We start from the raw sequence: 42715 nt of genomic DNA on the forward strand, positions 1-42715 counted from the left end.
GGAAAACATATCCAGGCGGCCGCCCCGCTACCACCCCAGCTTGACCGGGGCGGCCGGCTTTTCTCATGTTCCTGATGTGGTCGCAGCTCGCGGTCTTCGCGCTCCTCACCTGGCAGGTCGCGGCCGGTGGCCCGCTGCGCGGGCTGGACGGGCGGATCGACCGGACCGTCGTCGGCCGGGGCCCCGCCCGGCTCACCGAATTCCTAGCCGATCTCGGCAACATGCAGGTCGCGCTCCCGGTGCTGGGCTGCGCGATCGTCTGGGCACTGGCGCGCGGCGCGCGCCGGGAGCCGTTGTACGCGGCGCTCACCATGGCGGCGGTACCGCTGCTGGTCGTCCCGCTCAAGGTATGGATGGCCCGCCCGGGACCTCTGACCGAGGCGACCGGCTACTACCCGTCGGGCCACGCGGCGACGGCCGCGGTGGCGTACGGGGCGGCGGCGCTGCTGGTCACGCCGCGCGCAGGGACGGCAGGGCGGCCGAAGTGGTCATGGATGATGCCCGTCGCCGCTGTCCTGCTGACAGTGGCGACGGGCATCGGTCTGGTGCTGCGCGGCTATCACTGGCCGCTGGATGTGCTCGGCAGCTGGTGCCTGAGCGGATCGATCCTTCTGGCACTCAGCGGCACGGGCCGGCGTTCGAGGCGCCGTCAGCCACCGAAGTAGGCGTCGAAATTCCTGGCGAACTCACCGTTGTTGAAGCGGTCCCAGTTGATCGACCACGTCATCAGCCCGCGCAGCCCGGCCCAGGTCCCGTGTGTCGCGTAGGAACCGCAGTCGGTCTTCTTCGTCAGGCAGTTCAGCGTCTTGGTGACTTCGGCGGGTGAGGTGTAGCCGTTGCCCGCCTGGGTGGAGGCCGGGAGGCCGATGGCGATCTGATCGGGGCGGAGGCCGGGGAAGAACTTGGTGGTGTCGCCTGCCACCGGGAAGCCGGTGAGCATCATGTCGGTCATGGCGATGTGGAAGTCGGCGCCGCCCATCGAGTGGTACTGGTTGTCCAGCCCCATGATGGAACCCGAGTTGTAGTCCTGGACGTGCAGAAGGGTGAGGTCGTCACGCAGGGCGTTGATGACCGGGAGGTAGGAGCCGGCGCGCGGGTCCTGGCCGCCCCAGGGACCCGAACCGTAGTACTGGTAGCCGAGCTGCACGAAGAAGGTCTCGGGAGCCATGGTCAGGACGAACTTGTCGCCGTACTTGGCCTTGAGGGTCTTCACCGCGGAGATCAGGTTGACGATGACCGGAGTGGTCGGATTGCGGAAGTCGGTGTCGCCGGTGTTCAGCGAGAGTGAGTGGCCCTCGAAGTCGATGTCCAGGCCGTCCAGGCCGTAATCGTCGATGATCTTGCTGACGGAGGAGACGAAGGTGTCACGGGCGGCGGTGGTGGCGAGCTGCACCTGACCGTTCTGGCCGCCGATGGAGATCAGTACCTTCTTGCCCGCGGCCTGCTTGGCCTTGATGGCCGCCTTGAACTCGGCCACGGACTCGACGTTCGGGCACTCGGTGGCCGGGCAGAGCGAGAACCGGATGTCGCCGGAGGTGACCGAGGTGGGCTCGCCGAAGGCCAGGTCGATGACGTCCCAGGAGTCGGGGACGTCCGCCATCCGCGTGTAGCCGGAACCGTTGGCGAAGCTGGAGTGCAGATAGCCGACGAGGGCGTGGGCAGGGAGGCCCGTGTTGCCGCCTCCGCCGCCCGCCGTGGTGGTGGCGCTGACGGCGGAGGATCTGGCGGACTCACCGGCGGAGTTGGTCGCGGCGACCTGGAAGCTGTACGCGGTCGAGGCGGCCAGTCCCGACACGGTGGCGGAGGTTCCGGTGACGGAGAGGACCTTCGCGCCTCCCTGGTAGACGTTGTAGCCGGTGGCCCCGGCGGAGCCGGTCCACGAGAGGGCGACGGACGACGAGGTGGTCGTGCCGGTCTTCAGCCCGGTGGGGGCGGCCGGGAGCGTGACCGGGTCACCACCGGGGCCGACGAGGGAGAGGTCGTCGGCGTAGTAGGCGGGGGTGCCGTACCAGCCGTGGGTGTAGACCGTCACCGAGGTCGTGGCGGCGCCGGTCGTGAACGTGGTGGTGAGCTGCGTCCAGCCGGGAGAGGACGCCGTCCAGGTCGACACATCGGTGGTACCGGTTCCGGCTGCGCCGAGGTAGACGTAGCTGCCCTGCACCCAGGCGCTCAGCGTGTACGTGGAGTTCGGTTTGACCGTGACGGCCTGGGAGCACTGAGCGTTGTCGCTGCCGGCCGGCGTCGCCCTGAGCGCCGAAGCACCTCCGTGGGTGGGTGTGCTGACGACGGCTCCGCTGCCGCCCGTACAGCTCCAGCCGTCCAGACCGGCCTCGAAGCCGCCGTTGTGCGCCAGATCGGCGTCGGCCGCGACGGCGGCCGGCGCCGAGGCGGCCAGGCCGCCGGCGACCAGGAGGGCCGCCGAGAAGGCGGCCAGAAGTCCGGAAAGTCTGGCGGGGGGTCCCGTGCGTTCCACAACGGCCTCCGTGCAGGGGGGAATTGAACGTGGCGCACAACATGGTCCAGACCAATCAGGTTGTCAAGACCTCTGGCTTCTCCCGCCCTGCGGCCTCGCTTCACCCACGCACCCCATGGACCCGCCACGCCTCCTGCCGCGACCCGTCACCACCCCCGGCCGCGCGCCCCTCATCAGCCCCGGCCTCACCCCCGCTCCGGCCCGTCCCCCGCCCGTGCCGCCCCCGCCGCGGCCTCGTGCATCGCCAGCTCCAGCAGCGTCGCGTCGGTGAGCGTCCCCGAGCCGTCCGGCGGGATCAGCCAGCGCACCCGGCCCGCCGCCCGCCCCGGGTAGGGCACCACGATCCACGTGCCGTGTCCGGCTCCGCGCACCCCCGTACCGATCCAGCGGGCAACGGTGCCCGGCGGCACGAAGAACCCCATGCGGTCGTCCCCGAAGTCGGAAAGGACCGGACCCGGCCGGTCGATGAGGCGGGTGAGTACGTCGAGGGTCGGGTAGCCGAGCTCCCCGGGAAGAATCAGCACGTCCCAGCGCCTTCCGGCGGGAAGGAGCGTGATCCCCCGAGGATCGCGCTCCCACTCCCACCGGCAGGCCTCCGGGTCCGGTGCCACTGATGCCAGCCAACCGACTGCCGCTCTTGCCCCCGTGCCAGTCACGCCCGGCCTCCCTTCCGTGTACGCGGACGGTGCGTCCACACGGTGAGAGAGGGGGCGGCCGGGATCATTACGCGGGTTGGAGCTGCCAATCGCCTGTGAAGGCGATCACAGAGCGATCGCCCCTGCCGGCGGGAACGGCATCGGCCCGGTGACCGCCGCTCCCCCGACGGGCCCGCAGCGTCGGTCCACAGAACAGGCGGCCCGCCCACAGCCAGAGGCTGTCCCGTGATGCATGGCGGGACAGCGCTCAGGCGCGGGACAGCGGCAAGGCGATCGGATCGCTCAGAGGCAGTAACGGGATGCCACCGGCCCGGTCGACCGCCTGCCACAGCCGCTGCGATGCCGGATCGGTTCCCACAGCCCCCTCGCAGCCGAGAAAGTACTCGGTGAGGAAGGCGCGCACCGGACCGGAGTCGACCGAACCATCCGTCCCGTTCCCCGGCAGGGGGGCCAGAGCGATGAGCAGCATCCCGTGGACTCGCTCAGCACCTGGGCGCAGCGACGGCTGGAAGTACGGCAGATCCAGGGCTCGGGCGCCGTGCCGCTCATAGAAGCGCAGCCGCGCGAGGACGTCGCCACGATCCGCGTCGGTGCGGTGAGCCGACGGGTGCTCGATCTCGGCGAGTGTCATCTCCGGGTGGTAGCGCTGCTGCCAGGCACCGCCGATCTCGCCCATGAGAAGTCCGCCGAGGCCCTCCGACCGCCGCTCCCGGCGTACAGCTATGTACGCGAGCAACAGGACCCGGCTGCCCGGATCCCATTCGCCGACCGCCGCCGCCAACGGCCTTCCCCGGTCGTCCATCACGGCGGTGAGCACGCCGAGGCCCGCCAGCAGCCCGCCCCTCAACTCGTCACACGAGACCAATTCATCGGAAATAAACGCATCGCGAAGTATTTCGTTGTAGATCACTTCCACCAGCGGGCTACTGCCGCCGATATCCGTGACGCGCATCACTGCCCCCGACGAACGGTGCGTGGCCAAATATCCGAGTCCCTTTTTCGAACGGGCGGCAGAATCCATGCGTCACCGATTCCTTCTGGATCTGGGCCAGAGCAGGAGGCCCAGGAGCAGTGCCACGAACAGAATGCCGGCCACGCCCACGACTGCCCATGTCGCGGCCCCATCGCTTTCGAAGAATCCCGCCTGCAGCACCTGGATGATGCCCGATACTCCCGCGGCGGCAATCACCGCGAGAAATACTTCCAGTTTGGCCCGTTGCCTGTTTTCCCGCCGCTCCTCCTCCTTGGCTTCCTGCTCCTCGCGCTGCCTGGCCAATTTCTCTATGGTGACGCCGAGTTGTTCGTCCGCCACCTCTTCGATCATGGCGTTGAGCTCCGCGACACGCTGCTGGAAACCGCAGTGCTCCAACACCAGCCGGAGGCTGTCAGCCACTACGGGCGACGCCATCAGGGACGGCGAGCGGATGAGCGCGATAGTGGATCTGGCCCCGGTGGCGAAGTCGTTGAGGCGGATCTTCTCGGCATCCAGCTCCCGTGAAAGAGCGCTCAGGGCCTGCGCGCTCATGTCCTGGTGGCGTTCCGCCGCGTCCACCCGGGTCTGGAAGCCGTCGACCCGCTCGTAGTGATCGGCCAGTTCGAGGGACCAGCCGGCGAAGAGCCCGTCGAGCGAGGCGGCGAACTCCGCCACGCTCCCGCGGGTGCCCTGGGTGAACGCGGCCGCCCCGAGCGCCGCGATGACCGTCGTGTTGGAGGTGCGTACGGTCTGTTCCCCGATCAGGCCGGTCGTCGTCGAGGAAATCTCGTTGTCGGTCGCGTAACGGATCCACTCGGCCAACGACCCGATCAGGTAGGTGACGGGGTTGGTGAGCACCTGTGCACCCACCGCCTTGAAGAGGTCGCTCACGGTCCGCACCTCGCGCCGCGGCAGGGAACTCGCGGGGCCGGGTGTCGTGGAGGCCGCGTCGACGGTGACGACGAGCTGGAACATGCCCTGGCGCGCGACGACATCGGCCTGAGACGTCGCCTCGGTCTCACGGAGGCGTCTGCAGGCGTCCTCCGCCAATTGCACCGCGAGATCCGCCAGCCGCGGCCACACCGTGTACGGGTTGCCCTCGAAGGTGACCCGCACGGCTCCGTGCTCGGGTGCGGCACGCAGCGTCATCGCGTAGAGCTCGGCCGGCATGACGTTCGTGATGTCCGACGTGAAACGCACGTGGTGGTTACCCAGTTTCGAGAACCGGATCTCAGCCTGGAACCGCCCGAGTTCCTCGCCGTCGGTGCCGCACATGACCACACCGGGAAGCGACACGAGGGCGCCGTCGTAGTGCCGCTTGAACGCGTCCGAACCGTCCCAGACGTCGTCGAGCTTCAGCGAGCTGTTCACCGCCAGGGGCTCCACGCCTCCCAGTCGCCAGCCGTCGGCTCCTTCGCCGATGCTGTTCAGCACCGCTTGCGGCGGTACACCGCGGGTGGCGAACGGGTAGAGGTAGACGATCTTTCCCTGGTCGATCCTCAGCCAGGGTTCGTGCCTCACGCCGTTCAACGCCATCAAGGAGAAGCGGTTGGCCCGCAGTTCGCTCAAGTACACGGAGTCGGTGATCTCCTCACCGCTCTCGGCCGCTTCGAGGTTCTCGATCGCGTGGTCGAGCGACGCCCCGGTCGCGAGGAACTCGCGCACTCCGCGCACGGCAGCAGCGACAGCCGCGTTGTAAGCCTCGCATTCCGCCGCGTAATCGACCAGGAAGGCACTGAGATCCGGATACTCGACGGCTGCTCGCCCGGCGAGTCCGGCCGCCTCGCGAGCCTTCGCCGCGGCGGTCTCCAGGGCAGCCTCGTGAGCGGCCAACTGCCCCGTGGTCATGGCGTTCTCCGCGCTGATCTGCGCGGCGAGGCTCTCCATCATCGCGAGTACGGCCCGCGCCAGTACCGCGTCCTCCCCCGTCACCATCGCCCCGTGGTCGCGCAGGCAGTTGCGCGCGCCGCTCAGGGTGTCCCACATCGGCTGGTAGTGGTAGGAGATCTCCCACTCCGACTCGACCGACAGGAGCACGAACAACAGCAGCAGCGGCACACCGCCCGGCGCGGCGGCAGCCTTCGGCAGCTGGGCGAGGATCTCCGCCGTCGCCGAATCCGTCCGGTCGGCCAGCCGACGGCTCGACGGGAGCAGCTCGGGGAAGCGCGCGGAGTCCCACTGCGGTAGCTCGTGCAGCGTCCCGGTCTCCACTTGATTGCCGGTCAGCCACTCGCGCAGCGGCTGCAACTCGCCCTCGCTCAGGGCCTCCACCAGGTCACGATGCATCAGGTGATGATATAAGCCCGCGCGCCGGACTGTCAGTTGCACCGTCACCACCCCGGGTGACCGGACATGTCCTTCACCGGTTGTGTCAGTGGCGGATGCCACACTCACACGTCATGGAACAGATGGACGATCTCGTGGCCCGGACCCACCGCGGCGAGAGGGTGAAGTACCTGCGGTTCTGGGGGCACCGCCCCCTTCCGGACGGCCGGATCGGCGCGAGCTGCCTCAGTCAGTGGTGGCCGTCACCCTTCACCGCCGACGGGGTGACATACGCGTCGGCCGAGCACTGGATGATGGCCGGCAAGGCCCGGCTCTTCGGCGACGAGGAGGCGGAGGTCCTCGCGCTGAAGGCGAGCAGCCCGGCGGCGGCCAAGAAGACGGGCCGGCTGGTCCGCGGGTTCGACGAGGCCGTCTGGGAGCGCGAGCGCTTCGCGCTCGTCGTGGCGGGGAGCGTCCACAAGTTCGGTCAGCATCCCGGGCTGCGGGAGTTCCTGCTGGGCACCGGGGACCGGGTGCTGGTCGAAGCGAGCCCGGTCGACCGGATCTGGGGCATCGGGCTGGCGGCTGACGACCCACGGGCCGAGGACCCGGCGCTCTGGCGCGGGCTGAACCTGCTGGGATTCGCGCTGATGGAGGCGCGGGCGCGACTGCGCGCGGCATCGGTGACCGACGCGATATGAAACGGTCCGCGGGGCGGTGGGACACTCCCCACCGCCCCGCGGACCCTGCTCTCGGTGCAGCAGCCGTCCGGCGACTACCGCGAGACCTCCACGACCAGCGACGATCCGTACGTGTCGTCGTAGGAGCTGTCGTCGAACGAATCCGCGTGGGTCGCGAACAGCCAGACGAGGAAGCCGATGATGGCCAGGCCGAAGACGATACCGATGGACCCCATGATGATCCCGGCCAGCGCCTGACCGCTGTTGGTCGCCTCGCCGCGCTGTGCCCGCTTACGGCCCAGGATGCCGAAGACCAGGGCGAGTCCGCCCAGGATCAGGCTGGGTATCCCGTAGATGCAGAACAGGCAGATGGCCAGGATGCCGAGCACCATGGCTGCCGTGCCCATGCCGTTGGAGGGCTCCGGCCCGCCCCAGGGAGCCTGGCCGTAGCCGGGGTGTGCCGGGTACCCGCCGTACGGCGGAGCGGGCGCGGCAGGGTAGCCGTACTGGCCCGCGGGCGAGCCCTGCTGCCCCGGACCGTTGGGCCCGATCGGCGGCGGCGGTACGTCCCCCGGACCCTGTCCGGGTCCGCTCACGGGACCCGTCCCGACCGGGGGGCCGAAACCCTCCGCGGGACCCGGCGCAGTGGCCGGCATCGAGACGACCGTCTGCTGGTCGTGCACAGCGGGCGGCTGCGGGTCGCCGGTCTGCTTCTCCAGCGGCACCCCGCCGGTGGGCGGTGCCCACGGATCGTGTGATCCAGCCTTGTCCTCGGGCCGATCTGTACTGTCTGACATGGGCCTCCCCCTTCGTGGTCCCGTCATGCTACGGCCCGTCCCCGGGGCCCCCGCCCCGGCCTACGATGATGCCCGTACCGAACCGGGCCGCGCCGCGCCGCCCGGGCCGCCCACGCTCATGCCCCGGAGAAACCGATGACCGATCTGCACCCCTTCATCGCGGGGCTGCCCAAGGCCGAACTCCATGTCCACCATGTCGGATCGGCCTCGCCCCGTATCGTCGCCGAACTGGCGGCCCACCATCCGGACTCCAAGGTCCCCACCGACCCCGAGGCGCTGGCCGACTACTTCTCCTTCACCGACTTCGGCCACTTCATCGACGTCTACCTCTCCGTCGTGGACCTCATCCGCACCCCGGAGGACGTGCGGCTGCTGACGTTCGAGATCGCCCGTGACATGGCCCGCCAGAACATCCGGTACGCGGAACTGACCGTGACCCCGTTCAGCTCGACCCGCCGCGGCATCCCGGAGCAGGGCTTCATGGAAGCCATCGAGGACGCCCGCAAGGCTGCCGAGTCAGAGTTCGGAACCGTCCTGCGCTGGACCTTCGACATTCCCGGCGAGGCCGGCCTGGAGGCCGCGGAGGAGACCACCCGGCTCGCGGTCGATCTGCGGCCGGAGGGGCTCGTCGCGTTCGGCCTCGGCGGCCCGGAGATCGGCGTACCCCGCCCGCAGTTCAAGCCCTACTTCGACCGGGCGATCGCCGAGGGTCTGCACTCCGTCCCGCACGCCGGGGAGACCACGGGGCCGCAGACCATCTGGGACGCCCTGGGCGAGCTGCGCGCCGAACGCATCGGCCACGGCACCAGCGCCACCCAGGACCGCAGGCTCCTGGACCACCTCGCCGAGCACCGCATCCCGCTGGAGGTCTGCCCGACCTCGAACATCGCGACCCGCGCCGTGACCGATCTCGATCAGCACCCGGTCAAGGAGATGGTGGAGGCCGGAGTCCTGGTCACCATCAACAGCGACGACCCGCCGATGTTCGGCACGGACCTCAACAACGAGTACGGGGTGGCGGCCCGCCTCCTCGGCCTGGACGAGCGGGGTCTCGCCGAGCTCGCGAAGAACGCGGTGGAGGCCTCGTACCTGGACCCGGCCGGCAAGCGGACGCTGAACGCCGAGATCGACACGTACACGACGGACTGGCTGCGGCGCACCGGACGGTGACCGGCGGGTGGTGACAATGGCTCCATGGCCACTCCTGTCACCGCCGTGGCGCACCGCGGCGATCCCTACCGTGCCCGTGAGAACACCCTCCCCTCGATCCGCTCCGCCGTCGAACGGGGAGCGGATGCCATCGAGATCGACGTCCGGGTCACCCGCGACGGGGTGCCGGTCCTGCTGCACGACTCCACGCTGGAAAGGCTGTGGGGCCACGACCGCAGGCTGGACCGGCTCACCCACCAGGAAGTCGGCGAGCTGACCGGGGGCGGTGTGCCCACGCTGCGCGAGGCGCTGCTCGCCGCCGGGGCGCACCGCCTCATGGTCGATCTGCCCGGCTCCACCGACGAGTCGGTGCGCAGGACCGTCGCCGTGGTCCGCGAGTGCGGGGCCGGCGAGCGCGCGTACTACTGCGCGGGCCCCGCGGCCATGCTGCGGGTGCGCGCCGCGGATCCGTCCGCCGAGATCGCCCTGACCTGGACGACACTCGCCCCGCCGCGCCCCGTCCTGCTGGATGCGGTACGGCCTCGCTGGCTCAACTACCGGTTCGGTCTGGTGAGCCGGGAGCTGACGGACCGCGTCCACCGGGACGGGCTGCTGGTGTCGGCCTGGACGGCCGACACCAAGCGCACGATGCGCCGCCTGATCAGGCGGGGCGTCGACTCGATCACCACCAACCGTGTCGACGCCCTGCGCGACGTGTTGGCCAACTCCCGTACCGATGCGTCAACTTGATCTCCATCCGGCATCATGGGCGGTGCCTCGCCGCCGGCGGGGTACCGCCCGGGCGCCCGAGGAGCAGATGTGACCGATCAGCACAGCAGTCCCCTTCCCGGCCGCGTCCGGTCCGACATCGCACACAACGCCCGGGTCTGGAACCACTGGCTGGGCGGCAAGGACAACTACCCCGTCGACCGCGCGGTGGGCGACCGGGTCACCGCCATGTATCCGAGCATCGGTGAAGTGGCACGCGCCGACCGGGCGTTCCTGGGGCGGGTGGTCCGGCATCTGGCGGGCGACGTGGGGATCGAGCAGTTCCTGGACATAGGCACCGGCCTGCCGACCGCCGACAACACCCATGAGGTCGCACAGCACACCGCTCCCGACGCCCGCATCGTGTACGTCGACAACGACCCGATCGTGCTGTCGCACGCCCGCACACTGCTCACCAGCTCGCCGGAGGGCGCGACCGAGTACATCGAGGCGGACGCCCGCGATCCGGAGCGGATCCTGCGGGCCCTCGAACCGACCCTCGACCTGAAGAAGCCGGTCGCGGTCATGATGCTCGGCATCCTGAACTTCGTACTCGACACGGAGGAGGCGCGGGGCATCGTGCGGACGCTGATGGACGCGATGCCGCCCGGCAGCCGGCTGGTGCTGACCCACCCCACGCTCGAGCTGGGCGGTGAGGGCAACGAGGCGGCGATGCGGTTCTGGAACGAGAACGCCACCCCGCCGATCACCGCCCGCAGCCGTGCCGAGTTCGCCACCTTCCTGGAGGGGCTGGAGATCGCCGAGCCGGGCATCGTGTCGTGCGCCCGCTGGCGTGCCGAACCGGGCTCCGGGACGGCCGAGGTCGCCCAGTTCGGCGCAGTGGCCCGGAAGCGCTGACGGCGCCGGTTCCATGCACATACGAGACATGGGCGCGAGGGCGCTCGGCGCCGGTCCCCGGGCCGTGGACCTCACCGTCACGCTGCTGGTGCAGGCCGCGGTGACCATGCCGTTCGTCGTCCCGCGCGCCCCGGAACTGCCGGACGCGACGTGGACGGCATACGGGCTGACCACGCTGTCCGTGCTGCCGCTGGCCGCCCGGCGGCGGGCCCCGGTCGCGGTCCTGTTCGCCGTGCTCGCCGCCGGCGGCCTGTACAAGTTCACCGTCGACGGCCCGGGCCAGCCGCTTCCGTACACCGGCCTCGTGGCCTTCTACACGGTGGCCGAGCTCTCCTCGTCGCCGAAGCGGCTCGGGATCGCGGTGCTCACGGCCCTGACGGTGCTGTGCTCGGTCGGACTGGACAGCAACGACATGAGGGAGCTGTTCTTCTCCCTCTTCGTGTTCGCCGCGGCCTATGCCTTCGGCCGGCTCACCGTGACGCGCAAGGCCTATCTGAGGGCGGTGGAGGACCGGGCCCGGCAGCTGGAGCTGACGCGCCGGATCGAGGCCGAACAGGCGGCGGCCCGCGAACGGGCCAGAATCGCGCGGGAGATGCACGACATCCTGTCCCACGCCGTGAGCCTGATGATCGTGCAGGCGGAGGCCGGACCGGTGGCGGTGCGCACGGCGCCGGAACGCGCCGAGGCGGCGTTCGACGCCATCTCGGAGACCGGCCGGGACGCCATGGCGCAGCTGCGCCGCATGCTCGGCGTGCTGCGCGAGAACGAGGACGAGCCGGGCGCGCCGCGCGAGCCCCAGCCCGTACTGGACGAACTGCCCGCACTGGTCGAGCGGGTGCGCGGCAGTGGTCTGGAGATCTCGTACGAGGTGACGGGGGCGGCCCGCCCGCTCGGCCTGGCTGTCGAGGCCACCGTCCACCGGATCGTGCAGGAGGCGCTGACCAACGTGGTCAAACACGCCGCCGCCGGTACGGTCCGCGTACAACTGGACCACGGTCCCCGGGCGTTGACCGTCACGGTCACCGATGACGGGTCCGGCTCCGCGGGCGGCTCCGGCATGGGCCTGATCGGCATCGGGGAGCGTGCGGCCGCGCACGGCGGTACCGCCCGCACCGGACCGGGTCCTGACGGCCGCGGGTTCCAGGTCCGGGTGACGATTCCGCGGACGGAGACAGGGAGACGAACAGGAACAGGGGTGGGAAGTTGACGATCCGCGTGGTGGTGGCCGACGACCAGGAGCTCGTGCGCAGCGGATTCGCGATGATCCTGGACGCGCAGCCGGACATCGAGGTGGTGGCGGAGGCGGGCGACGGCGGCTCGGCCGTCGACGCGGTGCGCCGGCTGGCTCCCGACGTGGCGCTGCTCGACATCCGGATGCCCGGCACGGACGGCATCGAGGCCTGCCGCACCATCAGCGCCGAGAGCGGCTGCCGGACGGTCATGCTCACCACCTTCGACTCCGACGAGTACGTCTACGAGGCACTGCACGCGGGTGCGAGCGGCTTTCTGCTCAAGGACGTCCGGCGCGACGATCTGGTGCATGCCGTACGCGTGGTGGCGGCGGGGGACTCGTTGCTGGCGCCTTCGGTGGCACGCCGGCTGATCGCCGACTACACCTCGCGCCCGGCCGCACCGGCCGTTCCGCCGTCGGCGCGCCTGGACGTCCTCACCGCCCGCGAACGCGAGACGCTGCTGCATCTGGCCCGCGGCCTGTCGAACGCGGAGATAGCGGCCGCGCTGGTCGTCAGCGAGCACACGGTGAAGACGCACGTGGGCCATGTGCTGTCCAAGCTGGGTCTGCGCGACCGGATCCAGGCGGTCATCTGCGCGTACGAGTGCGGTGTCGTCACTCCCTCGCCGGAGTGACAGGCGCCGCCGTCTCCCCCGCGCGGGTGAGCAGAGTCCGCGACGATGACCGCCCGGCCGGGTGATCCGCCGCGGCCCGCGGATCAACAGGATGGATTCCGGAAGCAGTTACGGATTCCACGCCCCCAGGAGGGCCCTGACATGAACGCCCGCACTTCCCGTACCGTCGCCGCCGCAGCCCTGGTCCTCGGCATGGTCGCCGCCCCGGCCGTCCCGGCGACCGCGGCGGCCCGCACGCCGGCCACCGCCACCGCGACCGCCCACGAGGCGCCGGACGCCCTGGCTCTGCGCGCCGCGATCTCCGGCCTCCCGAAGGAGGACGCCACGGCCGCTCTGGTGCGGGTCGCGGGCACCGGCGGGTCCTGGCGCGGCAGCTCCGGCGTCCACGACCTGAAGTCCGGCCGCCCGGCCGACCCGGGCGGCCGCTTCCGGGCCGGTTCGGTCACCAAGGTCTTCACGGCGGCCGTCGTACTGCAGCTGGCCGGCGAGGGGAAGGTCGATCTGAACCGCCCGGTCCGGCGTTACCTGCCGGAGCTGATCCCCGCGACGTACGGGAAGGTGACGGTACGTCAGTTGTTGAACCACACCAGCGGCATCCCCTCCGTCGGTTCCGGCGGGGACACCCTCGACGAGTGGTACGCGCACCGCTTCGATCTGCATGACGCTGCGCAGGCGGTACGCGCGGCCACCGCCCTGGAGCCGGACTTCGCGCCCGGCACCCAGCAGCACTACGACAACATCGGCTACACCGTGGCGGGCCTGCTGATCGAGAAGGTCACAGGTGACACGTACGCGTCGGAGGTCTCCCGCCGCATCCTGCGACCCCTGCGGCTGAAGGACACCTTCTTCCCCGGCAACGACCCGGCGATCCGCGGCCCGCACAACCACGGCTACCAGATCTTCGACGGGGCGGACGGGGCCGGCGAACTGCGCGACGTGTCGGTATGGGGCGCGACGGACGCCTGGGCGGCGGGTGATCTGATCTCCACCACGGCCGACCTGGAGCACTTCACCCGGGCGCTGTTCCGCGGGCAGGTGGTGCGCGGGCCGCTGCTGGAGGAGATGTTCACGCTGCCCGGCGCATCGGTGCGCGAGTACGGCACGGGCGGCCCCGCGGCGTACAGCGCGGGGCTGTCGGTGATGGAGCTCGGCGGACGTGAGGTCTGGGGCAAGACGGGGGGCCGCTGGGGCTACAACACGGCCGTCGCGGCCACCCGTGATCTCTCCCGCACCCTCGTCTACAGCGTCAACGCGACGGACGCGAAGGGGGAGGGCATGAACGCCACGGCGATGAACATCGTGGTGGCGACCTTCGGCGCTCCGTCGGCCGAGTGACTCAGACCGCCGGCCCGGCGAGCGGGGCCGGCCTGCGCACGGGCGTCTCCAGCACTTCCAGCTGCTTGATCATCCGGCGGACCACGAGCAGCGGAATCACCCCGATGACGCCGAACGACATGTCGATGACCGACCACCAGAAGGGGATCCCCCGGACCGGTCCGCAGATGAGCGCGAGCGGGATGATTCCGCCGCAGGCGATCATGCCGAACTCGATGACCCAGATGTTACGGACCGGGTCGCGGTACGGGCCGTAGAAGGCGACCGCGATGACGAGATGCGCGAAGGCCAGCCAGTCGGTGCCGTACAGCACGAAGGGATACTTCGCGTCGGCCTCGTCGAGCCCGGTCCTGACCCGCGTGATCCACTCCATCAGGGCCGGGAAGTGCTCGGGCACGGGTGAGGCCGAGGACTTCAGGAGGTCCTCGGTCCAGTGGAGTTCATGGACCAGCGGGAACGCGGTCAGCCCGCTCAGCACCAGACAGACGATAAAGACGGCCAACCACACGCGTATGCGCCTGCGCAGGGCTCTTCGCTCGCTCATGTCCGCAGCGTACGCCCGTGTTTACTCGCTCTTTGCACTGCCCCACGACCGGCTCCGCGAGCCGGCCCGCCCCGGTGAGGGGCCGGGTGCGGTCACGGTCCCGGACCTGAGCCCGGGGGCCGCGACCGCACCCTCGCGGGTATCAGCCGTCGAGCGAGGTCATGACGTGCTTGATGCGGGTGTAGTCCTCGAAGCCGTATGCGGAGAGGTCCTTGCCGTAACCGGACTTCTTGAACCCACCGTGCGGCATCTCGGCGACGAGCGGGATGTGGGTGTTGATCCACACGCAGCCGAAGTCGAGGTTCTTGGACATCCGCATCGCGCGGGCGTGGTCCTTGGTCCACACGGACGAGGCGAGGGCGTACTCGACGCCGTTGGCGTACGCCACCGCCTGGTCCTCGTCCGTGAAGGACTGGACGGTGATGACGGGGCCGAAGACCTCGTTCTGGATGATCTCGTCGTCCTGCTGCAGACCGGAGACGACGGTCGGGGCGTAGAAGTAGCCCTTCTCGCCGACCCGGTGACCGCCCGCCTCGACCTTCGCGTGGGAGGGGAGCCGCTCGATGAAGCCGGTGACCTGCTTCAGCTGGTTGGCGTTGTTCAGCGGGCCGTAGAGCACGTCCTCGTCGTCCGGCTGCCCGGTCTTCGTGTCCGCGGCGGCCTTGGCGAGCGCCGACACGAACTCGTCGTGCACGGAGTCGTGGACCAGGACGCGGGTCGCGGCCGTGCAGTCCTGGCCGGCGTTGAAGAAGCCGGCGACCGAGATGCCCTCGACGGCCTTGGCGATGTCGGCGTCACCGAAGACGACCACGGGCGCCTTGCCGCCGAGCTCCAGGTGGACGCGCTTGACGTCCTTGGCGGCGGACTCGGCGACCTGCATGCCGGCCCGTACCGAACCGGTGATGGAGGCCATCGCCGGAGTCGGGTGCTCGACCATCAGCCGGCCGGTCTCCCGGTCACCGCAGATGACGTTGAAGACGCCCTTCGGCAGGATGTCGCCGATGATCTCGCCGATCAGCACGGTCGACGCCGGGGTGGTGTCGGACGGCTTGATGACGACGGTGTTGCCCGCGGCGAGCGCGGGGGCGAACTTCCACACGGCCATCATCATCGGGTAGTTCCACGGCGCGACCTGGGCGCAGACACCGACCGGCTCGCGGCGGATGATCGAGGTCATCCCCTCCATGTACTCGCCGGCCGAGCGGCCTTCGAGCATCCGCGCCGCACCCGCGAAGAAGCGGATCTGGTCCACCATCGGCGGGATCTCTTCGGTACGGGTGAGACCGATCGGCTTGCCGGTGTTCTCGGACTCGGCGGCGATCAGCTCCTCCGCCCGCTCCTCGAAGGCGTCCGCGATCTTCAGCAGGGCCTTCTGGCGCTCGGCGGGCGTGGTGTCGCGCCAGGCGGGGAATGCGGCGGCAGCGGCGTCCATGGCGGCGTCGACATCGGCCCGGCCGGAGAGCGGGGAGCTCGCGTAGACCTCCTCCGTCGCCGGGTTGACCACGTCGATGGTCCGCCCGTCCGCAGCGTCCTGGAACTCCCCGTTGATGTAGTTGCGCAGACGGCGCACCTCGGTGGTCACAACCACCCCTCCTGTCGACACGTCCATTGGGTGAGACGCCCAGCCTAGTCGCAGGGGCCCCGCTTTCGACATACCCAACCGCCGTCAACTTCGGATTCAGTTAGATCTGAGCCCGTAGACAACGAATTTCATCGATTGAGGGTTGCAGGACAGACGAGTCCCGGTGCAGAGTGGGTCCGTGGCCAGTCGCAGCGCAGACTCCAGGACAGGGACCGGATCGTCACCAGCGGTCGATGCCGTCTCCCTCGCAATCATCGAGCAGCTCCAGGAGGACGGGCGTCGTCCGTACGCCGCGATCGGAAAAGCCGTCGGCCTTTCCGAAGCGGCCGTGCGACAGCGTGTCCAGAAGCTGCTCGATCAGGGCGTGATGCAGATCGTCGCCGTCACGGACCCGCTCACCGTGGGATTCCGCCGGCAGGCGATGGTCGGCATCAATGTCGACGGGGACCTCGATCCCGTCGCCGAGGCCCTGTCGGCCATGGCCGAGTGCGAGTACGTCGTGATGACCGCGGGCTCCTTCGACCTGATGGTGGAGATCGTCTGCGAGGACGACGACCACCTGCTGGAAACGATCAACAAACGCATCCGGGCCATTCCCGGGGTGCGCTCCACCGAGAGCTTCGTCTACCTGAAGCTCAAGAAGCAGACCTACATGTGGGGAACCCGATAGCCGTGAGCAAGGACCTCAGCCGAACCGCGTACGACCACCTGTGGATGCACTTCACCCGCATGTCGGACTACGAGAACGCGCCTGTTCCCACCATCGTGCGTGGCGAGGGCACCTACATCTTCGACGACCAGGGCAAGCGCTACCTCGACGGCCTGTCCGGCCTCTTCGTGGTCAATGCCGGTCACGGGCGTCACGAGCTCGCCGAGGCGGCGTACAAGCAGGGCCAGGAACTGGCCTTCTTCCCGGTGTGGTCCTACGCCCACCCGAAGGCCGTCGAGCTGGCCGAGCGGCTCGCCGACTACGCTCCGGGCGACCTCAACAAGGTCTTCTTCACCACGGGTGGCGGCGAGGCCGTCGAGACCGCCTGGAAGCTGGCCAAGCAGTACTTCAAGCTGAAGGGCAAGCCCACCAAGTACAAGGTCATCTCGCGTGCGGTCGCCTACCACGGCACCCCGCAGGGCGCCCTTTCGATCACCGGCCTGCCGGCGCTGAAGGCACCGTTCGAGCCGCTGGTCCCCGGCGCTCACAAGGTGCCGAACACCAACATCTACCGCGCCCCGATCCACGGCGACGACCCGGAGGCCTTCGGCCGCTGGGCCGCCGACCAGATCGAGCAGGAGATCCTGTTCGAGGGCCCGGACACCGTCGCCGCCGTCTTCCTGGAGCCGGTGCAGAACGCCGGCGGCTGCTTCCCGCCGCCGCCCGGGTACTTCCAGCGGGTTCGCGAGATCTGCGACAAGTACGACGTGCTGCTCGTCTCCGACGAGGTCATCTGCGCCTTCGGCCGCCTCGGCACGATGTTCGCCTGCGACAAGTTCGGCTACGTGCCGGACATGATCACCTGTGCCAAGGGCATGACGTCGGGCTACTCCCCGATCGGCGCCTGCATCGTCTCGGACCGCATCGCCGAGCCGTTCTACGAGGGCGGCAACACCTTCCTGCACGGCTACACCTTCGGTGGCCACCCGGTCTCCGCCGCGGTCGGTCTCGCCAACCTCGACATCTTCGAGCGCGAGGGTCTCAACCAGCACGTCCTGGACAACGAGAACGCGTTCTTCACGACGCTGCAGAAGCTGCACGACCTGCCGATCGTCGGCGACGTCCGCGGCAACGGCTTCTTCTACGGCATCGAACTGGTGAAGGACAAGGTCACCAAGGAGACCTTCACCGACGAGGAGACCGAGCGCGTCCTGTACGGCTTCCTCTCCAAGGCGCTGTACGAGAACGGCCTGTACTGCCGGGCCGACGACCGCGGTGACCCGGTCGTCCAGCTCGCCCCGCCGCTGATCTCCGACCGGTCGACGTTCGACGAGATCGAGTCCATCCTGCGGTCCGTGCTGACGGAGGCCTGGACGAAGCTCTGAGCGGGACGGTGATCCGGCCTGTGGTCCGATCGGCCGATCGGACCACGGACCGACTGCCCGATTGACCCCGGAACGATCACTACCGGACCGCCTTCCAGCGGTCATTTCATACGGTCCACGCGGCCCGGGTGCGCCCATTCGAGTGGGAAGGGGCGCACCCGGGCCGCGTGCTGTGCGCACACCGCGGTCCGAATCCTTACGGTGCCGAGTGACCGATCGGCACCCTCTTCGTTCCCCCGTACGGGGGACGGGAAATCTGATCTGAACCGAGGTGTACGCCATGGTGGCCCCGCCGGACAACGACGTGATCTGGGCACGTTCCCTGCACCATTCCCACAACGGCTCACCCGCGCTCGGCGGGGTCTCCCTGGGGGTCCGCGACGGCGAGATCCTCGCCGTGACCGGACCGCGCGGCAGCGGGAAGACGACGCTGCTGCACTGCCTCTCCGGCCAACTGGTTCCCCAGCAGGGCGAGGTGTGGTTCAACAGCGTCCCGGTCCACACCATGGGTCCGCGGCTGCGGGAGCGGCTGCGCCGTGACCGGTTCGGCTGGATCGCGCCGGAGCCCCAGCTGGTACCGGAGCTGAACACGTGGGAGAACACGGCGCTTCCGCTGCTGCTGCGCGGTACCTCGCACCGGGTCGCCAGGAAGGTCGCCATGGAGTGGCTGGAGCGACTCGACATCGGCACCTGTGCGAAGAAGCGGCCGCACACTCTTCTCCAGGGCCAGCGTCAGCGGCTCGCGGTCGCCCGCGCGCTGGCCGGCTCGCCGACGGTGATCTTCGCCGACGAGCCCACCGCGACACTGCACCGGACCGATCGCACCCATGTGCTGCGGACCCTGACCAGCGCGGCCCGCTCGCACGGCATCACGGTCGTGCTCGCCACGCATGACGCGGAGGTCGCCGCACTCGCCGACCGTACGGTCCCGCTGCTGGACGGCCGCCGCGTCGCCACCGTCGCCCTGCCCGCCGTATCCGATACGGAGGGCCGCGCGGCGTGCTCGCTCTCCGTCTAGCCCGCGGTACCCATCCGCTGGTCCTGGTGCGGCGGCTGCTGGTCGCGGCCGCCTCCGCCGGGGTCGGCTTCCTGCTGCTGTGCACCCTTGCGTACGCGTCGACGCATCCGGCGTACTCGACCGCCGCGGTGCTGCGACTGCTGTGGTGCTTCGTGCCACTGGCCGCCACCGTGCAGTTCGCGGTGGCGGTCGCCCGGACGGACCCCGGCACGCGCCCGCGTTCGGGGCTGTCCGCCGTCGGCCTCGGGCCGGTGCGGCTCAGCCTGTTGGCCGCCGTCTCCACCGCGGTGTCCTGCGCCCTCGGTTCGATGGTGGCGCTGCTCCTCTTCCTGCACCTGCGGGGCGATCTGACCGGGCTTCCGTTCGACGGCGCGGGGGCCGGGCTCCTCAACGCCGACGCGCCGCTGCCGATGGCCGCGGCCCTCTTGCTGCTGGCGCTGGCGCCGGTGGCCGCCGCGGCGGCCACGGCTGCGGCGCTGCGCACCCGGCCGGTCCAGGCCGAGATGCCGGAGGACGGAACGCAGGACCCCATGCCGGACGATCAGTTGCCGGCGCCGGCCGCTCCGCCGTCCGGACTGCCGTGGGGTGTGGCGCTGACGGCCGCGGGCCTGGCGGTCGAGGCGTACGCGAGCCGTGGCGGGGCGGGCAGCCCGTTCCCCCTGCCGGGACGGTTCGACGCCACTCCGGCGTGGGTGCTCGCGGGATGGTCGCTGACCGCGATCGGTCTGGCCATGGCGGGCCCCGGGCTGACGTACCTGTGTGGCCGGCTGGTGCAGGCGGCGCGCCCCGGTGCGGTACGCCTGCTGGCCGGCCGGGTGCTGATGGACGAGGCGCGCCGGATCGGCAGGCCGCTGGGTGCGGTCTGCGCGGTGCTCTCCGCGGGGATCGCGGCGTTCACGCTGTACGGGACGGGGCCACGCCCCTTCGGCCCGCTCACCGCGCTCGGCGCCGTACTCGTGCTGGGCTGCACGACGGCGACGCTGCTGACCTCGGCCCTGGAGGCGAGGCAGGCCCGTGCCCACACGGCGCGTGCGCTGCTGCGGCTCGGCGCCCCGGCCTCGGCGCTGCGGGCCACGGCGGCCCTGCGCGCCGGTGTGCTGCTGGTCGTGTTCGCCCCGATCACCTGGGCGGTCGCCAAACTCGCCGCGCTGCCGCTGACCGGCTGACCCGACCGCCGGCCGGCCGTGCAGCCGGCCGATCCGTACCCTCGGGGGCACCCGCCCGTACGGTTCGGCCGGTACGTAGCATGACGGCGTGGAGAACCCGGACGACAACATTCCCTCACCCGGCGCCGAGATCGAGTCGCTCGCCGAATTCGACGCGGCGGTGGCCGCCGGGTCGCTGGCCGGATATCGCGTCCAGTCCGTCGATCTGACGGACCGCAGCGCAGCGCTGCTCGCCGCGGACACGGCGGGCGCGGTGTTCCTCGGCTGCCGGATGGAGCCCGGCGCCGAGGCGAAGGTGCGGGCCGACGGGGCGTTCGTCTTCCCGCCCGTGCCGGGACTGCCCTTCGACCCGTATCGCGGCCTGCTCTACTCGCCCGACGCGCTCTACCAGGGGCTGGCGGGCGGGGGTTACGAGGCGACGCCCGATGCCCGCGCCTATCGCTGGTTCCAGCAGACCCGCGCGAACGGCGACGTCTTCGCCTCGATGCTCCGCGCGCTCCATGACGACGCCGTCTCCGACGCACTGGACGAAGTCCTCGTCGGAGCCCGGGTGGTCGGGGTGATGGGTGGTCACGCGACCGTCCGCGGCAGCGCCGCGTACGCCGCGGCGGCCCGACTGGGCCGGACCCTGGCGCGCGGCGGGCTGACCGTGGCCACCGGCGGCGGGCCGGGCGCGATGGAGGCGGCCAACCTCGGCGCGTACGCGGCGCCGCATCCCGATCCCATGCTGGACCAGGCGTGCGAACTCCTCGCCGCCGCGCCGTCGTTCGTCCCGTCGGTGACCGACTGGGCGCTGGCCGCTATCGCCGTGCGGGAACGCTGGCCCGATGGCGGCCATTCGGTCGCGATCCCGACCTGGTTCTACGGTCATGAGCCGCCGAACCCGTTCGCGGACCGGATAGCCAAGTACTTCGCCAACGCCCTGCGCGAGGACGGCCTGCTCGCCCGCTCCACCGCGGGCGTGATATTCCTGCCGGGCGCCGCCGGTACCGTGCAGGAGATCTTCGACAACACGACGCCGAACTACTACGGCTCACGCGGCGCACCGACGCCGATGGTGCTGGTCGGCCGCGCCCACTGGACGGAGGAACTGCCCGCCTGGCCACTCCTGAGGGCGCTGTCGGCGGGCCGGCCGATGGAGCACCGTATCGCCCTGGTCGACACGGTGGACGAGGCCCCCGAGGCACTCGCCCGGCTGTCCGGCTGAGCCGCGGCCCGGTTCAGACCGACGCGAGCCGGCGGACCAACGCGTCGAAGAAGGCGTCCCAGCCGTCCTCCGCGGCCGCGTACTGCTCGGCCGTGAGGTTGCCGCCGCGCTGCCGGAAGACCATCTCGGTGGTTCTGTCGCCGCGGTCGGTGAAGGTGGCGGTGACGGTCTCGCCCTCGACGTCCGCCGGCGCGGTCGCGTCCTTGAGCGTGAAGACCAGACGCTCCGGCGCGACCACTTCGCGGTAGACGCCGTGGAACGGCATCTCGGTGCCGGGAACCACGATGACCAGGCTCCACGTACCGCCCGGCCTGACGTCCATCGACACCCGGTCGAGCGGCACCTCGGCATCCCCGCCGTACCAGGCCGCGAAGTGCTCGGGGGTCGTCCAGGCCTCGAAGACCTTTTCCCGCGGGGCGTCGAAGACGCGGGTGAGGTCGATGCCCTCGCGTGCCGTTCCAGTCATGTCCCTGCCCTTTCGGAGTCGATCCGGAGCTTTCCCGGCCGCATGAGGTGTTCCCCGAATCCGCCGAAACCGCTCTTCGGGAACGCCCGGTAGTGGTCCTGCCACGGCCCGGCGCCGCGGGTGCAGCGGCCCTGCGTGCCGGTCTGGTGCTGTGACCGGAAAGGTTCACCGGCTCGCGCCGCCCGGCACGGCACCTCGCCGCGTTGTCGCATCACCCGAGTACATCCAGTACGCGGGCGATGCTCCGCCTTGCGATGCACCGCACCGGACGCCGCGAGCTTCCCGGCAAACCTTTCCGGTCACAGCACTAGGCGGCCGCGGGCAGCACCACGGTCTCGGACGCGTCGAAGGTCACGCCCACGGTCGCGCCCTCCTGGGGGACCTCCCGCAGCGGGCACTCCGCCTCCAGCCGGGGTCCGCTCCCGGGGTGCAGGGTCACGGCCACATGGCCGCCCCGGAAGGTGCGCGCGCCGACCTTGCAGCGCAGCCCGTCGCCGGGCGCTCCCATCCGTACGCCCGCCGGACGCACCAGCAGGTCGCACGGGCCCTGCGGCGAACCGTCCGGCACCGGCACCCTGCCCCACGCCGTGCCGGCGACCGCGCCGGTCACCGTCGCGTCCACCACGTTGTCGAAGCCGAGGAACCGGGCGACGAACGCGGAGGCGGGCCGCTGCCAGACCTCCAGCGGGGTTCCCGTCTGGGCGATCCGTCCGTCACGCATCACGACGACCCGGTCGGCGAGGGCGAACGCCTCCCCCTGGTCATGGGTGACGGCGAGCACCGTCGTGCCGAGCCGGGCGAACAGCGCGCGCAGTTCGACGACGAGGCGCTCGCGCAGGCTGCGGTCGAGCTGACCGAGGGGTTCGTCCAGCATGAGCAGCTTCGGACGCGGGGCGAGCGCCCGGGCGAGGGCCACGCGCTGCTGTTCGCCGCCGGAGAGCGCGGCGACGGCGCGCCGTTCGGCGCCCGGCAGACCCACCAGTTCGAGGAGCTCGGCGACTCTGCGGTCCTGGTCGCCGCGGGACGCACCACGCATGCGCAGCCCGAAGGCCACGTTGGCGCCGACGTCGCGGTGCGGGAACAGCTGATGGTCCTGGAACATCAGGCCGAGCCCGCGCCGGTGCACCGGTACGCCGGTCTGGTCGGCGCCGTCGAGGAGCACCCGGCCGCCGTCCGGCGGGTGCAGTCCGGCCACCACACGCAACAGTGTCGACTTGCCGCTGCCGCTCGGCCCCAGCACGCAGACGGTCTCGTGGTCCGCGACCTCCAGGTCCACCGCGTCGAGCGCCGTGCGCTCCCCGAAACGGACCGTGGCGGATTCCAGTGTCAGCATCTCCAGAACACCCCGAGCATCGTCAGAACTCCCCGGACCTGTCCGGGCGGATACGTTCGAGCGCCAGCAGCGACACTGCGCAGACCAGCATCAGAATCGTGCTGAGGGCCATCGCCTGGCCGTAGTTGAGCTCCCCGGACCGGCCCAGCAGCCGGGCGACGGCGACCGGGAGCGTCGGGTTGTCGGGCCGTGCGATGAAGACCGTCGCCCCGAACTCGCCGAGCGACACGGCGAAGGCGAAGCCCGCCGCCACCAGCAGCGCCCGCCGTACCAGCGGCAGATCGACCTCGCGCCAGGCCCGCAGCGGTGACGCCCCGAGCACCGACGCCGCCTCCCGGAGCCGCACGTCCACAGCCCGCAGTATTGGCAGCATGGTCCGTACGACGAAGGGGACGCCGACCAGCGCCTGGGCGAGCGGCACCAGGATCCACGAGGTCCGCAGATCCAGTGGCGGCCTGTCCAGCGTGATCAGGAATCCGAAGCCGACCGTGACCGCGGACACCCCGAGCGGCAGCATCAGCAGCGCGTCGAACCCGCGGACGAGCCGCCCGGCGCGCCTGGTCAGTGCCGCCGCCGCGAGTCCGCCGACGATCAGCGCGATCGCGGTCGCGGCCAGCGCGTACTGCAGCGAGTTCCAAACCGCTGCGAGCGGTGCGACGAGGAAGGTGCCACCGCTCGCCTCGGCGGACCGCAGTGCACGGTAGTAACCGAGCCCGTGACCACCGGGCACGTCCAGGGAGCGCTCGACGAGGACACCGAGCGGCAGCAGGATGAGCACCAGCACCGTGAGCAGCACCCCGCCGAGCAGCGCCCACTGCCCGGCGCCGCGCGGCCTGCGGGCGGTCTGCGCCGGGTCGACCAGCTTCAGCGTCGCCTCCCGGCGCCGCACCGTCCACGCGTGGACGGCCAGAATCGCGCCGACCGCGGCGAACTGCACCATCGTCAGCACAGCGGCCGTCGGCAGGTCGAGCAGCTGGGCGGTCTGCCGGTAGATCTCCACCTCCAGCGTGGAGTACGCGGGACCGCCGAGGATCTGTACGACGCCGAAGGAGGTGAACGTGAAGAGGAAGACCATCAGCGCGGCGGCGGCCACGGCGGGCGCGAGGGCCGGCAGGGTGACCCGCCGCCATGCCGCGAACCGCCCGGCGCCCAGCACCCGGGCCGCCTCCTCCTGCCGCGGGTCCAGCTGCGACCACAGCCCGCCGACGGTCCGTACGACCACCGCGTAGTTGAAGAAGACGTGGGCGAGCAGGATGGCCCAGACCGTGGCGTCGAGCCGGACGCCGGCCAGTTCGTCGAGGAAGCCGCCGCGCCCCAGCAACGCCAGGAAGGCCGTCCCGACGACGACGGTCGGCAGGACGAAGGGCACGGTGACGACCGCCCGCAGCAACTGTTTGCCGGGGAAGTCGAATCGGGCGAAGACATGGGCTCCCGGCAGCGCGATCAGCAGGGTCAGCGCCGTCGACGCGAGCGCCTGCCAAGTGGTGAACCAGAGCACGTCGAGGATGTCCGGCCGGGCCAGCACCTCGCCGATCCGGCCAAACTGCCAGACACTGTCGGCCTTCAGGCCACGGCCGACGATCGCGACGACCGGGTAGGCGAAGAACAGCGCGAAGAACGCGACGGGCACGGCCATCAGACCGAGCCGCACCGCGTTCCCGCGCCACGCCCCCACGGCGGCCGCACGTCCGGAACGGGCGCGGGGGCGGCTCCCGCCCGGACCCGGTCCGGGGACGGGAGCCTTCGCTACTTCACTACGAGCGAGGACCACGACTGGACCCACTGCTCACGGTTCTTGGCGATCGTCTCCGGGGCCACGGTCGCCGGGCTGCCGACGGTCGCGCCGAACTCCGTGAAGAGTTCGGGCAGTTTCGCGTCCTTGGCGACGGGGTTCACGAACATGTTGAGCGGCATGTCCTCCTGGAACTTCTTGCTGATCAGGAAGTCCAGCAGCGCCTTGCCACCCGCCTCGTTCCTCGCGCCGTTCAGCAGGCCCGCGAACTCGATCTGCCGGAAGCAGGTCCCGGTCGCGACCGCGGTCGGCGCCTTCGCGGGCTGCGGCTTCGCGTACAGCACCTCGGCCGGCGGACTGGAGGCGTACGACACGACGAGCGGTCGGTCGGCCTTGGCCTTCCTGCCGCCCGCGGAACCGGAGAACTCCTCGTCGTACGCCTGCTCCCAGCCGTCGACGACCTTGACCCCGTTGGCCTTCAGCTTCTTCCAGTAGTCCTGGTAGCCGTCCTCGCCGTAGGCGGCGACGGTGCCGAGGAGGAAGCCGAGACCGGGTGACGAGGTCGCGGCGTTCTCCGTGACGAGGAGGTTCCTGTACGCGGGCTTCGCCAGGTCGTCGAAGCTCTTCGGCGGAGCGAGCTTCCGGTCGGCGAAGTACTTCTTGTCGTAGTTGACGCAGATGTCGCCGGTGTCGACCGGGGTCACCCGGTGCCTGTCCGCGTCCAGTTGGGCATCGGCCGCGACCCGGCCGATGCCCTTCGCCTCGTACGGGGTGAACAGATCGTTGTCGAGGGCGCGGGAGAGCAGCGTGTTGTCGACGCCGAAGAACACGTCGCCGCGCGGGGAACCCTTGGTCAGGATCTCCTGGTTGAGGGCGGCGCCCGCGTCTCCGCTCTTCAGCACCTTGACCGTGTAGCCGGTCTCCTTCGTGAACTCCTTCAGCACGCCCTTGGAGGCGCTGAAGGAGTCGTGACTGACCAGAGTCACGGTCTTGGAGCCGGAGCCCTTACTGCCGCCGGCCCCGGAATCCGCGTCGCCGGAACCGCCGCAGCCGGCGAGCGCGGTGACGCCGAGGGCGGCGGCGACGGCCGTCGCCGCGAGCCGACTGGTCCTACGGGTGGTACTCATTGTGAATTCCTCCTGGGTTTGACCAGGAAGAGACGCGGCCCCGCCCGCAGCGCGGGCAGGGCGCAACAGCATGAGTTGATGACCGAACTTCCTACCCGGAATGACCCGGGCGAGGTTCAGAGGGTCTGCGGCCACCCTGTTCGGTGCCGCACTCTCAGCGCTGTGGCGCTCCCCTGTCGGAAAATATGAAGTTGAATGCGCGCCCAGATTACACGGGCCCTTCCGGGCTCAGCGCTCGGACGCCGCCAGCTGACCGCAGGCCCCGTCGATCTCCTGACCGCGGGTGTCCCGAACGGTCACGGGCACCCCGTGAGCGGCGATCGCCTCGACGAACGCCTTCTCGTCCTCGGGCCGGGACGCGGTCCACTTCGAACCCGGCGTCGGGTTCAGCGGGATCAGATTGACATGGACCCGCCTGCCCTTGAGGAGCCGGCCGAGCAGGTCACCGCGCCACGCCTGGTCGTTGATGTCGCGGATCAGCGCGTACTCGATGGAGATCCGGCGGCCGGACTTCTCCGCGTACTCCCACGCGGCGTCCAGTACCTCACGCACCTTCCAGCGCGTGTTCACCGGCACGAGCGTGTCCCGCAGCTCGTCGTCCGGCGCGTGCAGCGACACGGCGAGACGGCACTTGAAGCCCTCGTCGGCGAAGCGCAGCATGGCCGGCACCAGACCCACGGTGGAGACGGTGATCCCGCGCTGCGAGAGACCGAGACCGTCCGGCTCCGGGTCGGTCAGCCGACGGATCGCGCCGACCACCCGCTTGTAGTTGGCGAGCGGCTCACCCATGCCCATGAAGACGATGTTGGAGAGCCGCGCGGGCCCGCCCGGCACCTCTCCGTCCCGCAGCGCCCGCATGCCGTCCACGATCTGGTGGACGATCTCCGCGGTCGACAGGTTGCGGTCCAGCCCGGCCTGCCCCGTCGCACAGAACGGGCAGTTCATCCCGCAACCGGCCTGCGACGAGATGCACATCGTCACCCGCTCCGGGTAGCGCATCAGGACGGACTCGACGAGCGTCCCGTCATGCAGCTTCCACAGCGTCTTGCGGGTGGTGTCGTCGTCGCAGCTGATGTGGCGGACGACGGACATCAGATCGGGGAACATCGCCTCGGCGAGCTTGTCCCGCGAACCGGCCGGAATGTTGGTCCACTCGGCCGGGTCGTGCGCGTACCGCGCGAAGTAGTGCTGCGACAGCTGCTGCGCGCGGAACGGCTTCTCGCCGATCGCGGCGACAGCCTCCTTGCGCTCGGCGGGCGTGAGGTCGGCGAGGTGCCTCGGCGGCTTCTTGGCTCCGCGGGGCGCGATGAAAGTGAGTTCTCCGGGCTTAGGCATGGCTGTACCAGTGTCGCAGATCGAATCCTGTGGCCTGCCATCCAAGACATGAGGCAGTCGTCACTGGCCGCCCCGGGCCGCCTGTGGGCCGTCCTCCGACGGCCCGGCCGCACCGGGTTTCGACCATTGCTGGATCACGACAACGGCCGGCTCGCCGGGGCCGCGGCGAGCTCGCCGCGAAGGCTTTCGCCCACCCGCCCGGGTGGATCTGTCTGGTGGCGTCGGACTCGTCGTACCGGCTACCTGGAGCAGGTGATCGGCGACCCGATGGGTGTCGCACGACACCAGGTGCCGTCCGCGCACCGGCTCTTCCGGTGGGATTGGGCTCACCCGGACCCTGTCGGCCGCGGACGGGGCCGAGGACGGCACCGCCGCGGAGCCCCGCCGTCGTTCCTCCGGGCCGCGGTCGTACGGGTGAGGGCCCGCCGCCCTGTGGGCAACGGACCCTTCACTCGTACGACCGGACGGGCAGGTGCCCCGGCTCGCTCAGCCGGAACCCACGAACAGCACCAGCAGCAGCCAGACCACCGGAGCGGTCGGCAGCAGCGAGTCCAGCCGGTCCATGATCCCGCCGTGCCCGGGCAGCAGCGTGCCCATGTCCTTGATCCCGAGATCGCGCTTGATCATGGACTCGCCGAGGTCACCGAGGGTGGCGCTGGCGGCGACGGCCAGGCCGAGCAGCAGCCCCTGCCACCAGGCGCCGCCGTCGATCAGGAACTGCATGCACAGCGCACCGGCGACCATCGCGAAGGCCACCGCCCCGAACAGTCCCTCCCGGGTCTTCCCGGGGCTGATGCGCGGCGCGAGCTTGTGCTTGCCGAAACGCCAGCCGACGGCGTACGCGCCCGTGTCACTGACCACGGTCAGCAGCAGGAAGGTGAGGACCCGCTGCGGCCCGTCGTCCGCGCGCAGGAGCATCGCGACGAAGGTCGCCAGGAACGGCACGTAGAACGCGGCGAAGACACCGGCCGTGACGTCCTTGAGATACCCCTCCGGCGGTTCGGTCATCCGCCAGACGAGCACCGCCAGGGCGGTCAGGGCCATCGCGACCCACGCGCCCTCGGCTCCGCGCACATAGCCGGCCACGACCATCGCCGCGCCACCGACCGCCAGCGGTACGAGCGGTGCCTTGATGCCCTTGCGCTCCTGCAGCCGGGAGGTGAGTTCCCACAGGCCGACGACGACGGCGACGGTTATCACGCCGATGAAGACGGCCTTGACGACGAAGAGCGAGGCGACGATGACGGCACCGAGCCCCACACCGACCCCTATGGCGGCTCGCAGGTCACGGCCCGCACGTTTCTTCTGCGGGGGCGTCGGCGCGGTGGACATGGGCTCCTGCGGCATCTCGTCACGGAACGGGGACCCGCCGCCCTGGCCGGCGCCTCCCCCGTTCCGGTCGTCACGGTCGTCAGCGTCTCTACCTGCGTCGGGAACGTCCGGCACTATGGGCATGGGCCGAGTCTGCTGGGCGTCATGCACATCGTATGCAGGACCCGCCGGGGCGGCCGTCATCTCGGGCGTACCCCAGTGACCGGCTGCCTGCGGGGCGCCCCAGGAAGAGTCGTTCATCAGACTTCGAGCAGCTCGGCTTCCTTGTGCTTGAGCAGCTCGTCGACCTGCGCGACGTACTTCGCAGTGGTGTCGTCGAGCTCCTTCTCGGCGCGACGCACCTCGTCCTCGCCGGACTCCTTGTCCTTGACCAGCTTGTCCAGGGTCTCCTTGGCCTTGCGGCGGACGGCCCGGATCGAGATCTTGGAGTCCTCGGCCTTCGTCTTCGCGACCTTGATGTAGTCGCGACGACGCTCCTCGGTGAGGTCGGGGAAGGTCACCCGGATGATATTGCCGTCGTTGCTCGGGTTGACGCCGAGGTCGGAGTCGCGGATGGCCTGCTCGATGTTGCGCAGCGCGGTCTTGTCGAACGGCGTCACCACGGCCATGCGCGGCTCGGGAACGGAGAAAGAGGCCAGCTGGTTGATCGGGGTCAGCGCGCCGTAGTAGTCAGCGACGATCTTGTTGAACATCGCCGGGTGCGCACGGCCGGTACGGATCGCGGCGAAGTCTTCCTTCGCGACCACAACGGCCTTCTCCATCTTCTCCTCGGCCTCAAGGAGGGTTTCTTCGATCACCACGTGCTCCTGCGTGTCTTGAGTGGGCCCGGCGTGCTCTGGCCCGGCGGGTCCTGCGTCGCGTCCTCACCTGCACGGTGTCCGACCGGCAGGCCGTTGTCCATCGTTCGGGGCCGGCCCCGGGTGTCCCCGGGCAGCCCCCCGGTCCTCAGGCCCGGGTGCCCTCGTCGCTCACGAGCGTGCCGATCTTCTCACCCTTGACGGCGCGGGCGATATTGCCGGTCGCGGTCAGCTCGAAGACGAGGATCGGCAGCTGGTTGTCACGGCAGAGCGTGATGGCGGTGGCGTCGGCAATCTTGAGATCGCGGGCGAGCACCTCGCTGTACTCCAGCGCGTCGAACTTCACCGCGTCGGGGTTGGTCTTCGGGTCGGAGTCGTAGACCCCGTCCACCCCGTTCTTGCCCATCAGCAGGCCCTCGGCGTCGATCTCCAGGGCGCGCTGGGCGGCAGTGGTGTCGGTGGAGAAGTACGGCATGCCCATGCCGGCGCCGAAGATGACGACGCGGCCCTTCTCCAGGTGGCGCACGGCGCGCAGCGGGATGTACGGCTCCGCGACCTGCCCCATGGTGATGGCGGTCTGGACGCGGGAGTCGATGCCCTCCTTCTCCAGGAAGTCCTGGAGTGCCAGGCAGTTCATGACTGTGCCGAGCATGCCCATGTAGTCGGACCGGGCCCGGTCCATGCCACGCTGCTGGAGCTCGGCACCGCGGAAGAAGTTTCCGCCGCCGATGACGACCGCGATTTCCGCGCCGTCCCGGACGACTGCCGCGATCTCCCGCGCGATGGCGTGCACGACGTCGGGGTCGACACCGAGCCCTCCGCCGCCGGCAAACGCTTCTCCGGACAGCTTCAGCATGAAGCGTCCGGGCACCTTGCCGTCGTCCCGCTTGTGGTCACCTGTGGTGGCGTCCGCGCCCTTGTTCATGGAGATTCTCCTCGTGCACATACGAAGAAGGCCATTGCCGGTGGGTCTGGTGTCCCTCAGCGGCAATGGCCTCCTCGTCAGATCTGCGGTCGTACGGCGGGTGTGCGGCCGACGACTGCACTAGACCCTATCGGGGTCCACCGTTTTTCGCGGACGGACTCAGATGCCGACCTTGATGCGCGAGAAGCGCTGCAGGGTGACACCGGCCTCGTCCAGAACCTTCTGGACGGACTTCTTGTTGTCCTTGGCGAACGCCTGCTCCAGGACGACGACGTCCTTGAAGAAGCCGTTGACGCGACCCTCGACGATCTTCGGAAGGGCGGCCTCGGGCTTGCCCTCCTCGCGAGAGGTGGCCTCGGCGACACGACGCTCGTTCTCGACCGTCTCGGCCGGGACCTCGTCGCGGTTGAGGTACTTCGGGGCGAAGGCGGCGATGTGCTGCGCAACGTCCTTGGCGACCTCGGCGTTCTCCTTGTCCAGCTCGACCAGGACACCGACCTGCGGCGGGAGGTCGGGCATGGTGCGGTGCATGTACGCAGCCACGTAACCGCCGGTGAACTGCGCGAAGCGGTCCAGGACGATCTTCTCGCCGAGGTTGGCGTTGGCCTCGTCGACGTACGCCTGGACGGTCTTGCCGGCCTCGATCTCGGAGGCGAGCAGCGTGGCCAGGTCGGCCGGCGAGGTGGCGGCGACGTGCGCGGCGAGCGAGTTGGCGACGGCCAGGAACTTCTCGCCCTTGGCGACGAAGTCCGTCTCGCACTTCAGCTCGAGCAGGACGCCGGAGGTCTTGTCCTCGGAGATGAGGGAGACGACGGCACCGTTCTCGGCAGAACGGCCCTCGCGCTTGGCGACGCCCTTCTGGCCCTTGATACGGAGCGCCTCGACGGCCTTGTCGACGTTGCCGTCGCTCTCGTCGAGGGCCTTCTTGCAGTCCATCATGCCGGCGCCGGTGAGCTCGCGGAGCTTCTTGACGTCAGCGGCGGTGTAGTTCGCCATGAGTCTGTGTTTCTCTCTCGAAGTCTGAAAGATCTACGGGTGAACGGCGGGGGCGGTGCTCAGGCACCGGCCCCCGCCGTCATTCAGCCGTGACGGAGTCGTCAGGCCTGCTCGGCGTCCGCGGCCGGAGCCTCGGCGGCCTCGGCCGGCGTCTCGGCGGCGTCGGCCTCGGCCTCGGCCGGCGTCTCGGCGGCGTCGGCGACCTTCTCGGTCTCGGCGGAGGTCTGCACCTCGGCGTCGTCCTTCTTGTCGCCCTCGAGCAGGTCCCGCTCCCACTCGGCGAGCGGCTCGCCGGCGGCCTTGTCGCCCGGCTTCGAGTCACCGGTCGCAGCGCCGGAACGGGCGATGAGGCCCTCGGCGACGGCGTCGGCGATCACGCGGGTGAGCAGGGTGACGGAGCGGATCGCGTCGTCGTTGCCCGGGATCTTGTAGTCGACCTCGTCGGGGTCGCAGTTGGTGTCGAGGATCGCGACGACCGGGATGTGGAGCTTGCGCGCCTCACCGACGGCGATGTGCTCCTTCTTGGTGTCGACGATCCAGACGGCGCTGGGCACCTTCTGCATCTCGCGGATACCACCGAGGGTCTTCTCCAGCTTGGCCTTCTCGCGGGAGAGGACCAGGAGCTCCTTCTTGGTGAGGCCGGAGGCGGCCACGTCCTCGAAGTCGATCTGCTCAAGCTCCTTCAGACGCTGAAGGCGCTTGTAGACGGTGGAGAAGTTGGTGAGCATGCCACCGAGCCAACGCTGGTTGACGTACGGCATGCCGACGCGCGTCGCCTGCTCGGCGATGGCCTCCTGGGCCTGCTTCTTCGTACCCACGAACATGATGGAGCCGCCGTGCGCGACGGTCTCCTTGACGAACTCGTAGGCGCGGTCGATGTACGACAGCGACTGGAGCAGGTCGATGATGTAGATGCCGTTGCGCTCGGTGAAGATGAAGCGCTTCATCTTCGGGTTCCAGCGACGGGTCTGGTGACCGAAGTGGACGCCGCTCTCCAGCAGCTCCCGCATCGTGACGACGGCCATGGCCGTACTCCTTGAGGTACTCGGTTATCGCGACCGCAGGATTGCTGTCGCGCCTGACGCCCCGACGCGCCGTGCCACGAGGGACCGAGGAGCGCGGCCACCGTCCGCAGAGAGGGAGGTGGCGGGGCGTGCGAAGTCGACCCGGTGACCCGGATCGCCAAAAGAAGTGTACGGGACCCGCCGGGTGCCGGGTGACGGCACTGTCCACAACCGGCGAGTAGTCCACAGATCCGGTCCATGATCCCCGGGGATCCGGTGTTTGCGGAACGGTTCGGATCATGCGACACACTCCCGAACCGGCTGTTGCCCGGGTCCGGGTCCGGCTCCTCCGGACCCGGACCGCGCTCGCCGCGACCCTCCTGGCCCTGCTCACGGTGGGATACGGCGCGTCGGCCGCCACCGCCGGCGGCCCGCCGCCTGCCGACGCGCACACCTGGCCGCTCGCGGGGCGGCCCGCGGTCGTACGGGGATGGGAGCCGCCGGCCGGCGCCTACGGGCGGGGGCACCGCGGCGTCGATCTCGCCGCCGGGCCGGGCACACCGGTGCGCGCCGCCGCCTCCGGGCGGGTCTCGTTCGCGGGCCGCGTCGCGGGACGCGGGGTGGTCTCCATCGAGGTGGCGGGGAGCGGTGTTCCGCCGCTGCGCACCACGTACGAGCCGGTCAGGGCGGTGGTCGCGGCAGGTGACGAGGTCGTCGCGGGCCAGGAGGTCGCGGTCATGGAGGCCGGGCCGTTCCACTGCGCGTCCGGGTGCCTGCACTGGGGACTGCGCCGCGGTGGGACGTATCTGGACCCGTTGTCGTTGCTGCCCCCGTCGCTGCTGCGGCGGGGCCCGTCCCGGCTGCTGCCGGTGTTCGGGGTGCCGGAGCCGCGAGCGGACGTACCGGGCACCGTCGGGTACGCCTCACCCGCCGCGCTGTCGGGCGCGGCAAGGGCCCGCCGTCGGCGGTGTCAGCCCCGTACGCCCCGTACGCCCCGCAGGATCATGGCCACGACGGTGTCCGCGATCACGTCCGGCTCCTCAGCCACCCCGAGTTCGATACGGCGCACGGCCGCGTCCACCGAACCCTGCAGCAGCATCGCCGCCAGCCGCGGCTGCTCGTGCCCGAGATCACCGAGCGCCTCGACGATCATGGCGATCAGCCCGCCGTGCGCGGCCCGGATCTTCTCGCGGGCGCCCGCGTCCAGTTCGCTCGCCGAGATGGCGACGACCGCCCGGTGCCGCCGGTCCCCGACCAGGCCGAGCTGGCGTCGCACGTACGCCTCGATCTTCCCCTCGGGCGTCGTGGCCCGCTCCATCGCGTTCTCGACCTCGGCCGCCCAGACGGGGAAGTCGACGGCGCACAGCTCCTCGACGACGGCCGCGCGGGAGCGGAAGTACTCGTAGACGGAGGACCGGGCAAGGCCCGTACGTTCGGCGAGAGCGGGGAAGGTCAACGCCTCCGTACCGCCCTCGGACAGCAGCGAGCGCGCGGCGTCCAGGAGGGCGCCGCGCTGCATGGTCCGGTGCTCGGCCACCGAGGCCGCTCGAATCCTGGGCACGGTTCCACTCTACGGCGGCAGGTGTTCGAGAGGGGGCGGGCGGGCGTCATCGTCCCGCCGGGCGCCGTCTCAGCGTCCGGCGTCGGCCAGTTTCGCGCGGAGCTGGAGCACCGATTTGGTGTGGATCTGGCTGACGCGGCTCTCGGTCACCCCGAGCACGTTGCCGATCTCGGCGAGGGTGAGACCCTCGTAGTAGTAGAGGGTGACGACCGTCTTCTCGCGCTCCGGAAGCGTGTTGATCGCCCGGGCCAGCAGCCGCCGGAGCTCGCGGTCCTCGGCGACCTCCACCGGATTGTCGGCGGCCGTGTCCTCAAGGGTGTCCATCAGGCTGAGCCGGTCGCCGCCCTCGCCGCCGACGTGCAGCAGCTCCTCCAGCGCGACCACGTTCGCCAGCGACAACTGGCTGAAAACCGCGTGCAGTTCTTCGAGCGTGATACCCATCTCCGCCGCGACCTCCGGCTCCGACGGGGTGCGCCGCAGTTGCGCCTCCAGCGTGGCGTAGGCGCGCTCGACGGCCCGCGCCTTCTGCCGCACGGAGCGCGGAATCCAGTCCAGGGCCCGGAGTTCGTCGATCATCGCGCCGCGGATGCGGGTGATGGCGTACGTCTCGAATTTGATGGCCCGTTCGATGTCGAACTTCTCGATCGCGTCGATCAGTCCGAACACACCCGAGGAGACGAAGTCCGCCTGCTCGACGTTGGACGGCAACCCCACACTCACCCGGCCCGCGACGTACTTCACCAGCGGCGAGTAGTGCAGGATCAGCTGCTCCCGGAGCCGGCCGTCGCCCGTGGCCTTGTACGAACGCCACAACTCGTCTAGCGAGGAAGGGGCAGCGGGGCGCACAGTGCCACGCGCAGCGGGTGGTACTGCCGCGCGGTCAGACCCGGAGGTGTGCTGGGGCATGTGGTGCCTTGAGCCGTTCTGCTGTGGAGTGCTGAGGGACTTGCGTCTGGGCCGGAATCCTTGTGAGCGTAGCGTGACTGAAGCGTTGCGGTGCGCGCAGGATAGAGGATCGAGGCCGGGCACTTCCGGGCGAATGGACATGACCGCACTCCGGGCCGGTCGCCGCGTTCACCGGTCCCGGAGGCGTCATCGAGGGTTCCACCGAGGTCATCTGCATCACCTTTTCACCCGAATGCTCCAGGTCAAGTACCGCCTCGCCGCAGCTCGCCGTCGCTTGTCGGACGCGGCGTCAACCGCCATCCGTCGCCATCGCGTTCGACGAACCCCAGCGAGTGGAGTTCGTACAGCCTGCCGAGCGTTTCGTCGGCGCCGGTCCCCGCGGTGCGGGCGATGTCCCTCGCACGGGCGGGACCGCGGGCGGGCAGCGCGTCGAGAACGCGGGCGCAGACGGCGTCCAGCAGATCTCTGGGAAGTACGGGCCCCCGCCGGACGGGGGCGAGTTCGCCGATGTCCCCGACCAGCTCGGCGACCTCCGAGGCATCGGTGACCAGGACTCCTTCGCCTCGGAGGAGTTCATGGACGCCGGCCGACAGTCCGCTCGTGGCGGGGCCGGGAACGCCCATGGTGAAGCGGCCGAGCCGCTGCGCACTGCGCGCCGTGGCCAGTGAGCCGCTGCGGTATTCGGCCTCGACCACGACCGTCCCTCTCGTCAACGCGGCGATCACCCTGTTCCGAAGGATGAATCTGCTGCGCGTCGGGTGATCGGACGGGGGCAGCTCGCCGATGACCAGCCCCTGCTCCGCGACGCGTCCGATCAGTTCGGCATGGCCCGGGGGATAGGCGACATCGACCCCGCAGGCCAGGACCGCCATCGTCGCCCCGCCTGCCGCGAGGGCGCCGCGATGGGCCGCCCCGTCCACACCGAACGCGGCGCCCGACACCACCACCCACCCCAGCTCCGCCAGCCCCGCACCGAGGCTCGCCGCCATGTGTGCCCCGTACGGGGTGCAGGCGCGGGCACCCACCACCGCGACGGAACGCAGCGCCCAGAGCCGCAGATCGGGCCGGCCCCGTACCCAGAGGCCGATCGGCCGGGCGTCACCCAGGTCGTCGAGCTGGCTGGGCCATTCCCGGTCGCCGGGGCAGACGAGTCGGCCGCCCACCGCGGCGACGGCCGCCAGATCCCGCTCGGGCTGCACGGCCCCGGCCCGTAACCGGTATCCGTCGAGCCGTCGGGCCGTCATACCGCTCAGCTCCTCCGCGCTGCCGTCCCGGGCCGTGAGGCGCCTCATCAGTTCGACCGGGCCGAGCCGGCTCAGCCAGCGCCCGCCGCGCTCGTCCCCCGGCTCCAGGACGCGGGTCAGGGCAGCCCGGGCCAGCCGCTCCCGGTCGCCGACCGTCCCCGGGCCGGGTCCCGAAGGCTCCTCGTCACCGGCCGCCGCCCGGCCGCGGCCCGGTCCCGCGCATCCCGTCACCTGCGGCGTCACGCCGAACCACCCCGCATCACGGCTCCCCGGGCGATCCCGGTCCGCAGTTCCAGGGCCGTCACGACATCGGGAGCCTCCGGGCGGTCGGCGCCGCGCAGATCGGCGACGGTCCATGCCACCCGCAGCACCCGGTCGAGCCCCCGTGCGGTGAGCAGCCCCCGCTCCATGTCCCGTTCGGCCTCCAGGAGCGCTCCCGGAGCCGCGGGCAGCCGGGTCCGCAACTCGTGGCCGGGCACCTCGCTGTTGGTGGTCCAGCCGGTGCCCGCGAGCCGCTCGGCGGCCCGGGTCCTGGCCTCCCGTACCCGCGCCGCGACCACGGCCGTGGACTCGCCACGGCCGCCCTCGCCCATCAGGTCCTCGCGCGTGACCGGGGCGACCACCACGCGCAGATCCACCCGGTCGAGCAGCGGCCCCGAGAGTCTCGCCTGGTAGCGGCGGACCGCCGAGGGCGGGCAGTCGCAGCCGGCGCCGACGAGGGTGTGGCGCCCGCACGGACAGGGATTGGCTGCCAGCACCATCAAAAATCTGGCGGGCAGCCGCACCACCCCGGCGCTGCGCGCCACCACCACACGGCCCGACTCCAGCGGCTGACGCAGGGCGTCCAGCGCCCGGACGGAGAACTCCGGTGCCTCGTCCAGGAACAAGACGCCTCTGTGGGCCAGCGAGACCGCGCCGGGCCGCGGCATCCCGTTCCCTCCGCCGACCAGCGACTGCATCGTCGCCGAGTGGTGCGGGGCGCAGTACGGCGCCCTGGTGACCAGCGGTTCGCCCGGCGGCAGCATGCCCGCCACCGAGTGCACCGCTGTGACTTCGAGCGATTCCTGCCTGGTCAGCGCCGGAAGGATCGCGGAGAGCCGCTCGGCCAGCATGGTCTTGCCCGCGCCCGGCGGCCCCGAGAACAGCAGATGGTGGCCGCCGGCGGCAGCGACCTCCAGGGCCGTGCGCGGCACCGCCTGGCCCGCGACGTCCGCCAGGTCCGGGAGACTCGCCCCGTCGTGCGCGGAAGCCGGCGCCAGTCCGGTGCCGAGGCCGACGCCCGGCACCATCAGCCCGGCGAGCATCGCGGAGGGGCGCCCCTCCTCGTGGAACTCCCGCTCGTCGGGCACCGGTTCGTCGCTGAGCACGGCGATCAGCTGCCGCAGGCTCCGTACTCCCAGGACCGACACCCCGGGCACCAGCGCCGCCTCGCCGGCGGTCTGTTCGGGCACGACGACCTTCGCGTACCCCGCCTCGGCAGCGGCGAGCACAGCGGGCAGCACCCCGCGCACCGGGCGCACCCGGCCGTCGAGCCCGAGTTCACCGATCATCACCACATCGGCGAGGGCGGCGGGATCGATCCGCTCGGCCGCGCCGAGCACCGCACACGCCACGGCGAGGTCGAAGCCGCTGCCGCTCTTGGGTACGGAGGCCGGGGAGAGGCCGACGGTGAGTTTCTTCTGCGGCCACTCGGCCCCGGAGTTGACCACGGCGGCCCTGACCCGGTCCCGGCTCTCCACCAGACTCTTGTCGGGCAGCCCGACCAGGGTGAACGCCGCCACCCCCGGCTCCAGATCCGCCTGGACCTCCACCACCACGCCCTCGACGCCGACCAGCGCCACCGAACACGCCCTGGCGAACCCCATCAGGCCACCCCCCGCGCGTGTTCGACGAGCGGCGCACCGCGGCCGGGCAGCACCACGCCGATGAGATCGATCCGCACCCCGCCCGGCGGCGGACCGCCGTGCCGGTCCAGCCAGATCTCCGCGAGCCGTCGCAGCCGGTCCGCCTTGACCGGCGAAACGGCCGCCATCGGATGCTCGAACGTCCCCGCCCTGCGGGTCTTGACCTCGCAGACGACCAGCGCGTCGCCGTCCATGGCGACAATGTCGATCTCACCGGCGCGACAGCGCCAGTTCCGTGCCAGCACGGTCATGCCCGCGTCGCTCAGCAGCCGCGCCGCCAGATCCTCGCCGTACCGCCCGAGTGCCCCCCGTGCGTTCATTTCGGCACCACCTCCGGCACCGACTCTGACGCGTCGGGACACCGCCGGTGGATCTTGGTGGACAAGCCGGCCGTTGTGGACAACCCGGTCACCCGAACGGGTGACCGGTCATCGGAAAGGCTCAGCCGCCGGGGAGTTCGAGATCGCTCTTGTTGAGCTCCTCGATGTTCACGTCCTTGAATGTCAGGACGCGTACCTGCTTGACGAACCGGGCGGGCCGGTACATGTCCCAGACCCAGGCATCCGCCATGGACACCTCGAAGAACACCTCACCCTGGACCGAGTGCACCTGCATCTCGTAGTCGTTGGTGAGGTAGAAGCGCCGTTCGGTCTCGATCACGTATTTGAACAGACCGACGACATCTCGGTACTCCCGGTAGAGCTTCAGCTCCATCTCGGTCTCGTACTTTTCGAGGTCCTCGGCGCTCATTGGCATGTTCCCCTTCAGCCGTGCGTCCACCTATTGTGCGCCAGGCCCCGGCACCCTAGGACGATTAGACGATTTCGGGGGCCAGAACCAGTGGCGTACGTGGCGGACCGTCGTCGAGCAGCGTGCGCAGCAGCTCGGCGAGCCTGGTCGGGTACACCGTCTCACGCGCCGCCGACAGTTCGGCGGAGGTCCACCACCTCAGACCCGAGACACTGCGCTGTTCCAGACCGGTGAGCCCGCTCAGGTCCGTGCCGGTCTGCTGCGTACGTCCCAGGAAGTACCACTCGTCCTGGTCCCAGCGCCGCCCGTCGAACGGGAAGGAGCAGATCCGCTGCCAGAGCACCGGTCCCAGTTCGACGTCCGTGATCCCGGTCTCCTCGGCGAGCTCGCGCAGCGCGGCCTCCTGCCGGGTCTCGTCGCCCTCCAGGCCGCCACCGGGCGTGAACCACCAGGTGTCGTCGGGGTCGTCCGGTTCATGGCCGTGGATCAGCAGAATGCGGTCGTCGGGGTCGAGCAGGACGACCCGGGCGACCTTCCGGTTCTCAGCGGGCACCGACAGGCACCCTTCCGCCCTGTCCGCGCCGGTTCCGGCCGGACCGCGCCGCGATCGGTCCGTACGCCACACCGCCGAGGATGAGGACCACGCCTGCCACCACGGCCGAGATCTGCAGTTTCAGTGGCCCCGGGACCGACACCCCGCCGGGCAGCGCCGCGAACGCCTTCGGCCGCTCGACCATGCCGTTCATCGGCCATGCGATGGCGTCCACCCGGGCCTGCACGGCGCTGCGCGGCACCGAGCCCTGTCCCGGGTCGTCGAGATGGAACCGGGAGTCCAGCGAGTTGCTGCGCTCGTCCCCGAGGAGGAAGAGCTGCCCCTTGGGCACGTCTGCCGTGAAGTTCTCCACCGAGGCGAGGCCCTTTGTCTGCAGATACGGTTCTTCAATGGGTTTGCCGTTGACGGTGAGCCGGCTGCCCTTCTCGCAGCAGGCGATCCTGTCGCCGCCGATACCGACGACCCGCTTGACCATCGGCATGTCGCCCCACGCCGGGTCCTTGAAGACCACCACGTCACCGCGGTGCACCTCACCGCCGTCCACCCGCTGCGCGAGCACCCGGTCCCCCGCGTTCACCGTCGGCGTCATCGACTCGGTCGGTACGGTGTACGGCTTGTACACCACCGCCCCCCAGGCGAACCCGCCCAGGAAGAGCACACAGCCGACGGCCACGGCCAGCCCCGACAGCGTGCTGCCGAGCCGGCCGTGGCCGTCATCAGTACGTCCTGATCCACTCATCCCAGCGTCCCCCACCTCGGAGATCGACAATCGCTGATCTGAGTCGGCACCCTACCCGGCAGTACGCCCGCCGGTCAGCCTCCTGCGACGCCACAACACGAGGGGCAGCGCCCCGGCTACACCGAGTGCTCCCGGTGCCAGCCCCATCGCGGCGTTCAGTCCCGGCTGGTCGAAGGTGCTCGGGACCGGCAGGGTCGCCCAGCGATTGATCGGCCACGCCACCACGATGGCCCGGCCGACCACCTCGTCCGTGGAGACCGTGCCCTGGCCGGGCAGCTCCTGGTGGTAGCGGGAGTCGAGGGAGTTCTGGCGGTGGTCGCCCATCACCCAGATTCGGCCCTCGGGCACCTTGATCGGGCCGAACGGCTCGTCATTGCACGGGGTGTTCCCCGGGTAGATGAACGACTTCTCGTCCAGCGCCTTGCCGTTGACCGTGACCGGCCCGTTCCGCTTGCACTCCACCGTGTCGCCGCCGACCGCGATGACCCGCTTGATCAGGTCCTTCTCCTCGGCGGACGGCATCAGTCCGATGAAGCTGAGGAACTTCTGCGCGATGTTGGGCTCGGGCGTCGACTCACCGTCCATCAGCCAGCCGCCCGGGTCGTGGAAGACCACGACCTCGCCGCGCTCCGGCTCCGAGCCGAACCACGGGGTCAGCTTGTCGACCAGCACCCGGTCGCCCCGCTGGAGGGTGTCCTGCATCGAGTCCGAGGGAATCGAGAACGCCTGCACCAGAAACGTCTTGATCAGCAGCGCCAGAATCAGCGCGATGCCGATGAGCAGGGGCAGCTCCTTCCAGAAGGAGCGTGCGTTCCTCGGAGCCGTACCAGCTCCGTCCGGGGAGTCGCCGTCACCGTTCGTCTCGTCCGACCTCACCCCGGAAGGCCCGTCCTGCTCCGGCCGGTCCTCGGGTTCGTCGTGTCCGGATCGTGCGCCGACCGCCAAATCCCCCACATCCACTCCTCACTCCGTGCCACCGCCTGCCCCCTAGTCGGTGCAGGCCCACCACTCCCATAACGAGCGGGAGTTCCGCAGGGGTCGGGAGCCGGATCATTCCGTTGAGATCCTGGGAGGACACACTATTCGACGGTCCGCGCGTCGCGGACGTCCCGGCGCGCGCGTCCGGGACCGAGGAGTACGTCCCGGGCTCCTCCAGTTTCCGCCAGTGTGCGAAGGGCCAGGCGATGACGACAGCCCGTCCCACTACCTCGTCCTCGGAGACCGTGCCGTGATCCGGCTCGTCCAGATGGAAACGCGAATCGGCAGAATTGGAGCGATGGTCGCCCATCACGAAGATCCGGCCGGCCGGAACCTTTACCTCGAATTTGAGTGTGGAGGGCGGATTGTCCGGATGGAGATAGGGCTCGACGAGCGGTACACCGTTGACGGTGACCCTTCCGTCCTTGTCGCAGCACTTCACGGTGTCGCCGCCGACGGCGACAACCCGCTTGATCAGATCCTGTTCGTCGTCCGACGGCAGCAGCCCGATGAAGGTCAGCACCTCCTTCACCTGCTTGACGCCGGCGGGCGGATCCTTCTTCGCGGCGTTCTCCTGCCGGAGCCAGTGCCCCGGGTCGTTGAAGACGACCACGTCGCCGCGGTGCGGTCTGGAGCCGAACCAGGGCGTGAACTTGTCCACCAGCACCCGGTCGCCGATCCGGATGGTCTGCTCCATCGATCCGGACGGGATCACGAAGGCCTGGACGAGAAAGGTCTTGAGGACGAGGGCGATCAGCAGCGCCACGACGACGAGAAGGGGAATCTCCTTCACCGCGGACCGGCGCCGGCGCCGCTTGACCCGCCGGGCCAGCTTGCGGCGCTCCGCCCGGGTCGGCAACGAGCGCGCGACGGTCGGCCTGGTTCCGGTGGGCAGCGGAACGCCCGCGTCCGAGGCGCCGCTCGTCCGGCCCCGGTTACCCATCCGTCCCACCCGGCGCCCGCACCGAGTCGAACGCGGTGGTGTCCGGGACCGCGCCCAGCCGGCCCAGCGGCCAGCCGAGCCAGTCCACCCGCCCGATCACCATGCCGACCGGCACCATGCCGCCGCCGGGCTCTCCCAGATGGTCCCTGGAGTCGCGGGAGTTGCTGCGGTGGTCGCCCATCACCCACAGCCTGCCGTCGGGGACGACGATGTCGAAGGACGCGCCGGAAGGGGCGTCGCCGGGGTAGAGGTACTCCTCGTCCACCGACCGCCCGTTCACCTGGATCCTGCCCCGCCTGTCGCAGCAGACCACCCGGTCGCCCCCCACGCCCACCACCCGCTTCACGAAGTCGGTCTCGGCAGGTTCCGCGAGCCCCAGGGACGCTGCCGCACCGTGCAGCAGCGCGGTGACGGGGTTCTCGGCGGGCGCCTCCCGCACGAAGGAGCCGGTCCCGTCGAAGACCACCACGTCACCGCGGTGCGGTACGGAGCCGAAACGGTACGCCAATTTGTTGACGAGCACCCGGTCCCCCACCCGCAGAGTGGTTTCCATCGAACCGCTGGGGATCAGGAAGGGCTGCAGCACGTAGTTGCTGAGGAGCAGCAGGAATACCGAGCAGACGGCGCCGAGCACCGCTGCCCGCCGCCACGACATCGAGGCCGCGATCCGGTCCGGGATACGCGAAGAGCGCGACCGCTCCCCCGACCCTGCTTCGGGT

41 protein-coding genes, 1 pseudogene and 1 riboswitch are annotated in these 42715 nt (G+C 70.3%); of the genes and pseudogenes, 14 read left to right on the forward strand and 28 right to left on the reverse strand.

The features are described 5' to 3' along the window. Positions 1-74 precede the first annotated feature (74 nt). Positions 75-665, forward strand: coding sequence for a phosphatase PAP2 family protein (locus ACFVXE_RS30720; protein WP_389676133.1), 591 nt, complete (start codon positions 75-77; stop codon positions 663-665). On the opposite strand, the gene ACFVXE_RS30725 is transcribed toward ACFVXE_RS30720, so the two are convergent. From ACFVXE_RS30725 to ACFVXE_RS30740, 4 genes are all read right to left on the reverse strand, one after another. Continuing rightward, complete coding sequence (locus ACFVXE_RS30725) at positions 650-2473, reverse strand: chitinase (protein WP_389676087.1); 1824 nt, start codon at positions 2471-2473, stop codon at positions 650-652. The two genes, ACFVXE_RS30720 and ACFVXE_RS30725, sit on opposite strands and share 16 nt — an antisense overlap. A 185-nt stretch (positions 2474-2658) precedes the next feature. Beyond that, entirely contained in the window at positions 2659-3129 is a 471-nt protein-coding gene (locus ACFVXE_RS30730) for a hypothetical protein (protein ID WP_389676089.1), read from the reverse strand. Between the two features lie 247 nt (positions 3130-3376). Beyond that, positions 3377-4081, reverse strand: a complete 705-nt coding sequence (locus ACFVXE_RS30735) for a GNAT family N-acetyltransferase (protein WP_389676091.1) — start codon at positions 4079-4081, stop codon at positions 3377-3379. 72 nt (positions 4082-4153) lie between these two features. Continuing rightward, on the reverse strand, positions 4154-6388 hold the full coding sequence (locus ACFVXE_RS30740) for a hypothetical protein (RefSeq protein WP_389676093.1): 2235 nt from the start codon (positions 6386-6388) through the stop codon (positions 4154-4156). Between the two features lie 122 nt (positions 6389-6510). Here ACFVXE_RS30740 and ACFVXE_RS30745 point away from each other — a divergent pair, with 122 nt between their 5' ends. Next, positions 6511-7068: an NADAR family protein gene (locus tag ACFVXE_RS30745; protein WP_389676134.1), complete on the forward strand. Its 558-nt coding sequence runs from the start codon at positions 6511-6513 to the stop codon at positions 7066-7068. Positions 7069-7142: 74 nt separating this feature from the next. On the opposite strand, the gene ACFVXE_RS30750 is transcribed toward ACFVXE_RS30745, so the two are convergent. Beyond that, on the reverse strand, positions 7143-7844 hold the full coding sequence (locus ACFVXE_RS30750) for a DUF4190 domain-containing protein (protein ID WP_389676094.1): 702 nt from the start codon (positions 7842-7844) through the stop codon (positions 7143-7145). 135 nt (positions 7845-7979) lie between these two features. Here ACFVXE_RS30750 and ACFVXE_RS30755 point away from each other — a divergent pair, with 135 nt between their 5' ends. The 6 genes from ACFVXE_RS30755 to ACFVXE_RS30780 all read left to right on the forward strand — a co-directional run bounded on the left by ACFVXE_RS30755 (position 7980) and on the right by ACFVXE_RS30780 (position 13820). After that, the gene (locus tag ACFVXE_RS30755; RefSeq protein WP_389676095.1) at positions 7980-9014 is read left to right on the forward strand and encodes an adenosine deaminase; all 1035 of its coding nucleotides are present in this window, start codon (positions 7980-7982) and stop codon (positions 9012-9014) included. A gap of 24 nt (positions 9015-9038) precedes the next feature. Beyond that, positions 9039-9743 (forward strand): glycerophosphodiester phosphodiesterase, encoded by a 705-nt coding sequence (locus ACFVXE_RS30760; RefSeq protein ID WP_389676096.1) that lies wholly within the window; start codon positions 9039-9041, stop codon positions 9741-9743. A gap of 12 nt (positions 9744-9755) precedes the next feature. Further along, positions 9756-10619, forward strand: coding sequence for an SAM-dependent methyltransferase (locus tag ACFVXE_RS30765; protein ID WP_389676136.1), 864 nt, complete (start codon positions 9756-9758; stop codon positions 10617-10619). A 13-nt stretch (positions 10620-10632) separates the two neighbouring features. Further along, positions 10633-11826, forward strand: coding sequence for a sensor histidine kinase (locus ACFVXE_RS30770; RefSeq protein WP_389676097.1), 1194 nt, complete (start codon positions 10633-10635; stop codon positions 11824-11826). Beyond that, positions 11823-12485: a response regulator gene (locus ACFVXE_RS30775; protein WP_389676099.1), complete on the forward strand. Its 663-nt coding sequence runs from the start codon at positions 11823-11825 to the stop codon at positions 12483-12485. Before ACFVXE_RS30770 ends, ACFVXE_RS30775 begins: the two co-directional genes overlap by 4 nt. 141 nt (positions 12486-12626) lie before the next feature. Continuing rightward, entirely contained in the window at positions 12627-13820 is a 1194-nt protein-coding gene (locus ACFVXE_RS30780; protein ID WP_389676100.1) for a serine hydrolase domain-containing protein, read from the forward strand. A 1-nt stretch (position 13821) separates the two neighbouring features. On the opposite strand, the gene ACFVXE_RS30785 is transcribed toward ACFVXE_RS30780, so the two are convergent. Together ACFVXE_RS30785 and ACFVXE_RS30790 are read right to left on the reverse strand one after the other, a co-directional pair. Beyond that, positions 13822-14364: a hypothetical protein gene (locus ACFVXE_RS30785; protein ID WP_389676102.1), complete on the reverse strand. Its 543-nt coding sequence runs from the start codon at positions 14362-14364 to the stop codon at positions 13822-13824. A 142-nt stretch (positions 14365-14506) separates the two neighbouring features. Then, positions 14507-15946, reverse strand: coding sequence for a gamma-aminobutyraldehyde dehydrogenase (locus tag ACFVXE_RS30790; protein ID WP_389676103.1), 1440 nt, complete (start codon positions 15944-15946; stop codon positions 14507-14509). Positions 15947-16109: 163 nt separating this feature from the next. Here ACFVXE_RS30790 and ACFVXE_RS30795 point away from each other — a divergent pair, with 163 nt between their 5' ends. From ACFVXE_RS30795 to ACFVXE_RS30815, 5 genes are all read left to right on the forward strand, one after another. Continuing rightward, positions 16110-16616, forward strand: coding sequence for an Lrp/AsnC family transcriptional regulator (locus ACFVXE_RS30795; RefSeq protein ID WP_389676104.1), 507 nt, complete (start codon positions 16110-16112; stop codon positions 16614-16616). Further along, positions 16601-17980, forward strand: coding sequence for an aspartate aminotransferase family protein (locus tag ACFVXE_RS30800; RefSeq protein WP_389676106.1), 1380 nt, complete (start codon positions 16601-16603; stop codon positions 17978-17980). Before ACFVXE_RS30795 ends, ACFVXE_RS30800 begins: the two co-directional genes overlap by 16 nt. Before the next feature lie 280 nt (positions 17981-18260). After that, positions 18261-18998: an ABC transporter ATP-binding protein gene (locus ACFVXE_RS30805; protein WP_389676108.1), complete on the forward strand. Its 738-nt coding sequence runs from the start codon at positions 18261-18263 to the stop codon at positions 18996-18998. Beyond that, positions 18980-20164 (forward strand): hypothetical protein, encoded by a 1185-nt coding sequence (locus ACFVXE_RS30810; RefSeq protein WP_389676109.1) that lies wholly within the window; start codon positions 18980-18982, stop codon positions 20162-20164. Before ACFVXE_RS30805 ends, ACFVXE_RS30810 begins: the two co-directional genes overlap by 19 nt. 88 nt (positions 20165-20252) lie before the next feature. After that, positions 20253-21371: an LOG family protein gene (locus ACFVXE_RS30815; protein WP_389676110.1), complete on the forward strand. Its 1119-nt coding sequence runs from the start codon at positions 20253-20255 to the stop codon at positions 21369-21371. A gap of 13 nt (positions 21372-21384) precedes the next feature. Here ACFVXE_RS30815 and ACFVXE_RS30820 read toward each other — a convergent pair whose 3' ends face one another. The 10 genes from ACFVXE_RS30820 to rpsB all read right to left on the reverse strand — a co-directional run bounded on the left by ACFVXE_RS30820 (position 21385) and on the right by rpsB (position 32439). Next, a complete protein-coding gene (locus ACFVXE_RS30820; RefSeq protein ID WP_389676111.1) occupies positions 21385-21837 on the reverse strand; it encodes an SRPBCC domain-containing protein in 453 nt (150 codons plus the stop codon). A gap of 307 nt (positions 21838-22144) precedes the next feature. Then, on the reverse strand, positions 22145-23170 hold the full coding sequence (locus tag ACFVXE_RS30825; protein ID WP_389676113.1) for an ABC transporter ATP-binding protein: 1026 nt from the start codon (positions 23168-23170) through the stop codon (positions 22145-22147). A gap of 22 nt (positions 23171-23192) precedes the next feature. Further along, positions 23193-24806 carry an ABC transporter permease gene (locus ACFVXE_RS30830; RefSeq protein WP_389676138.1) on the reverse strand — a complete coding sequence of 538 codons (1614 nt, stop codon included), beginning with the start codon at positions 24804-24806 and terminating at the stop codon, positions 23193-23195. A gap of 110 nt (positions 24807-24916) precedes the next feature. Then, entirely contained in the window at positions 24917-26029 is a 1113-nt protein-coding gene (locus ACFVXE_RS30835) for a thiamine ABC transporter substrate binding subunit (RefSeq protein ID WP_389676115.1), read from the reverse strand. Positions 26030-26099: 70 nt separating this feature from the next. Further along, positions 26100-26214, reverse strand: a riboswitch (TPP riboswitch). A 43-nt stretch (positions 26215-26257) separates the two neighbouring features. After that, on the reverse strand, positions 26258-27364 hold the full coding sequence (gene rlmN, locus ACFVXE_RS30840; RefSeq protein ID WP_389676117.1) for a 23S rRNA (adenine(2503)-C(2))-methyltransferase RlmN: 1107 nt from the start codon (positions 27362-27364) through the stop codon (positions 26258-26260). 486 nt (positions 27365-27850) lie between these two features. Further along, a complete protein-coding gene (locus ACFVXE_RS30845) occupies positions 27851-28936 on the reverse strand; it encodes a phosphatidate cytidylyltransferase (protein ID WP_389676119.1) in 1086 nt (361 codons plus the stop codon). Then, positions 28936-29493 (reverse strand): ribosome recycling factor, encoded by a 558-nt coding sequence (gene frr / locus ACFVXE_RS30850; protein ID WP_037690170.1) that lies wholly within the window; start codon positions 29491-29493, stop codon positions 28936-28938. The genes ACFVXE_RS30845 and frr overlap by 1 nt, the downstream gene beginning before the upstream one ends. 148 nt (positions 29494-29641) lie before the next feature. Next, entirely contained in the window at positions 29642-30418 is a 777-nt protein-coding gene (pyrH, locus tag ACFVXE_RS30855) for a UMP kinase (RefSeq protein ID WP_389676120.1), read from the reverse strand. A 159-nt stretch (positions 30419-30577) separates the two neighbouring features. Beyond that, on the reverse strand, positions 30578-31414 hold the full coding sequence (gene tsf, locus ACFVXE_RS30860; protein WP_389676122.1) for a translation elongation factor Ts: 837 nt from the start codon (positions 31412-31414) through the stop codon (positions 30578-30580). 101 nt (positions 31415-31515) lie between these two features. Continuing rightward, positions 31516-32439 (reverse strand): 30S ribosomal protein S2, encoded by a 924-nt coding sequence (gene rpsB / locus ACFVXE_RS30865; RefSeq protein WP_389676124.1) that lies wholly within the window; start codon positions 32437-32439, stop codon positions 31516-31518. A 278-nt stretch (positions 32440-32717) separates the two neighbouring features. Between rpsB and ACFVXE_RS30870 the strand changes: the two are divergent. Continuing rightward, positions 32718-33173 (forward strand): annotated as a pseudogene (locus tag ACFVXE_RS30870) (peptidoglycan DD-metalloendopeptidase family protein); the annotation flags it as partial. A 215-nt stretch (positions 33174-33388) separates the two neighbouring features. Here ACFVXE_RS30870 and ACFVXE_RS30875 read toward each other — a convergent pair. From ACFVXE_RS30875 to lepB (ACFVXE_RS30925), 11 genes are all read right to left on the reverse strand, one after another. After that, the gene (locus ACFVXE_RS30875) at positions 33389-33955 is read right to left on the reverse strand and encodes a TetR/AcrR family transcriptional regulator (protein ID WP_389676140.1); all 567 of its coding nucleotides are present in this window, start codon (positions 33953-33955) and stop codon (positions 33389-33391) included. A gap of 93 nt (positions 33956-34048) precedes the next feature. Continuing rightward, the gene (gene whiG, locus ACFVXE_RS30880) at positions 34049-34885 is read right to left on the reverse strand and encodes an RNA polymerase sigma factor WhiG (protein WP_389676125.1); all 837 of its coding nucleotides are present in this window, start codon (positions 34883-34885) and stop codon (positions 34049-34051) included. A gap of 242 nt (positions 34886-35127) precedes the next feature. After that, on the reverse strand, positions 35128-36360 hold the full coding sequence (gene dprA / locus ACFVXE_RS30885) for a DNA-processing protein DprA (RefSeq protein ID WP_389676141.1): 1233 nt from the start codon (positions 36358-36360) through the stop codon (positions 35128-35130). A gap of 8 nt (positions 36361-36368) precedes the next feature. Further along, the gene (locus ACFVXE_RS30890) at positions 36369-37994 is read right to left on the reverse strand and encodes a YifB family Mg chelatase-like AAA ATPase (protein ID WP_389676126.1); all 1626 of its coding nucleotides are present in this window, start codon (positions 37992-37994) and stop codon (positions 36369-36371) included. Beyond that, positions 37994-38353, reverse strand: coding sequence for a YraN family protein (locus tag ACFVXE_RS30895; RefSeq protein ID WP_389676128.1), 360 nt, complete (start codon positions 38351-38353; stop codon positions 37994-37996). The genes ACFVXE_RS30890 and ACFVXE_RS30895 overlap by 1 nt, the downstream gene beginning before the upstream one ends. Positions 38354-38474: 121 nt before the next feature. Continuing rightward, complete coding sequence (locus ACFVXE_RS30900; RefSeq protein WP_003965949.1) at positions 38475-38783, reverse strand: DUF2469 domain-containing protein; 309 nt, start codon at positions 38781-38783, stop codon at positions 38475-38477. A gap of 64 nt (positions 38784-38847) precedes the next feature. Further along, on the reverse strand, positions 38848-39336 hold the full coding sequence (locus tag ACFVXE_RS30905) for an NUDIX hydrolase (protein ID WP_389676129.1): 489 nt from the start codon (positions 39334-39336) through the stop codon (positions 38848-38850). After that, positions 39326-40075 (reverse strand): signal peptidase I, encoded by a 750-nt coding sequence (lepB, locus tag ACFVXE_RS30910; RefSeq protein ID WP_389676130.1) that lies wholly within the window; start codon positions 40073-40075, stop codon positions 39326-39328. The genes ACFVXE_RS30905 and lepB (ACFVXE_RS30910) overlap by 11 nt, the downstream gene beginning before the upstream one ends. Positions 40076-40126: 51 nt before the next feature. Then, positions 40127-41020: a signal peptidase I gene (lepB, locus tag ACFVXE_RS30915; protein ID WP_389676143.1), complete on the reverse strand. Its 894-nt coding sequence runs from the start codon at positions 41018-41020 to the stop codon at positions 40127-40129. After that, the gene (gene lepB / locus ACFVXE_RS30920; protein ID WP_389676131.1) at positions 40926-41996 is read right to left on the reverse strand and encodes a signal peptidase I; all 1071 of its coding nucleotides are present in this window, start codon (positions 41994-41996) and stop codon (positions 40926-40928) included. Before lepB (ACFVXE_RS30920) ends, lepB (ACFVXE_RS30915) begins: the two co-directional genes overlap by 95 nt. Then, the coding region (gene lepB / locus ACFVXE_RS30925) for a signal peptidase I (protein ID WP_389676132.1) at positions 41989-42715 on the reverse strand (727 nt) is incomplete at its 5' end. The genes lepB (ACFVXE_RS30920) and lepB (ACFVXE_RS30925), both read right to left, overlap by 8 nt.

It is taken from the genome of Streptomyces sp. NPDC058231, assembly GCF_042882275.1.
Lineage (GTDB): Bacteria > Actinomycetota > Actinomycetes > Streptomycetales > Streptomycetaceae > Streptomyces.

Bases quoted from the DNA above. Each gene is read 5' to 3' on its own strand.
- ACFVXE_RS30720 (WP_389676133.1), top strand. From the start codon at position 75: ATGTGGTCGCAGCTCGCGGTCTTCGCGCTCCTCACCTGGCAGGTCGCG.
- ACFVXE_RS30735 (WP_389676091.1), bottom strand. From the start codon at position 4,081: ATGCGCGTCACGGATATCGGCGGCAGTAGCCCGCTGGTGGAAGTGATC.
- ACFVXE_RS30740 (WP_389676093.1), bottom strand. From the start codon at position 6,388: ATGCATCGTGACCTGGTGGAGGCCCTGAGCGAGGGCGAGTTGCAGCCG.
- ACFVXE_RS30745 (WP_389676134.1), top strand. From the start codon at position 6,511: ATGGACGATCTCGTGGCCCGGACCCACCGCGGCGAGAGGGTGAAGTAC.
- ACFVXE_RS30750 (WP_389676094.1), bottom strand. From the start codon at position 7,844: ATGTCAGACAGTACAGATCGGCCCGAGGACAAGGCTGGATCACACGAT.
- ACFVXE_RS30755 (WP_389676095.1), top strand. From the start codon at position 7,980: ATGACCGATCTGCACCCCTTCATCGCGGGGCTGCCCAAGGCCGAACTC.
- ACFVXE_RS30760 (WP_389676096.1), top strand. From the start codon at position 9,039: ATGGCCACTCCTGTCACCGCCGTGGCGCACCGCGGCGATCCCTACCGT.
- ACFVXE_RS30770 (WP_389676097.1), top strand. From the start codon at position 10,633: ATGCACATACGAGACATGGGCGCGAGGGCGCTCGGCGCCGGTCCCCGG.
- ACFVXE_RS30780 (WP_389676100.1), top strand. From the start codon at position 12,627: ATGAACGCCCGCACTTCCCGTACCGTCGCCGCCGCAGCCCTGGTCCTC.
- ACFVXE_RS30785 (WP_389676102.1), bottom strand. From the start codon at position 14,364: ATGAGCGAGCGAAGAGCCCTGCGCAGGCGCATACGCGTGTGGTTGGCC.
- ACFVXE_RS30805 (WP_389676108.1), top strand. From the start codon at position 18,261: ATGGTGGCCCCGCCGGACAACGACGTGATCTGGGCACGTTCCCTGCAC.
- ACFVXE_RS30820 (WP_389676111.1), bottom strand. From the start codon at position 21,837: ATGACTGGAACGGCACGCGAGGGCATCGACCTCACCCGCGTCTTCGAC.
- ACFVXE_RS30825 (WP_389676113.1), bottom strand. From the start codon at position 23,170: ATGCTGACACTGGAATCCGCCACGGTCCGTTTCGGGGAGCGCACGGCG.
- ACFVXE_RS30830 (WP_389676138.1), bottom strand. From the start codon at position 24,806: ATGGCCGTGCCCGTCGCGTTCTTCGCGCTGTTCTTCGCCTACCCGGTC.
- ACFVXE_RS30835 (WP_389676115.1), bottom strand. From the start codon at position 26,029: ATGAGTACCACCCGTAGGACCAGTCGGCTCGCGGCGACGGCCGTCGCC.
- rlmN (WP_389676117.1), bottom strand. From the start codon at position 27,364: ATGCCTAAGCCCGGAGAACTCACTTTCATCGCGCCCCGCGGAGCCAAG.
- ACFVXE_RS30845 (WP_389676119.1), bottom strand. From the start codon at position 28,936: ATGAACGACTCTTCCTGGGGCGCCCCGCAGGCAGCCGGTCACTGGGGT.
- pyrH (WP_389676120.1), bottom strand. From the start codon at position 30,418: ATGAACAAGGGCGCGGACGCCACCACAGGTGACCACAAGCGGGACGAC.
- tsf (WP_389676122.1), bottom strand. From the start codon at position 31,414: ATGGCGAACTACACCGCCGCTGACGTCAAGAAGCTCCGCGAGCTCACC.
- rpsB (WP_389676124.1), bottom strand. From the start codon at position 32,439: ATGGCCGTCGTCACGATGCGGGAGCTGCTGGAGAGCGGCGTCCACTTC.
- whiG (WP_389676125.1), bottom strand. From the start codon at position 34,885: ATGCCCCAGCACACCTCCGGGTCTGACCGCGCGGCAGTACCACCCGCT.
- ACFVXE_RS30890 (WP_389676126.1), bottom strand. From the start codon at position 37,994: ATGGGGTTCGCCAGGGCGTGTTCGGTGGCGCTGGTCGGCGTCGAGGGC.
- ACFVXE_RS30895 (WP_389676128.1), bottom strand. From the start codon at position 38,353: ATGAACGCACGGGGGGCACTCGGGCGGTACGGCGAGGATCTGGCGGCG.
- ACFVXE_RS30900 (WP_003965949.1), bottom strand. From the start codon at position 38,783: ATGAGCGCCGAGGACCTCGAAAAGTACGAGACCGAGATGGAGCTGAAG.
- lepB (WP_389676130.1), bottom strand. From the start codon at position 40,075: ATGAGTGGATCAGGACGTACTGATGACGGCCACGGCCGGCTCGGCAGC.
- lepB (WP_389676131.1), bottom strand. From the start codon at position 41,996: ATGGGTAACCGGGGCCGGACGAGCGGCGCCTCGGACGCGGGCGTTCCG.